Below are 54,829 nucleotides of genomic sequence, written 5' to 3' on the forward strand. Positions count from 1 at the left end.
GCCCAGCATGCCACCCCCCACGTACGCCCCACCGGGGAGGGGGCGACCCGGACGGAAGGAGCACCGTGGGCGGCGCGACAGGGCGAAGACTGAGCGGACGCGCACTAGGCTCGAACACGTGGGAAGCGAAACCGAACCGCCGCGCCGTCAGGTGCCGTCCCATCCTCTGGCGAGGAAGCCTCCCGCCCGGGGGAACGCGGCGCCCCCGCGGGTGCGGCGGCCGCTGCCGCCGGGCGAGCAGTTCTTCACGCCCGGCGCCACCGGGCTGCGCGCCGCGGTCGAGCGCAGGAGCGCCGCGCCGCTGGTCTTCCTGTTCCAGCTGCCCCGCTGGCTGGTCCCTCTGGTCCTGGTGGCCCTGCTGATCGCCGGGCTGGTGGTGCCCGACTGGCGTGGCGGGGTGGCCGTGCTTCCGGTGCTCGCGTTCATCGTCTGCCTGGCCTACCTGTCGTGGCCCTCGTTGCGTCCGGTGGGCCGGTTGCTGCGCGTGGCGGTCGCGACGTTCCTGGTCCTCCTCGCCGCCACCCGTTTCGGCCTGATCTGATGCAAACCGGCCTAACCTGGTAGGTCGTAGGGCGAAGCCGTACACAGGAGTCCTGATGACGAAGAGCCGTGACGCCGTTCACGAGATCCTCCGCCAGAGCCGGGGGTTCCGCAGCGCGCAGGACGTGTTCGCCGAGATGCGCGCGGTCGGCTCGAAGATCGGCCTGACGACCGTGTACCGGGCGCTCCAGTCGCTCTCCGACGCCGGCCGGGTCGACGTGCTGCGCACCGACGAGGGCGAGTCGGTCTACCGGGCATGTCAGACCGACACACATCACCACCACCTCGTGTGCCGGGAGTGCGGGCGCACAATCGAGGTGGCCGGGCCGGACGTGGAGCGCTGGGCCGAGGTCGTCGGGGCCGAGCACGGCTTCATCGACGTCACTCACACCGTGGAGGTCTTCGGCACCTGCTCCTCGTGCGCGGAGGCGGCCGGGTCGCGCGCGGAGGCGGCGGGAAAGAGCTGACCCCGCCCCGCGCGGGCTCCCCGAGAGGTACGCTGCCTGCGCCGCGACAGGGACCGCCGCGACAAAAGGGAGATGGCGTGCCGTTCAGCCATGACATGGTGTACTCGCTGGCGACGGTGGTGGACCTCATCAACACCGGCGCCGGCGAGCGCGACGGGCTGGCCGAGGTCGGCGACCTGGAGGAGTTCGTCCGCAGGCGGGAGGTCAGCGGAGTCGAGGCGGTGACCCGGCGCGACCTCGGCGAGGTCCGGGCCCTGCGCGAGGAGTTCCACGCCGTGTTCACCGCGCCGGACCAGCCGACGGCGGTCGGCCTGCTCAACACGCTGCTGCAGCGCACCCGCATCACGCCGCACCTCGCCGAGCACGACGGCCATCCCCTCCACGTCCACTACTTCGCGCCGGGCTCGTCGGTCGCCGAGCATCTGGCCGCCGACTGCGGCGTCGCCCTGGCCCACGTGCTCGTGGAGAACGAGCGGGATCGCCTGCGCACGTGCGCGGCGCCCGACTGCTCCCACGTCTTCGTGGACGAGTCGAGGAACCGCTCCCGCGTCTACTGCGACAGCCGCACCTGCGGGAACCGCATGCACGTCGCCGCGTACCGGGCCCGCCGCCGCGACATCTCCTGACTCCGGGCCCGCCCGCCGGCACCGTGACTCAGTGCCGCGCCGTGACTCAGTGCCGCGCCGTGACTCAGTGCCGCGCCGTGCCGGAGTTCTGGGCCGCCTCGTTCGGAACGGCCCCGCCATACCTGCGGTCGCGCTTGGCGTAGATCTCACACGCCTGCCACAGGTCGCGCCGGTCGAAATCGGGCCACAGCTGGTTGAGGAAGACCATCTCGGCGTACGCGGACTGCCACAGCAGGAAGTTGGAGGTGCGCTGCTCGCCGGACGAACGCAGGAACAGGTCCACGTCCGGGATCTCCGGCTCGTCCAGATAGCGGGCGAAGGTCTTCTCCGAGACCTTGTCGGCCTTGACCCGGCCCGCGGCGATGTCGCGGGCGAGCCGCACGGCCGCGTCCACGATCTCCGCGCGGCCGCCGTAGTTCACGCAGAACTGGAGGGTCAGCGTGCTGTTGCCGACCGTCATCCGCTCGGCGTCCTCAAGCTCCTTGATCACGCTCTTCCAGAGCCGCCCGGGACGTCCGGCCCAGCGGACCCGCACGCCCATCGCGTTGAGCTGGTCGCGCCGCCGGCGGATGACGTCGCGGTTGAACCCCATGAGGAAGCGCACCTCGTCAGGCGAGCGCCTCCAGTTCTCCGTGGAGAAGGCGTACGCCGACAGGTAGGGGATGCCGATCTCGACGGCGCCCTCGATGACGTCGAACAGCGACGCCTCGCCCATCTTGTGCCCCTCGGTCCTGGGCAACCCGCGCGCCTTGGCCCAGCGGCCGTTGCCGTCCATGACGATCGCCACGTGTCGCGGCAGCAGATCGCGAGGGATGGCGGGCGGAGTGGCACCGGACGGGTGCGGAGTGGGAGGACGGACCATGTACCGAGGGTATTGCGTCCAGACCGGTCCTCAGGCGCGGGAGACGTGCGGATACCGTGCGCATTCCGTGCGCGTTCCGTGCGTCCCCCCGCGTCACGCCGACGCCACCGGAAACGCCTCCAGACCTGTCGACCCGGGGGACGACCCCCGGACCCCCGCAGGGCCGGTCAGACGATCCTCGCTTCGCTTGCGGTCATCTGGCCCGCCGACACCGGGGGACGACCCCCGGACCCCCGCAGGGCCGGTCAGACGATCCTCGCTTCGCTTGCGGTCATCTGGCCCGGCCACTCCCGTTCCACGTGACGCAGCGAGCGGATGCCGTGCTCCAGGTGCCACTGCAGGTATGCGGCCACCAGGCCGCTGCACTCGGCGCGGTGCCGGGACTCGGAGGCGTCGGCGGCCGCCCAGTCGCCGCGCAGCAGGGCGATCATCAGCGCGATCGTCTCCGCGGCGGGCACCGCGGCACCGGCCGGGCGGCACGCGCCGCACACCACGCCGCCGGCGACGATGGCGAAGGCGCGCACGGCCTCCGCGCCGCACCGCGCGCACTCCGCCAGCGCGGGGGCGTAGCCCGCGACGGCCAGCGAGCGCAGGAAGAACGCGTCGAGCACCAGCCGGGCCTCGTGACCGCCCTCGGCGAGCGTGCGCAGTCCGCCGACCAGCAGCAGGAACTGCCGCAGCGCCGGCTCCTTCTCCCCCACCGTCAGCCGGTCGGCCGTCTCCAGCATCGCGGTCCCCGCGGTGTACCTGGCGTAGTCGGCCACGATCGCCTCGCCGTACGGATGCAGGGTCTCGACCTGGGTGATCACGTCGAGCGACCTGCCACTGTGGAGTTGCAGGTCGACATGGGAGAACGGCTCCAGCCGCGCGCCGAAGCGCGACATGGTCCTGCGCACGCCCTTGGCCACGCCGCGGACCTTGCCGGTGCGCCGGGTGAGGATCGTGATGATGCGGTCGGCCTCACCCAGCTTCTGGGTGCGCAGCACGACGCCCTCGTCCCGGTAGAGGCTCACCCCGCCATCGTATGGGTGCGCGCGGGCGGCCGCCTCGCGAGACGGTCATTCGCCCCGTTGGGGGGCATGAATGGTGAAAATTCGGTAATGATCCGGCGACGATGCCAGGCGACGAACCCTCCTCAAGCTGTACATACAGGGGCCGTACGGTAAACCTGGGGTGCATCGGTTCAACCGAAAGGTCACTAAGCTTTGGCTTCCGGCGGACTTCCCCGCGCCGGTCAAGCCTGAGGGCCTGATCTCCCCCCGTTGCGTGAAAGGTTGCCATGACCCGCGTGGTCCTGCTGGGCGCCCCGCCCGGCCCGATCAGTCCCCCGCCGCACGGCGGTCAGCCCGCCCTGCCCGCGGCCATCACGCTGAAATCGCTGCCCGGGGCCCCCTCCGCGTACGACAGGCTGCTCGCGCAGGCCACCGCTCTGGACCCCGAGCCGACGACGATCGCCCGGCCCGGGGACGCCGCCGCCTACCACAGGCCGTACGGCCGGGTGGTGGAGAGCCGTGACGTCGCCGGCGACCTGCGCGCACTGGCCGACGCGGTCGAGGGCGCCGAGGAGAACCTGCTGATCCTGCCGGCCGACTCGCTGGTGCACGACGAGCTGATCTACCAGATCACCAAGGCCAAGCGGGGGGCCATCGCACTGGTCGTCCGGCAGGAGCGGCAGGAGCAGGACGAGAACGGGTCTCCGGAGGAGGAGGTGCCGATCGAGGAGGCGGAGCCCGAGATCGGCGACAAGGTCATCGAGGGGCTCCCCCAGCGCACCCGCATCGGCCGGAGCCGGATCATCTCGGTCGGCACCGCCTACCACGCGGTGACCCGGCCGAACGCGGCGCTGCTCGGACCGCTCCACCTCCACCAGCGGCACCTGCAGACCCTCGCCGAGGTCGCCCGCGAGCTTGCGGACATGGCCCACCTGTTCGGCCCCGAGGACGACGTGACCGAGCTTCTCGTGCTCGGCCTGGTCCGGCGCGGCGTGTCGGTGGGCCGGCGGGGCCGCCGCGACCTGTTCTTCCGCCGCGTCCGCAGCCAGGCCGAGGCCGACGAGGCGCTGGCGGAGATGGCGGGGTACGACGAGGACCGGGCCCGGCTGAACAACGCCGTGAAGGGCGCCGACGGCTTCTTCACCACGTTCTTCGTCAGCACCTACTCGCGCTTCATCGCCCGCTGGGCGGCCCGCCGCGGGCTCACGCCCAACCAGGTGACGCTGATCTCCATCGCCCTTGGCCTGCTGTCGGCCGGCGCGTTCGCCACCGGCACCCGCTGGGGGGCGGTGGCCGGCGGGGTGCTCATCTACTTCGCGTTCGTCTTCGACTGCGTGGACGGCCAGGTCGCCCGCTACGCGCGCAAGTTCGGCGTGCTCGGCGCCTGGCTGGACGCCACGTTCGACCGGTTCAAGGAGTACGCCGTCTTCGTCGGCCTGGCGGTCGGCGCGACGGTGTCCGGGCAGTTCGGCGACGGCGAGGGCGTGTGGACGCTGGCGCTGGTCGCGCTGGCCCTCCAGTCGGTCAAGCATCTGCTGGACTTCTCGTTCGGTGCGGCCAACCGGCGCAAGGCGCCCGCGCCGCTGCCCACGCTGGACCTGACGGTCGCCGACGACCGTCCGCTGCGGGAGGCGCTGGAGCAGCGCAGGGCGAGCCGGAGCACCGGCGTGCGCGGGCTGCTGAAGCTGTGGACCAAGGCCGGCAAGTTCCGCCCGGTCCACTGGGCCCGCAAGATGATCGTGTTCCCTATCGGCGAGCGTTTCGCCGCTATCGCGATCACCGCCGCGTTCTTCAACCCCCGGGTGACGTTCCTCACGCTGATCGTCTGGGGCGGCATCGCGGCCACCTATACCCTCACCGGACGTCTCCTGAGGTCGCTCGCATGATCACCCAGCCGCAGACCATCACGCCGCTTCCAGACCCGGACGAGGAGCGCCGCAGGGTCCAGACCGCGCGCCTGCTCGCCTACCGCGACGACGGCCCGCTCGCCAACGCGCTGAAGGGCTCCCTGGGCCGGCTGCTGCCGCCCGTGCCCGCGACCGCGGTGGCGCTGATCGCGATCGTGGCGCTGGCCGTCGCCGGCGCCCTCACCGACGGCCCGATCCTGCTCGTGCCCGTCGCCGCGCTGCTCGTGCTGGTCCTGCCCACCGCCGGCCGCGACCACCTGGGCCGCTTCGACTGGCTCACTCCCCCGCTGCTGCGTGCGGCCGAGTTCCTGACGATCATCCTGCTCGGGCTGGCCGAGGACACGCCCAAGTGGCTGCTGTTCGTGCTGATCTACATGATCGGCTACCACACGTACGACACCGTCTACCGCACCCGGCAGGGCATCTGGCCGCCCGCCTGGCTGTACCAGGCGGGGCTGGGCTGGGAGGTCCGCCTGCTGGTCCTGGGCGTGGCCGCCGCCGCCGGATGGCTGACCCCCGTGGCGGCCGTCCTCACGGCGTACCTGCTCGTGCTGTTCGCGGTCGAGAGCATCACGAGCTGGGTCCGGCTGGACAAGGCCTCCGCGCAGGCCCAGGCCGACCAGGATCTGGAGCAGTCGCCCGAGGAGGCCGCCGAGCAGGTCACGGGCGACGCCGAGCAGGGCTGACCGAGCCCACGTCTCCGGCCCGCCCGGCGAGTTCCTCGGCCTTCACGTCCTGAACCGAGGCGAGACACCCTGGCACATCCGTCCGTACGGCACGGTGGACGGCCGCACGGTCGAGTCGCCCGCCCGGCCGCCGCGCCGTACGGACCTGGAGCCGGTCACCCGCTGTCTCCTGCCCTGCGGCGCCCTCCCGCGCCGCCCTGCCGCGGCTCGGCCGACACGAAAGCCGACGGCGAAAGGCGGCCTGATCAGGAGGCGGGCGAGGCGTCGAACAGCGCCCAGACCACCTTGCCTCCGCCGCGGGTGAGGATCCATCCCCACGCCGCGGTCAGCGCCTCGACCAGATGCAGTCCCCGGCCCGACTCCGACAGGTCGTTCCCTGGCGAGACCGCGGGCACCCTCTCGCTGGCGTCGCTCACGCCGCAGCCGATATGAAACCGGTGCTTCACCAGCCTCAGGCGGATCGGCGGGGCGTCCGCGGGGTCGCCGGGAACGTGCCGCAGCGCGTTGGTCACCAACTCGGACACCACGATCTGCGCGTCCGGCACGAGGCCGGGGACGCCCCAGCCGCACAACGTCCTGGCGGTGAAATCACGTGCCGCGGCGGCGGACGTGGTGCGCCCATGAAAGGTACACGTGGCCGACGGAGGCAGGGACAAGCCGGCGACGTCGTCGCGCTCGAACATCGAGGTCAACCACGGAGGCGCTGTCGCGGCTCCCGGGCCCGCCAGGTCTGCTGTCATCGCCGATCCCTCAGGTCTCACTCATTACATGATGTGAATTTCCCTGCCGTCGTGTATCTTGCCCTGTGCCTTGCGGATGCAAGCACGCGTGCACGTGCAAATGTCGCGCGTCCCCCGACTTTCCGTGGAAGTTCCCAGAAAAGACGGCCTCACCACGGTCCGGTAGGATGATCAATCCGATTGGTTCACCAGGAATTCTTCCGGGAGCGCCGCCGATGGAGCGATCGTGAACGCACAGGCGGGCCACACCGCCCCCGTACCGGTCGGGACCGCCCGCGGCGGCCCGACGGCCCTGCGGCTTCTGCTCGGGGCCCAGCTCAGGCGGCTGCGCCGGGAGAGCGGCATCACCCCCGAGAAGGCGGCCCGTGCCATCCGCGGGTCGCACGCCAAGATCAGCAGGCTCGAGCTCGGCCGGGTCGGCTTCAAGGAGCGGGACGTCGCCGACCTGCTCACTCTCTACGGCATCACCGACGCCGACGACCGGGCCGTGCTGCTCGACCTGGCGCGGCAGGCGAACATCCCCGGCTGGTGGCACAAGTACAGCGACGTGCTGCCGGGCTGGTTCGAGTTCTACGTCGGGCTGGAGGAGGCGGCGTCCGTCATCCGCTGCTACGAGCTGCAGTTCGTGCCCACGCTGCTGCAGACGCCCGAGTACGCGCGGGCCCTCGTCCTGCGGAGCAACGCGGGGCGGGCCGCCGACGACGTCGACCGGCGTGTGGACCTGCGGATGCGCCGGCAGGAGCGGCTGACCGGGCCCGAGGCGGCGACCCTGTGGGCCGTGATGGACGAGGGGGCGCTGCGCCGCCCCATCGGCGGCCGGAAGGTGATGCGGGCCCAGCTGGAACACCTCATCGAGGTGACGAGGCAGCCGAACATCACGCTGCAGATCGTGCCGTTCGACCACGGCGGGCACGCCGCGTGCGGGGGGCCTTTCACGATCCTGCGCTTCGAAGCGCCCGAGCTGCCCGACGTCGTCTACCTGGAGCAGCTCACCAGCGCGCTCTATCTGGACAAGCCCGAGGACACCGAGGCGTACACGCAGGTGATGAACGCGGTGTGCGTGGACGCCCGGCCGGCCACGCAGACCGGCGCGTTCCTGGAGGAGCTGCTCGCCGACCTCGGGTGAACTACCTCCTGGAGAAGAACGCCTGGCAGGTCTCGGCGAAGGCGACCGCCCGGGCGGTGGGCCGCACACCGCGCACCGAGGCGAGCACGACGTCGAGCGCGGGCACGTCGTCGCTGATCGGGACGCACGCGACCCGGCCGCCGTCGTAGGTCTGGTCGTTGTCGGCCCGCTGGTTGAGTATCGAGTAGCCGTGCCCGCCCGCCACCAGCGAGCGCGCCGTCTCGTAGCTCGACGTGCGGAACCGCACGCGCGGCTCGGTGGGGTAGATGGCCCGGAAGTAGTCGCGGCTGCGCGGCAAGTCCAGCAGGATCATCGGCTCGGCCGCCAGGTCCGTCAGCGACACCGTCTCCGCCCGGGCCAGGGGGTGCTCCGGCGGCAGCAACGCGTACGGCCTGGCCCGCGTGAGCGTCCGGATGTCGAGGTCGAGGGCGAGGTCGATGGCGTAGACGAGGGCGACCTCGCATCGCCCGTCGAGCAGGGCCGACTCCATGGCGGAGATCTCGCCCTCCGCGACGCTGACCCGCACCCCGGGGTACTTCTCGGCGAACTCGCGCAGCAGCCGGGACAGGTAGAACGGCGCGAGCGTGGTCAGGCAGCCGACGGCGAGCTCACCGGTCAGCGATCCCGCGAGGCCGCGCGCCGACTGGGCGAGCGCCGCGGCGTGGGACAGGAACTCCCTGGCCTCGACGAGGAAGCGCTCCCCCGCGCGGGTCAGCGACAGGCCGCGGGCGTGGTGGCGGATCAGGAGCTGGACGCCCAGCTCCCGCTCCACTTGGGCGATGGCGGCCGAGATCGCCGACTGCGCCACCATGAGTTCTCTGCTGGCCGCGGTCATGCTGCCGAGCTCGGCCGCGGTTACGAAGTAACGCAGCTGGACGAGTGTGAAGTTGACGTCCGCCACGCCACCCATTGTGACCGTCTCCGTGCCCGGCGGCGCCCGCAAACCGGTATCAACTTCGAATGCCTTTTCCTAGCCCTGATCAGGCGTTTTCCCTTTGGAAACGCCTGGTGCCCAGGGTAACGCCCAGGACGGCGAAGGCCAGGGACACGACGACCCCCCACAACAATGCGGACGACGCGTAGGAACCGGCGAAAAGCGCGCGCAACCCCTCGACCGCGTACCGGAACGGCGTGAGCCGCGACACCACGTCGAGCCATGCGGGGGCGAGCGACATCGGCAGCAGCGCGCCCGACAGCAGCATCAGCGGGACCACCACGGTGGACATCACGGGCGCGAACAGCTCCTGCCGTATCGTGAGCGCCGCCGTGTACGACAGCGACGCCATGCCGACCGACAGCACGGTGGTCAGCAGCAGCGCCGCCACCACCCCCGCGACCGGCGCCCGCAGGCCCAGCGCGTACGCGGCCACGATGATCGCCGTCGCCTGCACCAGCAGCACGACGCTGTCCCTGAGCACCCGGCCGAGCAGCAGCGTCACCCGGCTCACCGGCGTGACCCGCAGCCGTTCGAGCACGCCGAACCGCTGGTCGAAAACGATGGTGAAGCCCGCCATTCCCGCGCTCGTCAATCCGAGCTGCACCAGCAGGCCGGGCACGAGGACGGCCCAGGAACCCACGCCGCTGCGGTCGAACAGCGGGCCGAACAGCACGAGGTAGAGGAACGGCTGCAGGGCGCTGAAGACCAGGCTGAACTTGTTGCCGAAGGAGACACGCAGGTAGTGGCCGGTCAGGACGGCGAGAGCGGTCATGCGGCGGCCCCCTCGCGCAGCTCGCGGCCGGTGACGGCGAGGAAGACCTCGTCGAGCGTCCGCGCGCCGTGCTCGGACTTCAGCTCGTCCGGAGTCCCCTGGGCGACGAGCCGGCCGTGGTCGATGATCAGGATGCGGTCGCAGAGCGCGTCGGCCTCTTCCAGGTAGTGGGTCGTGAGGAAGACCGTCAGTCCCTCCTGCTCGCGCAGGCGGCGCACGTGGTCCCACAGGTTGGCGCGGCTCTGCGGGTCGAGCCCGGTCGTCGGCTCGTCGAGGAAGAGCAGCTCGGGCCGGTGGAGCAGGCCCATCGCGATGTCGAGACGGCGCTTCTGGCCACCCGACAGCGACACGCTCGTACGCTCCTCGACTCCGGGCAGGTCCAGCTCGGCGAGCAGGGTGGTCACCCGCTCGCGGGCCTGGGCCCTGCCCATGCCGTACAGGCGGGCCTGGAGCACGAGCTCCTCCCCCACGGGGGAGAACGGGGCGAACGCGCCGCCCTGGGCGACGTAGCCGATGCGGCGGCGTACGCCCGCGGGGTCGGCGAACAGGTCGGCGCCCGCGACAGTGGCGGTCCCGGAGGTCGGGCGCAGCAACGTGGTCAGCATGCGCAGCGTGGTGGTCTTGCCCGCGCCGTTCGGTCCGAGGAAGCCGACGATCTCCCCTGCGGAGACGTCGAGGTCGATCCCCCGCACGGCCTCGGTCGGGCCGAAGGTCTTGGTGAGCCCTCTGGCGTGAATCATGGCGAGTAGAGTAACACCAAATTTGGAGTCACTTAAAGATTGTGCTCGCCCTTACAATCGGAGCATGGAAGAGGGCCTGCGGGAGCGGAAGAAGCGGGAGACCCGTCAGCGCATCGCCGACATCGCGATGGGGTTGTTCCTGCAACGGGGGTTCGACAACGTCACGGTGGCCGAGGTGGCCAGAGCCGCCGACGTGTCGGTCAACACCGTCTTCAACTACTTCCGCACCAAGGAGGACCTGTTCCTCGACCGCAGCGAGGAGACCGAGGACCTGCTGGCCCGGGTCGTGCGCGAGCGCCGCGCGGGCGAGAGTGCGGTCGAGGCGGTGCGCCGCGACTTCTTCGAGGCCCTCGACGCCGGCGACTGGCGTTACGGGATGAACGAGGGCGCGGACCTGTTCGTGCAGCGGGTCAGGGAGAGCGTGGCGCTCCAGTCGCGGGTGCGCATGCTGGACGTCAACCGGGAGGATCGGCTCACCCGCACGCTCGCCGAGGAGACCGACGCCGATCCCGACGACCTGACCCCCTCGCTGGTGTCGGCGCAGATCTGCGCCGTCGTCCGCGCGCTGACCCGCCACTTCGCGATCCGGCAGATGGCCGGCGAGGATCCGGCGCCGATCAGGGCGGACATCAGGGAGCACGCCGAGCGCGCCTTCGACCTGCTGGAGCGCGGAGTGGGCGGCTACTGCCCGCGCCCCGAGCCCGGATCGCTCAGCCGCCCGCGAGCCGGCGAGCGCTCCACACCAGCGCCTCGGTGACCCGGGCCTGCGACAGGCCCAGGGTGTGCCGCTGGAACTGGTAGACCTCGGGCGCGAGCGGCGCCAGCACGGTGTCCGCCATTCCCTCCGGGTCCGGCACTCGCGCCTCGGTCAGCAGCATCCGCACGTGCGCGCGCCAGAAGCGGTAGGCGCCGGTGCCGAAGCGTGCGCTCCCGGTCTCGGCTCCCAGCACGAGGTGCAGGTGACGCTCCAGCAGGTCGATCATGGCGATGTGGAACGCGGCCAGCCGGTCGGCCGGTGAGGCCCCCGGACCGAGCGGCGGCGGGCCGTTCAGAATGTGTCCCTGCACCTGCCGCTCGTGCTCGTCCAGGAGGGCCGTCGCGATCGAGGCGGGGTCCGGATAGCGCCGGTAGAGCGTGGCCCGCCCCACCCCCGCCGCCTTGGCGATCTCGTCCATGGTGACGTGCCGCGCGTCCCTCGTCGCGAAAAGCTGTTCGGCCGCCTTCAGCACGCGCATGCGGTTGCGCGCGGCGTCCGCCCGTTCCCGCACCGGCGCCGGGCGGCCCGGTTCGAGGTCGAGCACGGGCAGTTCCCGGCCGATGCCGGCCGGCATGGTCCCCTCCGACGGAACGCGGCCGTTCCTCCGGTTCCCGCCAGGATCCATAAACCCGTTGTTCATGAGGACATGGTAGCCCCCCGGCGGAACGATGTGGACAGAGCGTCCACTTTTGCCTTACGCTCATCCGGACACCATGTCCGGTTCTGGCCCGGCTTCTCGGAAATCCGGTTCTCTAGAAGAGGGATCGCGATGCATGCCCTGTTCCTCGCCTCGGCACTGCTGGTCGGCTGCTTACTGGCAGTGCAAGCCTCGGTGAATCTCCAGCTCAACAAGGCCGTGGGGACGCCGTACGGCGCCTCGACCCTGCAACTGGGCGTGGCGACGGCCCTGCTGGCGCTCCTCGCGGTCGCGGTCGGAGCGATCGGCGCCGTCCGCCTCGTGCCCGGCGTGCCCTTCTGGCACCTGCTCGGGGGTCTGGCCAGCCCGCTCTACATCACCAGCGGGATCCTGCTCTTCCCCCGCCTCGGCGCGCTGGCCGCGGCGGGCCTGTTCGTGACCGGCCAGATGTTCGCGTCGCTGGGGCTGGACCTGTTCGGCCTGTTCGGCATCGCGCGCAAGCCGCTCAGCGTCGGCATCGCGCTCGGCGCGCTCGCGGTCCTCGCCGGCATCACGGTCATCATCCGGGGACAGCGCCCGGCGCAGTCGCCGCCCGCGGCGGGACCGGCGTCCGGCGGCGCTCCCGGCACTCCCGCCCGTGGCGGGACGGCCACCGTCACCGCCCCGGCCGCGACGGCGGCGGCCGTACGCCGGAGCGGCGGCCTCGGCCAGGGCGGCTGGATCCTGCTGGGCATCGTGGCCGGCGCGGTCCTGCCGGTGCAGGGAGCGGTCAACGCCGCGCTGCGCAAGGACATCCACGAGCCGGTGACCACCGCGATGATCAGCTTCATCGTGGCCACGATCACCATCGCCGTGGTTCTGCTCGTCCTGCTGGCGACGCGCCGCACCCCCCGGCCGCAGCTCGGCGGGCTGCGCACGATGCCCTGGTGGGGCTGGCTCGGCGGCGCCTGCGCCGCGGCGTACGTCACCGCGACCTTCACGCTGATCCCCACGATCGGCGCCGCCACCACCGTGGCGCTGACCGTGACCGGCCAGCAGGTCGCCTCGGCCGTGATCGACAACTACGGCTTCCTGCGGCTGCCCCGCCGCCCGCTCACCGCGCCGCGCCTGTCCGGTCTCGCCCTGCTCATCGTCGGCTCGGTGCTCGTCCAGCTCACCTGAGTCACCTCACCGCGGAAAGGACCCCCTCCATGACCTCCTATCTGCGCAGCCCCTACGAGGCGACACCCGGCGTCACCACGCTGCCGTCGTCCCTCCCCATCACCGGCGCCGGTCTGCTGCCGGTGAACGCCTACCTGATCCGCGGCCCGCAGCCGATCCTCGTCGACACCGGCATGGCGATCGACCGCGGCTACTTCGAACAGGCCCTGTGGTCCCTGGTCGACCCGGCCGACCTGCGCTGGATCGTGCTCACGCACGACGACAGGGACCACGCGGGCAACCTCAAGGAAGTCCTCATGGCGGCGCCGCAGGCCAAGGTCATCACGAACGGCCTGGCCGTCGCGCGGCTCGGCGAGGAGTGGGACGTGCCCCCGAACCGCGTCCTGCAGGTCAACCCCGGCCGCACGCTCGACCTCGGGGGCAGGATCGTCTCCCTGCTGCGCCCGCCCGCCTACGACTCCCCTTCGACGCTGGCCCTCTACGATCACGCCACCCGTTCGCTGTTCAGCGCGGACAGCTTCGGCGCGATCCTGCCGACACTGGCGGAGGACGCCCAGGACATCCCGGAGAGCGACTACCTCGCCGGGATGGCCCTGTTCACCAGGGCCAACGCCCCCTGGACCGCACTGGCCGACCCGGCCAAGTTCGACACCGTGCTGGACGAACTGCTCCGGCTCGCCCCCCGGCACATCCTCAGCTCGCACGGCGCCACCGTCGTGGAGGGCACCGAGACGCTCGTGAAGACGCTGCGTGAGGTGCCCTCCATGACGCCGTGGCTGCCGGACGAGGACGTGCTGGTGGAGGCCGTGCTCGCCAAGCACGAGGGGGCCACGCTCAGCGCCGGCGCGGCCTGAGCGCCACGAGGCACGACACAAGGAGAACGTCGATGACGACGACACTGACCCCGGAACCCGGCACCATCATCATCTTCTCGGATATCTGGTGCTCCTTCGCGCACATAGCCGTGCACCGGCTCCACAGGACCCGGGAACGGCTGGGCCTCACCGACCGGGTCCGGTTCGACCACCGCGCCTTCCCCCTGGAACTGCTCAACGACGCGCCCAGTCCCCGGCCGGGGACCGACAGCGAGGTGGGCCGGATGGCCGCGCTGGAGCCCGACGCGGGGTGGCAGCTGTGGCAGGCGAAGGACTGGCTGTACCCGTCCACCACGCTGCCCGCGCTCGAGGCCGTCCAGGCGGCCAAGGAGCAGGGGTTCACGGCGTCGGAACAGCTCGACCTGGCGCTGCGGAAGGCGTTCTGGGCCGAGTCGCGGTGCATCAGCCATCGCAAGGTCATCCTGGACGCCGCCGCGTCCACCGGCGTGGTGGACGTGGACGCCCTGGCGGCCGCACTCGACGACGGCCGGGCACGCAGGACGCTGTCCGAACAGGCCGCCATCGCGGCGACCGACCGGGTGAACTGCAGCCCGCACCTGTTCCTGCCGGACGGCACCGACCACGCCAACCCCGGAATCGAGGTCGGCTGGGTGGGTTCGTACGGCATCGGCTGGCCCGTCGTCTCCTCCGACGATCCGAGCGTGTTCGAGGACATCCTCAAGCGCGCCGCCGCCTGACCGAAGCTCCCCGGTAACACCGAACAGCCCTCCCCCCGGTAACGCAGAACAGCCCTCTCCCGGGCACACAGAACGGCCCTCTCCCGGGGGCGCAGAACGCCGGCGGACCCGCGTGGCCCGCCGGCGCAGCACGCGACCGGCTCTTTCATCGGCGCGCGCCGGCACGTCGACGCGCGCCGATTCTTTATGGACGAGCCCCATTCCTGGGATAATCGATGCGAATTTTGATTACCCAGGGTCAGCGTCCGGTGACGCGAAAGCCGGACCATTCCGGAAATCCGGAAAGAAGCATTTCCCGTCTCACCCGTTGACTCCGCCGTAAGTGAGACGTACCTTTTATTGCATCGCCCATCGCGGGCAAAACGGGAGTGACGTTCCTCCCTGCTTCTCCGTAAGAAGGAGCTCGCGGCGAAACCGCCGCCTCCGACGCATGTCTTCCCGCACCACTCTTGCGCTACTCCATGTTCCGCACCAGTGAAGGGATCTGTCATGAACAATGTCGGTTCGGAAATCGAAGAGACGCCGCTCAGCGCGTCCGGCACGCCGGACGTGACCGGGTTCGTCGACCTCACCCAGCACGAGATCCAGGCCCTGAAGACCCGGTGGAACCTCGCCGACGCACACACCCACCAGCGTCAGTCGGCCGGCCAGGACAAGATCGTCTCCCGCCTCCCCGACCTGTGGTACGAGGCCGAGGAAAACCAGCAGGCGTATTTCGAGCGCCGATTCATCGACGCCTTCTTCCGGCTGCACAGGCAGCCCACCGCAGCGGCCGCCGGCAAAACCTGGCTGTCGTATTCGGCCAGCGTCTCCACAATGGTCGCCGCCATGTACCTGATGCAGCGGAACATGTCGGTCGGCCTCATCGAGCCGTGCTTCGACAATCTCGTCGACCTGCTCAAGCACATGCAGGTCCCACTCACCGCGCTGCCGGAGGAGTCGCTCGCCGATCCGGCCCGCATTTACGCGAACCTGAGCACGCTGGAAACAGACGCGCTCTATCTGGTCGACCCAAACAATCCGACCGGATTCAGTCTCCTGCAGTACGGGATGGACGGATTCCGCGAGGTCATCCGCTACTGCAAGGACCACGGCAAGCTGCTGATGCTCGACCTGTGCTTCGCGTCGTTCGCGCTGTGCGACGAGAAGATCGGGCGCATCGACATCTACCAGCTGCTGGAGGAGTCGGGCGTCTCGTACATGGCGCTGGAGGACACCGGTAAGACCTGGCCGGTGCAGGACGCCAAGTGCGCGATGCTGACGGTCAGCGACGACATCAAGGAGGAGGTCTACAACATCCAGACGGCCGTCCTGCTGAACGTCTCGCCGTTCGTCCTCAACTTCCTCACCCAGTACGTCGAGGACTCCATCGAGGACAACTTCGCCTCGGTGCGCGACGTCATCACCGACAACCGGGCGATGGCCGTCAAGGCCGTCGAGGACACGATCCTCGAGTACGTCGAGCCCGTGGTGAACACGAGCGTCGCGTGGTTCCGCATCAAGCCGGAGGACCTCACCGCGAGCGAGCTGCAGCAGCGGCTGCTGGAGGACGAGATCTACGTGCTGCCCGGCACGTACTTCTACTGGAACGACCCGGCCAAGGGCGAGCGCTACATCCGCGTCGCCCTCGCCCGCCGGCCCGGCACCTTCGCCTGCGCCATGCACCGGATGCGTGAGGTGCTGCTCGGCTATGAGCGATAAGCCCTTCCTCGACGCCGCCCTGTTCATGGGCATGCACAGCCGCGACGACGACGTCCGGCGGGGGTGCAAGCGCTTCTTCACCGAGCGCCTGTCCGGCGGCCACGTCCTGATGAGCCTGGAGCACGTCGGGCGGTGCGACGACCTGGTCTGGCGGTACCCCCGCAAGGCGCAGGACGAGTACTACCCGTTCATGGACAACCTCCACTCCGACATGGCCATCGACCGCATCGGCTACGACGAGCAGGACCTGCGCCTCGCCCTCGAGGCCGGGGTGCTGTCGGACCTTCCGCTGCACGAGCGGCTGCTCGTGGCGATGGCGATGCGCCGCGACACGGTCGTGGTCACGGCCAGCCCCCGGCTGAGCCTGCGCCCCGACCTCCCGGTCCGGCCGGTGGAGCCGGCGAAGCCGGCCGACGACGAACCGGTGTTCCCGGCGCCGCTGGAGCGGCTCTACGAGCGGTCCTTGGCCCTGCGAGTCGACGTCGACGACCTGTGAGGTGACCCGTGTATCCAGCAAAGCACTCGGGGACGATCGTCCCCATGGTCACGCCCCTGACCGAGGCGGGCGAGGTGGCCGAGCCGAGCGTACGGCGGCTCGTCGAGTCCCTCAGGAGCGAGGTCACCGGGCTGATGCCCGCCCTGTCCACCGGCGAGGGGTGGAAGCTGTCGGATCGGCAGTGGCACGACGTGGTCGCGTACACCGTCCGCCACGCGGACGGGCTGCCCGTCCTGGCCGGCGTTCAGTCGCCGACCACCGAGGAGGTGATCGCCAGAGCGAAGGAGGCCCAGGCCCTCGGCGTGGCGGCGATCGCCGTCACCACCCCCTTCTCGCCGGACCTCACGCAGGAGGAGATCTACGAGCACTATCGGGCGATCCGGGAGGCCGTGCCGGTCCCGCTGTTCGTCTACAACGAGAAGGCCCTGTCGGGCAACCAGATCGAACTGGACACCCTGGTGCGCGTCTGCGCCCTGCCCGGCGTCGTCGGTATCAAGGAGTCCAGCGGGTCGGCCGAGTTCACCAGGAAGCTCGTCGCCGCGGTCCCCGAGATCCCGGTGTTCGAGGGCTGGGAGAACCTCCTGCACGAGGTGACGGGGCCCGGAGGGGTCGCCGGGTTCATCGGTCCCCTGGCCAACCTGGAGCCCGGCCTCGCCAACGCCATGCTCGCCCAGCCGTCCGAGCGACGGCAGCGCGAGATCGACGCGACCTGTGAGCGGTACGGCCTGTTCAACGACGACTGGTACCGGCACCTGAAGAAGGAACTGCACCGCCGCGGGGTCATCGACACCGACGCGGTCGTCGAGGAAGCGGGGTGAGCGGGATGTTGGAGGTCCGGCCCGGAGACTCCGCCCAGAAGCGGCTCTACGTCTACAACCGCTCGGTCCTCACTCCCGAGAGGTACGCCGAGCTGTGCGAGATCGAGCGCGACTGGGTGGTGCGTCTCGCCGCCGAGCACGAGGAGCGCGCTCCCCGCTTCGGGTTCCGCATCGAGCTGATCGACGCGCTCCACGACCTGCTGGCCAAGGAGCAGGCCAACCCCTCCGGCGACGAGCGGTTCCTCGCGGAGGAGGCCACCCTCGACCAGTTCAAGACGGTGGTCGCGGAGTTCGCCGTCGACGGCCTGGTGGAGTCGCAGTCCCACCTCGGGATCCTGCGGCGCCTGCCGTCGAAGGCGCGCATGGCCGTGCTGCGCGTGCTCATCGACGAGTTCGGCTGCGGCAACGACGACATGGAGCACTCGCGGCTCTACCGCGACCTGGTGACCGAGCTGGGCATGCCCGCCGACCTGGAGCACTACGTAGACCTGGCCGGGGACGCCAGCTTCGCGTACGTCAACCTGTTCCACTGGCTGGCCGACCGGGCGCCGGCGCCGGAGTACTTCCTCGGCGCGTACGCCTACTTCGAGGCCAGCGTGCTGTACGCCTTCAAGCCCTTCGCGGCCGCGGCGAAACGGCTCGGCATCAGCAACGACCGGTACTACACAGAACATTTGTACATCGACAGCTTCCACTCCAAGCAGATGCAGACCGCGATACGTGCGCTGGGCGAGCACCGCGAGGTCGACCTGGCGAAGGTGTGGGCCGGCGTCACGCTGACCAGCGCCGTCATTGCGGAGGCCACGGAGGCGGCGGTGGACAGGGCGAGGAAGGTGCCCGCATGACCGACGACACGGGCCGGCCTGTCTCGCTGCGCCAGATCGCGCCCGACCTCCTGCTCATCGAGGTGGCGGGCAGGCGGGTGCTGACCCAGGCGGAGTGCCCCCACCGCAGGGGGCGGCTGCGCTACGGCTACCTCAACGGCCGGACGCTGCGGATCACCTGCCCGCTGCACCACTCCACGTTCGACCTGCTCACCGGCCGGCAGGTGGCCGGCCCGCCGTGCGGGTCGCTGCGCGTCACGCTGCTGCCCGAGGACGCCGCGTCTCCTCGGTCGGCGGCGGAGGCGGCGGCGTACGCCGAGGCCGTCCGGCCCGAGGCGGGTGCTCCGTGACCACCCGCGAGCTGCCCGCCCAGGTCACCGGGCAGAGCACCGGGCAGAGCACGCGGGTGGAGGCGCACGGCGTCGACCGGATCCCGGACGGCGAGCGCACCGCCTCGCCCCGCGAGTTCCTGTGGATCTGGCACTCGGCCCAGTTCTCGTTCGGCACGGTGGTGCTCGGCTCGGTGCCGGTGAGCTTCGGCCTGAGCTGGACGGCCTCCGTCACCGCGATCCTGGTGGGGCTGCTGATCGGCACGGCGGTGTTCGCACCGCTCGTGCTGTTCGGCAAGCGCACCGGCGCGAACGACGCGGTGTCCAGCGGCGCCCACTTCGGCGTGCGCGGCCGGGTCGTCGCCAACGTCATCACGATCGTGGTCGCGATCGGGTTCTTCTCGATCGCGGTGTGGACGGGCGCGACGGCCATCCTCGCGGCCGGCCAGCGGGTGCTCGGCACCCCGGCCGGCCCGGCAGGCCTCGCCGTCACGATGCCGCTGATGGCACTGGCCGTCGTTGTGGTCGCGGTGTACGGATACGGCGCGCTGCTGGCGACGTACAAGGTCATGACGGTGATCGGCGGGCTGGTGCTGCTGGCGCTGGTCGTGGTGCTGCTGCCCGGTTTCGACCCGGCGTACGCGGGCGGGCCGTATGCGCTTGGCGACTTCTGGCGGACCTGGCTGCTGGCCGTGTCCTTCAGCGCCACGCTCCCGGTGTCGTACTCGACGTTCCAGGGCGACTACAGCCGTTACCTGTCGCCCGGGGTCCGCGACCGGGCGGCGGTGGCGTACAACGGCGCGGCGATGTACGTGAGCAACGCGCTCGCGCTCGTCGGCGGCGCCTACGTCACCACGATGCTGAAGAACGGCTCGGTGCCCTGGATCCTCGGGGTGGCCGACGCCGTGCCCCGCTGGTTCACGGTCGTGGTGATCGCCTTCGGGTTCGCCGGCACGCTGCCGCAGGCGGCACTGTGCCTGTACGCGGCGGGGCTGTCGGCCAATTCCATCCTGTGGCGGATCCCCCGCGCCGCCGCGACGTGGCTGATGTGGGCGCTCGGCGTCGCCACCCTCTATGTCGGGGCGATCGTCTTCGACGCCATCGAGTCGATCTCGACGTTCGTGCTGATCCTGCTCGTCCTCGTCTCTCCGTGGACCGCGATCATGCTGGTCGGGTTCGCCCTGCGGCGGGGCCGGTACCACCCCGAGGACCTGTACGGCTTCGCCCGGCCCGGTCACCGGGGCGGCTACTGGTTCACCGGCGGGTTCAACCTCCGGGCTCTGGGGGCGTTCGTCCCCGCGGTGGTCCTGGGGCTGCTGTTCGTGGACAACACGATCTACACCGGCCCGTTCGCCCGCCTGGCGGGCGGGGTGGACCTGAGCTGCCTGGTGCCGTTCTGCACGGCGGCGCTGCTCTACGCCGCGCTGTGCCGGCTGTTCCCCGAGACGGCCGTTCCGACCGGAGGTGATTCGAGATGAACAGAGATCCGCGGCTGCCCGGCTCGCCCGACACGATCGTGGTCTTCTCCGACCTCAACTGCTCCTTCGCCCACCTGGCCGTCTACCGCCTGCACGAGGCGCGCCGGCGGCTCGGCCTGGAGGGACGGCTGTGGTTCGACCACCGCTGCTTCCCGCTGGAGCTGTTCAACCGGACGGTGAACGAGCGCCCCGGGGTCGACTCGGAGGTGTCGGTGGTCGGCGCGCTCGACCCCGGCGCCGGCTGGCGGCTGTGGCAGGGGCCCGACTGGACCTACCCGGTCACGATGCTGCCGCCCCTGGAGGCCGTGCAGGCGGCCAAGGCGCAGAGCCTGCACGCCTCGGAACAGCTCGACCTGGCGCTGCGCCGGGCCTTCTGGGCCGAGGGCCGGTGCATCTCGCTGCGGCACGAGATCCTCGACGTCGCGGCCTCCACCGGGGCGGTCGACGTCGGGGCGCTGGCCGAGGCGCTCGACGACGGCCGCGCCCGGCGGGCGGTGATGGATCAGTTCGAGTCGGCCCGGCACGGCCGGGTCGACTGCAGCCCCCACGTGTTCCTGTACGACGGGACCGACGTCGCCAATCCCGGCGTGCGGGCGCGGTGGGTCAACGGCGACTTCGGCGTGGGCTTCCCGGTCATCGAGGCCGACGACCCGACCGTCTACACGGATCTGCTGGCCAGGGCGGCCGAGCTGATCTGCGAGACGGCGGCCTGACGACCCGCCGTCGAAGAGAGGGCGCGGGCCCGGCGAGGGGGCTCGCGCCCTCCGCGTGCCCGCGCCTCCTCGTGCCCGCGCCCTCCGCATGCCTGGCGCGGCGCAGGCACATGCCCGGGGCGGGGGCGTGCCGGGCCCGGCGGCTGTATACAGGTCCACGTGAGGTTGGACGAGCTTGATCGCGCCATAATCCGGGCCCTTGTCGAGGACGCCCGGGCGACGTACGCCGAGATAGGCGCTCAAGTGGGGCTGTCGGCTCCGGCCGTGAAGAGGCGGGTCGACCGGCTCATCGCCAGCGGCGCGATCACCGGCTTCAGCGCCCGGGTGGAGCCGTCGGCCCTCGGCTGGACCACCGAGGCGTACGTCGAGCTGTACTGCCGGGGCAAGACCTCACCGGCGGAGATCGGCATGGCCGTGTCCCGGCACCCGGAGGTCGTCTCCGCCTGCACGGTCACCGGCGAGGCCGACGCGCTGCTGCACATCCGCGCGACCGACGTGCGGCACGTCGAGCGGGTGATCGAACGCCTGGCGGCCGAGCCGTTCGTGGTGCGCACCAAGAGTTCGATCGTGCTGTCGCGGCTGATTAACGGATCGCTGCAAAACGGGTGAAGGACGCAACCGATCCACAGGTGATCGCAACGCGGGCGCATTGGATTGTCGCCTTCCGATTCCTACGCTGAAGTCCCGTTCACCCGGTTTCCCGCTTGGAGTCGACGATGACACTCGCGCCCGCCACCGAGACCACGGAAAGTGGTCGTACGGGTACGTTCCGGCATTTCCTGATGTGCCGGCCCGAGTTCTTCACGGTCTCGTATTCCATCAACCCGTGGATGCATCCCGAGAAGGGCGCCGACACGGCCAGGGCGTTGCACCAGTGGGACAGCCTCCGGCAGGCGTACGAGGCGCTCGGCCACCGCGTCAGCCTGATCGACCCGATCGATGGCCTGCCGGACATGGTGTTCGCCGCGAACGGCGCGCTCGTCGTGGACGGACGGGTCTACGGAGCGAGGTTCGCCCACCCGGAACGCGCCGCCGAGGGCCCCGCCTACCTGCGGTGGTTCGTCGAACGGGGATACGAGACACTGGAGGCGTCCTTCACCAACGAGGGCGAGGGCGACTACCTGACGCTCGACGAGATGATCCTGGCCGGGACGGGCTTCCGCACCGACGTGGCGGCGCACATGGAGGCCCAGGAGTTCCTCGGCCGGCCGGTCGTCACGTTGCGCCTGGTCGACCCGAGGTACTACCACCTCGACACCGCCCTGTTTCCGCTGGACGGCCACAACGTGGCGTACTATCCGGAGGCGTTCAGCGAGGGCAGCAGGAAGGTGCTGCGGCGGCTGTTCCCCGACGCCGTGATCGCCACGTCCGCGGACGCGGAGGTGCTGGGCCTCAACGCGGTGAGCGACGGCCGCAACGTCGTCGTCAACGCCGAGGCGACCGGGCTGATCCTGGAACTCAAGCGCCGTGGCTTCGAGGTCGTCCCGGTGGACCTCGGCGAGCTGCGCAAGGCCGGCGGCGGGCCCAAGTGCTGCACCCTCGAGATCCGGCCGAACAGGGAGATTCGATGAACAGCGAGGAACTGATCCGGCTCAGCGAGAGCCACAGCGCGCACAACTACCACCCGCTGCCCGTCGTGATCAGCTCGGCCGAGGGCGCCTGGGTCACCGATGTGGAGGGCAAGCGGTATCTCGACTGCCTGGCCGGCTACTCCTCGCTGAACTTCGGCCACGGCAACCCCGCGATCCTCGCGGCGGCCCGCGAGCAGCTCGACCGGCTGACGCTGACCAGCCGCGCGTTCTACCACGACCGGTTCGCCGCGTTCGTGACCGGCCTTTCCGAGCTGTGCGGCAAGGACATGGTCCTGCCGATGAACACCGGCGCGGAGGCCGTCGAGACCGCCGTCAAGGTCGCCCGCAAGTGGGGCTACGAGGTCAAGGGCGTCGCCCCCGACCAGGCCAACATCGTCGTGATGGAGGACAACTTCCACGGCCGCACCACGACCATCGTGGGCTTCTCCACCGACCCCGAGTCGCGGGAGGGCTTCGGCCCCTTCTCCCCCGGCTTCCGGATCGTCAAGTACGGCTCGGCCGAGGCGGTCAGGGAGGCGATCGACGAGAACACGGTGGCCGTGCTGCTGGAGCCCATCCAGGGCGAGGCCGGCGTGCTGGTCCCGCCGGACGGCTACCTGGCCGCGGTCCGGGAGATCTGCACCGACAACAACGTGCTGTTCGTGGCCGACGAGATCCAGTCGGGCCTCGGCCGCACCGGGGACACGTTCGCCTGCGACCACGAGCGGGTCGTCCCCGACCTGTACGTCCTGGGCAAGGCCCTCGGCGGCGGCGTGGTCCCGGTCTCCGCGGTCGTCGCGAACAGCGACGTCATGGGCGTGATCGGGCCCGGCCAGCACGGCTCCACCTTCGGCGGCAACCCGCTGGCGTGCGCCGTCGGCGACGCGGTGATCGGGCTGCTGCGGACCGGCGAGTACCAGGCCAGGGCCCGCGAGCTCGGCGCGTTCCTGCACGCGCGCCTGGCGGACCTCGGCCCCGGCGTGGTGGCGGTGCGCGGGCGCGGGCTGTGGGCGGGCATCGACATCGACCCCTCGCTCGGCACCGGACGGCAGATCAGCGAGGCGCTCATGCGGCGCGGCGTGCTCGTCAAGGACACGCACGGCTCGACGATCCGCCTCGCGCCGCCCCTCGTCGTCTCCCGGGACGACCTGGCCTGGGCGGCGGACCAGCTCAGCGCGGTGCTGCGGGAGGCTCGGGCCTGATCCGCACCGCGTCCTGATCGCCGGTGTCGGTGAACCACGTCACCGTGGCCTCCCCGGGCGCCAGGTCGATGGCGGTCATCATGTTGGGGAACCAGGGTCCCTTGCTGATGCGCCACCGCAACGGCGGCCGGGGAAGGCCCCCGGCCCTGGCCAGCACCCCGCCGAGCACGCCCGCGAGCCCGAACGACGCCACGATGTTGGCGAAGCGCAGGGTGCGGCTCAGCGGGTTGCGGATCGGCGAGCAGACGACCTGGTGGACGCGCCCGCCGCCCCGGCGCCGCACGGACGCCATATAGGAGTAGTGGACGTCGCCCGACAGCAGCAGGACGGTCGCGGGCGGCCTCCCCCGGCCGCCCGAGGCGACCTCCAGCACCACCTGCGCGAGTTCCTCGAACGACCGGCGGAAGGCCCCCCAGTGCTCCAGGTCGAGAAACTGCCGCACCCGCTCGCCCCACCGCGCCGCCCTGCGGCCCCAGATGCCGTCGCAGACCGCCTCGTTCCAGCTCTCCACGTGGTGGATCCCCGCGGGCAGCAGGATCGGCAGCGAGGACCCGACGAGCAGGTGGTCGAAGTCGCCGGTGGCGTGCTTGTCGAACCAGTCCCACTCCCCGGGGTCGAGCATCCGCCGGCGTCCCGGCTCCAGCACCCGGGCGCTGCGGCTGTCCAGCACGATCAGCCGGGTGCCGCCCAGGTCCCTGTGGTAGCTCCAGCGCACCGAGTCGGGCTCCTTGTCGGCCCGCCGGGCGAAGGTGTCCAGCGCCTCGTCGCCGCCGCCTGCCCGCAGCGCGGCGAGCACCGGATCGGCCGCCCGCTCGGCCGGCGGCAGGTTGCCCAGGTGCTGGTAGACGTAGTAGGAGCCGAGCGCGGAGACGATGCGCCGCTCCCACCAGGGCACCTCGGCCATCTGCTCGCGCCAGACGTTCGAGGTGTTCCAGTCGTCCCTGACGTCGTGGTCATCGAAGATCATCAGGGTGGGCACCGTGGCCATCAGCCAGCGGACCGGAGGGTCGGACCACGCCTGCCGGTACAGCTCGGCGTACTCCTCGAAGTCGACGACCTCCTCGGGTCCTTCGTCCCTGCGCCCGGCGATGAACTCCTTCATGTCCGGCGTGAGCTCGTCGGCGTACACCTGGTCGCCCAGCAGCAGGATCAGGTCGGGCCGCTCGTCCGGCGACTCCATCAGGCGCATGCCGTACGCCCGCAGGACGTCCGGGCCGTGCGTGCGCACGTACGGCTCCTCGTGCGGGACGCTGGTGCGGCAGGAGCCGAAGATCAGCCGGTCGAGGCGGGTCAGCGGGTGGATCACGCTGGGCGGCAGGCCCTCTTCCGGCCACACCCGCCGGTCGTCGAGCTCCACCTCGTAGGCCACCGGGCCCTCGATGCCGACGTCGAGCAGGGCGTAGTGGTGGCCGTGCACGGTGAAGGTGCGCTCCTCCGAGCAGGCGTCGCCGGCCCGCACGCGGACCGTGCAGGGCTCGGAGGTCTCCACCCAGACGGTCGCGGCGGCCGCGTCCACGTGGCGCAGCAGCGGGCCCAGCACAAGTTCCGGCACGAACCCTGTCTACTGCAAAAGGGCGGCAAAGCGCGACTTGCGCCCATCCGTCCACCGCCGTTCACGGGGCGCGCCACCTATGCGCCGGAACGGCGAAATTCCGCCCGCCGATCTCCGTATTGGCCTATATCGCGATCACCCGGTCCACGGTTTGATCCAGATGTCGCTCCTCCCGGTCCGCCTTTCGCGGCCGTCAACGACGACGGCACGCGGGGTCCGGGGGACGGCCACCCTTCCGACAGGAGAACAACAGAATGACCATCACGGACTTCCCGACAACGGCGTCGGGGGTTCGGTCCCCGATCCCCGACCTCCATGGCCCCTCACTGGGTGAGCGCGCCCTCGCCGCCGCCCGCTTCCAGCTCGCCGAGGCCTCCCGCTTCCTCGGTCTCGACGACGGCATGCACCACATGCTCGCCACGCCCCGCCGCTCGCTGACGGTCTCCGTGCCCGTACGGCGCGAGGACGGCCGCCTGGAGGTGGTGCAGGGCCACCGCGTGCAGCACAACCTGTCGCGCGGACCCGCCAAGGGCGGCATCCGTTTCCACCCCGCCACCGATCTCGCCGAGGTCACCGCCCTCGCCATGTGGATGACGTGGAAGTGCGCCCTCGTCGGCATCCCGTACGGCGGGGCCAAGGGCGGCGTCGCGGTGGACCCGGCCGCGCTGACCACCCGCGAGCTCGAACGCGTCACCCGGCGCTACGTCAACGAGATCCTGCCGCTCATCGGCCCGGAGAAGGACATCCCCGCGCCCGACGTGGGCACCGACGAGCAGACCATGGCCTGGATCATGGACACCTACAGCGCCAACGCGGGCTACTCGGTCCCGGGCGTGGTGACCGGCAAGCCCACGGCGCTCGGCGGCTCGCTCGGCCGCGCGGGCGCGACCTCGCGCGGGGTGCAGATCGCCGCGCTGCAGGCGCTGGCCCAGATGAGCAGGGCGCGATCCCCCGAGGGCGCGACCGTGGCGGTGCAGGGCTTCGGCAAGGTGGGCGCGCTCGCCGCGCAGTACCTCGCCGACGCCGGCTGCCGTGTCGCGGCCGTCTCCGACGCGGGCGGCGCGGTCGTCCGCCTCTCCGGCCTCGACGTCGCCGCGCTGCGCGCCCACGCCGCCGAGACCGGGTCGGTCCACGGCTACCGCGATGCCGACCCGCTCTCCCGCGACGAGCTGCTCGAACTCGACGTGGACGTGCTGGTGCCGGCCGCGCTCGAAGGCGTGATCACGGCGGACAACGCGCCGCGCGTACGGGCCCGCCTGGTCGTGGAGGGCGCCAACGGGCCCACCACGCCTGAGGCCGACCTGATCCTGGCCGGCAACGGGGTCACGGTGGTCCCCGACATCCTGGCCAACGCCGGCGGGGTGATCGTGTCCTACCTGGAGTGGGTGCAGAACACCCAGGCGTACTCCTGGAGCGCCGGAGAGGTCGAGGTGAAGCTCCGCGACCTGATGGAGAACGCCTACCGGGCGGTCGCGGACCTGGCCGCGGAGCGTGACCTCACGCTCCGCCAGGCCGCCCACGCGATCGGGGTGGGGCGGGTGGCCGAGGCCCACCGGATGCGGGGCCTCTACCCCTGACGCCCCTCTGAGACGGCGACGACGACCGCCTCCCGGGAATATGCGGCTTCCGGGAGGCGGTCAGGCCGTCGCCGCCGTGTCCGTGGCGGCCAGCACGATCTGTTCGCACAGCTCGTGGGTCACCAGGGCGTCGTCGGCCGTGAGGATCCGGCCCTCCCGGACCGCGGCGAGGAACTCCCGGCAGATCTGCTCGATGCCGCGCTGCCGGGTCGCCGGGACCCAGTCGCCACGCCTCGTGAGGACCTCGTCCCCGGCGAGGTCCACCACGTCGCCGAGGTTGACGACCCGCCGCTTGCCGCCGCCGCCCATGACCTCGCAGGTCTCCTCGGCCGCTCCGCTGGTGCGGCTCATCACGCCGACGGCGGTGAACCCGTCGCCGCCGAGCGTCAGCACCACGTGTTCGAGCAGGCCGTCCCGCACCCTGGTTCTGATCGTGGTGTCGGTGACCGGCCCGGGGGCGAGGAAGCGCAGCGTGTCGGCCACGTGGACGAAGTCGTCGAAGATCATGGTCCGCGGATCACCGGGCAGGTCACGCCGGTTCTTCTGCATCACGATCACGTCGCGCGGCAGGCCGCGCAGGGCCGCGTACGCGGGGGCGTGCCTGCGGTTGAACCCGACCATCAGCGACCTGTTCCGCTCGCGTGCCAGCCGTACGAGCCCGGCGGAGGCGGCGGCGTCGTAGGCGAGCGGCTTGTCCACGTAGACGTGCACGCCCGCCTCCAGCAGCGTGGTCACGATCGGGACGTGCGCGCTGGTGGCCGCGTGCACGAACGCCGCGTCGATCCCGGCCTCGGCGAGGCCGTCCACGGAGGTGAAACGCGCGCCGATCCGGTACACGTCGCCGAGCCGGTCGAGAGCCGCCCGGTCGCGGGTGCACAGCAGCGGCTCGATGCCCGGCGTCGCGGCCAGCACGGGCAGGTACGCCTTCTCCGCGATGTCTCCCAGGCCGATGATCCCGACTCTCATGCCGGGGAGACTATCGCCGTCCTTCCGGCGCTTTTCAGCGCCCCCGCCACCACGCCACCGTCTCCTTCACCCCGTCCTCGACCGGCGTCGGCCCGAACCCGAGGACCGCCTGGGAGGCGGAGGAGTCGAGCACGTACGGCCGGTCGAACTGATAACGGGTCTCCCCCAGCTCGCGCAGGAACGGCGATACGAGGCCCCCCGCCTTCAGCGTCCACGACGGCAGCCGCCGCAGGCGCGGCGCCGGGGCGCCCGCGGCCTCGCACACCATCTCGGCGAACTGCCGCATGGTGAAGGGCGGCGCGGTCGGGACATGCCAGGGCCGGCCCCACGCGCGCTCCTCCCCCGCGGCCGCCGCCAGCGCCCGCACGACGTCGGGCAGGTACGTCCAGCTGTGCGGGATGTCGGGGTCGCTCACGACGGTGGCGGGCTTGCCCGCGAGCAGGGGCTCCAGGAGCCGCGGCCCCACGTACGACTGGTCGGACGACCGCGGCCCGTAGTAGTCCGAGCCGCGCACCTCGGTGACCCGCACCCGGCCGGCCTCGTGGGCGGCCCGCATCTCCTCCCACATCCGCGCCCGGACCATGCCCTTGGTGCCCGTCGCGGCGAGCGGCAGATCCTCGGTCATCGGTCCGTCCACCGGCCCGTATCCGTACAGGTTGCCCAGGGTGACCAGGACGGCCCCGGACGACTCGGCGGCGGCCAGCAGCGAGGCCGCGATCGGCGGCCAGTCCAGGGGCCACCGGTGATAGCGCGGGTTGGCGCAGTTGTAGAGCGCGTCGGCCCCCTCGGTGAGCCGCCGCATCACGGCGGCGTCGGCCGCGTCCGCGGCGACCCGCGAGATCCGCGGACGCTCCGGGCCGGAGCCCGAGCGGGTGACGAGGGTCACCTCGTGCCCGCGCTCCGCCAGCGTCTCGGCGAGGCCGCCGCCGACCTGTCCCGATCCGACGATCACATGCCTGCCCATCACTTCTCCTTCAGACCTGATCCGTCAGCAGCCGCAGCACGCCGTCCACGACGTACACGACCGCGAACACCACACCCGCGGTGACGAGCCCGGAGGCCACCAGTGCGGCCGCCCCCGCGCCGAACCACACGACCTCGAAGGCGGCCCGGGCGATCCCGTGCAGCTGGTGCGGCGCCTTGCCGCCCGCCATGAACAACCCCCAGAGCGTGGCGAACACGGCCGGCCCACCGAGTCCCAGAAGGATCTTCACCAGGATGTTGGCCTCCCGGGTGAACCCCCAGTAGGCCAGCGAGACCAGCACGCCCAGCTCCAGGAAGAACACCACTGCGGAGATCGTTCCCTTGGCCACGGTAAGCATCGGCACTCCTTGACTTTCATTGCTCCGTTTCGAGAGCAATGCTCTCCCATTGGAGCGGATTTCGTCAAGAGCACCGCTCTCTAATCGCTCAGGTGCTCTGTTAACCTTGCCACATGAATGCGAGCAGGACCGCGCGCGAGCGGGTGAGAGCGGAGCTGATCAGGGAAATCACGGACATCGCCCGGCGACATCTGGCGACGGAGGGAGCCACGGGCCTGTCCCTGCGGGCGGTGGCCCGCGAGATGGGGATGGTCTCCTCGGCGATCTACCGCTACTTCCCCAGCCGCGACGACCTGCTGACCGCGCTGATCATAGACGGATACAACGCCCTCGGAGAGGCCGTCGAACGCGCCGACGCCGCCTGCGCGCGCGACGACTTCACCGGACGATGGCTCGCCGTCTGCCGGGCCGTCCGCGAGTGGGCCCTGGCCCATCCGCACGAGTACGCCCTGCTGTACGGCTCACCCGTGCCGGGCTACGCCGCTCCGCAGGACACCGTCGCACCGGCGGTGCGGGACACGGCCGTGTACGGGCGGATCGTCGCCGAGGCCCACCGCGCGGGCAGGCTCGCCCCTCCCCCGATCTGCCCGCCGCCACCCGCGATCCTGGCGGAGGACGCGGAGATCGTACGGTCGCTGATGCCGGACGTGCCGGACGACGTGGTCACGCGGGCGATCGTCGTCTGGACGGGCCTGTTCGGGATGGTCAGCTTCGAGCTCTTCGGCCAGTTCAACAACACGATCGCCCACAGAACCGAGCTGTTCGAGCACAACATGACCTGCCTGGGCCGGCTTCTCGGCCTGCCCGAGTAGGCGACACGGCTCGGCCTGCCCGAGCAGGCGACACCGCTCGGCCTGCCCGAGCAGGCGACACCGCTCGGCCTGCCCGAGCAGGCGACACGACTCGGCGGGCCGGATCGCGGTCAGGGCCGGCGGGCGCCGAGGCGTCCTTCCAGCAGGAGGAGCAGCTCGCCGAGCAGGTCTCCCAGCTCCCGCCGCCGGTCGGCGCCCATCGCCGCCAGAAGATCGCTCTCGTAACGCAGCTGCCGCGGCAGGAGCCGGTCGGTGAGCGCGCGGCCCTCCTCGGTGAGCGCGAGGTGGGAGACCCGCCGGTCGCGGTCGTCGGGGCGGCGGCTCACCAGCCCGCGCTCCTCCAGGGCCCGCAGCCGCTTGGTGACGGCCGCCCCCGAGGCGAAGGTCTCCTTGGCGATCCGGCCCGGGGTGATCTCCCGGTCGAGCCGCCGCAGGGCGGCGAGGACGTCGAACTCCGGCCGGGTGAGCCCGTACTCCCGGAGGGGCGCGTCACCGGCCTGCTGGAGCAGCGACACGCACCGGGTGAGGCGGCCGATGACGGCGATCGGCGCGGTGTCCAGCTCGGGGTGGACACGCCGCCACTGGTGTATCACCTGCGCGACGACGTCCTCTGCGACGCTCTCGGGCGCCTCCTCGGCGATGTCCTCCACGCCCCGATTCCTCAGCCCTGGGTCCGTTCGCAGCCGACTCTATCCCGAGCCGGTGCGGCCAGCCTCGCCAGCAGGCGGTGCCCCTCGTGCTCGGCCCGGGCGACCTGCTCCTCCGGCAGCGCGCGCTGCCACCACTCGCCGGCCGCCGCGTCGGCGGCCCGGCGCAGCTCCACCAGGTCGTCGACGAGCGTGCCGCGGACCCGCACGGTCTCCACCGGCCTCATGATCCCCCGTTCTTTCGCAAGTGTTTTACTCGTGAAAGATATCAGGCCGCCAAGCGCCGCGCCCCCGCCGCCTCGGGCTCCGTGGAGAGCACAGTTCAGACAATTCGGGGAGAGCGAGACCGTACGGCCTGCGCCCTGGTCTCACTGGCGGCGACGCCGTCAACGAATCTACGGCTGGAGTATTAGAAGCTCGTAGACGCGTTGGACCAGTTCAGCAAGGAGCCAGCACGCGAGGCCGGCGGCCACCAGCCTGAGTCGGTCGTCTTCCTTGAAGACCGCCAGGGCCAGGCAGATGAATCCCCCCAGCAGCAGGATCAACGTGATCAGGGCAATCATGAACAGATCGTGGTACGCGAGATCAACCAAAGGCAAGTGCCGGCGAATGGGAAGCACCCCGAAGGGCTGTCCTCTGTCGAACGTCGGCACCGGCGCCTTACCCGCGCCAAGCGGACCACACAGGAGTGGCGCGACCGTGGGGATCGATTCGACGCTGTCGGCACGACGATCGCGGCCGATCAGGACGGCTGTCGCCACCTCGCCGCCGACAGCACGGCACCGACGCCGTACCGATCATGAGACATGCGAAAGGCGGCAGTCGGGGATCTCCCGGTTGCCGCCTTTCGCGTGTTTCCGACAGCCTTTTGGGCTGGTCAGGTCATGCGCTTGCGCTTTTGTGCAAGGTCACGGGCAGTGAGACCGCAGGTCCTGCCGCATCACTGCGAGATTCAGAGGGCTGTCAGGCGCGGGTGGCGCGGTTGACGGCGGAGATGATGGCCTTGAGCGAGGCGCTCGTCGTGTTCGCGTCGATGCCGACGCCCCACAGGACCTGCGTGCCGTTCGGCCCGCCGACCTCGCACTCCACGTACGACGCGGCCTTGGCGTCGGCGCCCGCGCTCATCGCGTGCTCGGTGTAGTCGAGGACCCGCACCGGCACCCCGATGTTCTCCAGCGCGTCACAGAAGGCCGAGATGGGGCCGTTGCCGACGCCCTCGATCTCCCTGATCTGGCCGTCGACCCGCACGTCGGCGTTGATCGCGTCCTTGTCGTCCACGGTGGAGGTGTGCCGGTGGGCCAGCAGGCCCAGGCGGCCCCAGGGGCTCGCCGGGTTCGGCAGGTACTCGTCGGCGAACCGCTCCCACATCTCGGCGGCCGTGACCTCGCCGCCCTCGGCGTCCGTACGGGCCTGGATGACGCGCGAGAACTCGATCTGCAGGCGCCGCGGCAGGTCGAGCTGGTGGTCGGCCTTCATGATGTAGGCGACGCCGCCCTTGCCCGACTGGCTGTTGACGCGGATCACGGCCTCGTACGTGCGGCCGATGTCCTTGGGGTCGATCGGCAGGTACGGCACGGCCCAGGTGAACTGGTCGACCGGCACGCCGGCGGCGACCGCGTCGCGCTCCAGGTGCTCGAGGCCCTTCTTGATGGCGTCCTGGTGGGAACCGGAGAAGGCCGTGTAGACCAGCTCGCCGCCCCACGGGTGGCGGGGGTGCACGGGCAGCTGGTTGCAGTGCTCGACCACGCGCCGGATCTCGTCCATGTCCGAGAAGTCGATCTCCGGGTCGACGCCCTGCGAGAACAGGTTCATCCCCAGCGTGACCAGGCAGACGTTGCCGGTCCGCTCGCCGTTGCCGAACAGGCAGCCCTCGATGCGGTCGGCGCCGGCCATGTAGCCCAGCTCGGCGGCGGCGACGGCGGTGCCGCGGTCGTTGTGCGGGTGCAGGGACAGCACGACCGAGTCCCGGTACGCCAGGTTGCGGTGCATCCACTCGATCTGGTCGGCGTACACGTTGGGGGTGGCCATCTCGACCGTCGCCGGCAGGTTGACGATCACCTTGCGGTCGGGGGTGGGCTGCCACACGTCGTTGACGGCGTTGCAGACCTCGACGGCGTACTCCAGCTCGGTGCCGGTGAAGGACTCGGGCGAGTACTGGAAGTAGATCTCCGTGCCCTCCATCTCGGCCGCCAGCTTCTTGCACAGCTTGGCGCCCTCGACGGCGATCGCGGTGATGCCGTCCCTGTCCTGGCCGAAGACGACCCGGCGCTGGAGGGTGGAGGTGGAGTTGTACAGGTGGACGATCGCCTGGCGGGCGCCGCGCAGCGCCTCGAAGGTCCGCTCGATCAGCTCGGGCCGGGCCTGCGTCAGCACCTGGATGACCACGTCGGAGGGGATGCGCCCCTCTTCGATGATCTGGCGGACGAAGTCGTAGTCGGTCTGCGACGCGGCCGGGAAGCCGACCTCGATCTCCTTGTAGCCCATCCTGCCCAGCAGGTCGAACATCTTCAGCTTGCGGTCGGAGTCCATCGGGTCGATCAGCGCCTGGTTGCCGTCACGCAGGTCCACCGCGCACCAGCGCGGCGCCTCCGTGATGACCTTGTCGGGCCAGGTGCGGTCGGCCAGCCGTACCGGCTCGAACGGCGTGTAGCGGTGGAAAGGCATGGGGCTGGGCTGCTGCTCATTCATGGTTGCTCCTCGTCGGGCGCACGGCGAGCCCCGGGCACGACGTTGCCGTCGATTCGTTAGGAAGGGGGCGCCGTTGGATGAAACCAGGGCGGCCGACGCGCATGCCTCTCGCACCGCGGCGAGGGAGCCGGCCTCTTACAGGCCCTCGCCGCGGCGGATAAGAAGGAGTCCGCGCAGCATGCCAAGCAGACTAGCAGACGCCCTCAGCCGGACGAGACACCCGATCACATTCCGAGACGGAGCACCAGGTTAGGGTGACTCGTGACGAAGGAGGCCACATGAAGGACGACGAGATCCTGAAGCGGATCAGCGACCTGGTCGACGAGGAGCACTCCCTGCGCGAACGACTGGTCGCGGGTGAGCTGACCTCGGACGAGGAGCACAACAGGATCGCCTCGCTGGAGGAGCAGCTCGACCGCTGCTGGGACCTGCTGCGCCAGCGCCGCGCCCGGCGCGACGTGGGCGAGGACCCCGACTTCGCCTCCCCCCGCCCGGTCAACGAGGTCGAGAACTACATGCAATAGCCCCTCACCCACCGTCGTTCCACGATGTGAAAATCAGTCGCGCCCCTGACAAGGGGTGCGGAATTCTTGTAGGCATGCAGATGAAGCGCGTCGCCCCCATCGAGAACGACGCCGAGCAGGGGGAAGACGACCCGGACGGCCCGGCGGGGCACTCCCCTCTGGCCGGTCTGTACGGCATCGCGCGCGCGTGCGACCATCCGGGTCCGACGATGTCGTGGCGGCACTTCACGGCGAGCGTCCGGAGCGGGTCCGGCGGCGAGCGGGCCGAGGCGTGGGTGGCGTGCGACGGCAGCCGAACCAACGGCAGCCAGATCATCGGCAGCCAGATCACTGACAGCCAGGTCGGCGGTGACCAGGTCGTCGGCGGCCACGTCCTCCATTTCCCTCAGGACGACAACACTCATCTCGCCCTGCTCCGGCTCATGACGCATCCGGGCCGCAGGCGCGAGGGAATCGGCGTCGCGCTGCTCGACCACGCGATCGGCCGGGCGCGCGACGAGGGCAGGCGCGTCCTGATCGCCGAGGCCGCGGCGGACGGTCCTGGCGCGGCGTTCGCCAAGGCCCGCGGATTCTCCCCCGCCTCCACCGAGACCCGGCTGGTGCTCGACCTGCGTACGGCCGACTGGTCCGGCCTCGAACTCCTCCGCGCCCGTGCCGTACGGCACGCCACGGGCTACTCGCTCGAACGGTGGGCCGGGCCGACTCCCGACGACCTGCTCGGCGACATGGCCTGCCTGGCGGAGGGCATGAACGACGAGCCGCTGGGCGACCTCGCGATGGAGGACCAGCGGTGGACCGCCGACCGCGTGCGCGCCCGGGAGGAGATGCTCGCGCGGGCGGGCCAGCGGACGTACACGATGATCGCCCGGCACACGGCCAGCGGAGAGCCGGCGGGGTTCACCCAGCTCGTGGTGGACGCCGAGCGGCCGGAGGGATGGGCCCGTCAGAGCTCGACCACCGTCCTCGCGCCGCACCGCGGCCGGCGGCTCGGCCTGGTGCTCAAGCTCGCCAACATCACCTGGTTCCGTGCGTGCGAGCCGTTCGCCGAGCGTGTGATCACGTGGAACTCCGTCGCGAACCCGCACATGCTGGCGATCAACGAGGCGATGGGCTTCGAGGTCTTCGACACCTGGCACCAGTGGCAGCTCGACATCTGACTGCCCTTTTCGCTCGTCATTGATCTGGTGACCGGATTCACGTACGAATAGCGTGATGAAGCGCTCGATCCGCAGCAGGGGGATCATCGTCAAGGCGCTGGCCGGGCTCGTTTCGGGAGCGATCGCCGGGGCCGCCATGAGCGCCGTCTACCAGACCTACGGGGCCCGGCGTGATCGCCGCCGGTTCCCTCCGCCCGGCCGGATGGCCGACGTCGGCGGCCGCAGGATCCATCTGTGGACCGCGGGCACAGGCTCGCCGACCGTCGTAATCGTGCCCGGACTGGGTGAGCCGGGTTTGAACTGGGCAGCGCTGTTACCCGAACTGGCGGCGGAGTCGTCGGTCGTCCTGTACGACCGCGCCGGACTCGGGTGGAGCGACCCGTCTCCGTGGTCTCCGTGGGCGGCAACGGCGTTGGGAGCCGCCCGTGACCTGCGGCGCGCGCTGGACAAGGCGGGGATCGCTCCCCCGTACGTTCTGGTGGGGCACTCAGCCGGGGGGAACATCGTCCGGCTGTTCGCCGCCGAAACGCCTGACGCTGTCGCCGCGGTCGTCCTTGTCGATTCCAGTCATCCCGAGCAGATCCGCCTGCTGCACCGGACGAGAACAATGATCGCTCTGGAAATGCTGCGCTCGCGCCTGACGCCGCTGGGACTTCGGCGCCTGGCTTTCGAGGCCGGATGGAGCGATCGCGCCCGCCGCGAGGCCGAGGCCCGGCGCCTGCCGTCCAGGCTCCTCTCCGCCAGGATCGCCTTCGACCTCAGCGATCGGCAACGCCGTATGGAACTGCGTGAGGCGGCGGCCGCGATCACCGTCAACCCCGTGCAGGTCCGCCGCCGGGCGCCAAGCCTGGGGGCGATTCCGCTCACTGTCGTCTCTTCCAACCCGGACGAACCGCCGGGCACCGATATGAAGGCGATCGAAGAACAGCGCCGCTTCTCCTCCGTCTGGTCTCCACTTCAGGCCGACCTGGTGCGGCTGTCCTCGAACGCCGTACACGTCGTCGCGGAGCATGCGGGGCACCACATCCACCGGGACCGCCCGGAGCTCATCGTCACGGTGATACTCGGCCACGTCCGGCGAGTCCGGATCGAGGCCGGGTGCGCTGGTTGACCCCTGCTCGAGGCCGTTGATTCCCCGTCTCACGGCGGCGTCGCCGGAGACGACGGAGGAAGCGGTCGGGCCGTGCGCAGTGCCGGGTCCGGACGGCCCCCACCGCTCCTGCGGTGCGGAGCCTCCGGCGCGGCCGAAGGCGTTCACACGTGCGATCGCTTCCTCCCTTCCAGGGTAGGCGCCGAGGTCAGACGGACAAAAGCCGGTGGACCTCCTCGTCCTGGAGCTCTCGTGCGGGGCCGGACCTGACGACCCGCCCGGCGTCGAGGATCACGAACCCGTCTGCCAGTCGCAGCGCGAGGTCCAGGTACTGCTCCACCAGCAGGATCGCGAGACCGGTCGCGTGCAGGCGTTCGACGGCCTCCTCGATCTCCAGGATGATCGACGGCTGGATGCCCTCGGTCGGCTCGTCCAGGATCAGCAGCTTCGGCCGGGTGACCAGGGCCCGGGCCATCGCGAGCTGCTGCTGCTGACCGCCGGACAGGAAGCCCGCCGGCCGTTTGAGCAGCGGCTTGAGCCGGGGGAAGACCTCCAGGGCCTCCTCCAGCGCCGCCCGGTCCCGGTGCGCGGACGCCTCCAGCGTGACCAGGAGGTTGTCCATCACGCTGAGCTGGGGGAACGTGTCGTGACCCTGCGGCACGTAGCCCATGCCGAGTCGTACGCGCTGGTCCGGGCGCAGCCGGGTGACGTCCCTGCCCTCGAACGTCACCCTCCCGCCGGTCGCCGGGAGCACACCCATGACGGTGTCGAGCAGGGTCGTCTTGCCGACCCCGTTGCGGCCCATCACGCAGACGAGGCGACCGGCCGGCACCTCCAGCGAGACGCCGAAGAGCACCCGGGCCCGGCCGTACCCCGACTCCAGTCCCTCAACGGACAGCATCCTCGGCACCCTCCCGCGCCCGTCCCAAGTAGATCTCCTGTACGCGCGGGTCGGCCCGCACCTGCTCGACCGAGCCCTCCGTCAGCACCCTGCCCTCGTGCAGCACGGTGACCTGGGAGGCGTAGCGGCGTAGGAAGTCCATGTCGTGCTCGACCACGACCACGGTGTGGTCGCGGGCGACCTCGGTGAGCAGTTCGCCGGTGCGCTCGCGCTCGCCGGACGACATGCCGGCGACCGGCTCGTCGAGCAGCAGCAGCCGGGGCCGCTGGACGATCAGCATGCCGATCTCCAGCCACTGCCGCTGCCCGTGGGACAGCACCCCGGCTCTGCTGCCCGCCAGCCCGGCCAGGCCGGTCGTCGCCAGCGCCGCCGTGACCTCCTCCGACACCCCGCGCCTGCGCCGCAGCAGCGACCACAGCGGGCGGCGGAACGACGCGGCCAGGTCGAGGTTCTCCAGCACGGTGAGCTCCTCGAAGACCACCGAGGTCTGGAAGGTGCGGCCCACGCCGAGCCGGACGATCTCGTGCTCCCTGCGGCCCACGAGGTCGTGCCCCTCGAACCGCACCGAGCCTCCGGTGGGCCTGGTCAGGCCCGTGATCACGTCGATGAGGGTGGTCTTCCCCGCGCCGTTCGGCCCGATAAGAAAGCGCAGCTCACCCCGGCCGACGGTCAGGTCCACGCCGTCGAGCGCGCGGAAGCCGCCGAAGGCGACCTCCAGACCCCTGATTTCCAGTAACGCGGTCTCCGGTAGCGCCTCGGTCACGCCCGCACCTCCCTTCTCCGTACGAGATTGGCGGCCAGGCCCGCGATGCCCTTGGGCGCCAGCGTCATGACGAGCACGAACAGGGCGCCCTGCAGGTAGAGCCAGGCGTCCGGAAGCTCCTCGCTGAAGTACGTCCGCGCGTATCCCATGACGACCGCGCCGAGCACCGCGCCGGCCAGCGCGAACCGGCCGCCGACCGCCACCGCGACGACGAGTTCGAGCGAGGGGACGACACCGAGCAGGGCCGGCGAGATGATGCCGACCACGGGCACGAACAGCGCCCCCGCGATGCCGGCCATGCCCGCCGAGACGGCGAAGGTCAGCGTCTTCACGGTGGCCGGGTTGTAGCCGAGGAAGCGCACGCGGTCCTCGCCGTCCCTGACCGCCAGCAGCAGCCGTCCGAACCGGCTGCGGACGAGTTGCCTGGCGCCCAGGTAGAGCGCCCCGAGCACGACCGCGACGAGCAGGTAGAGGCCGCGCTGGGTCTCGTCGGCCGCCACGTCGTGGCCGAAGAAGTCGAAGAAGTTGGTCAGGCCGTTCGTGCCGCCGGTCAGCCCCTGCTGCCCGACCAGCAGGATCACCAGCGCCGCCGCCAGCGCCTGGGTGAGGATCGCGAAGTACGCCCCGCGTACGCGCTGGCGGAACACCAGCGCGCCGAGCAGCAGCGCGACCGCGGCAGGCAGAACGACGACCATGGCCAGCGCGAAGACCGGGTTGCCGAACGGCTTCCACAGCGCCGGCAGCTTCTCCACCCCGCTCCAGACCATGAAGTCGGGCAGGTCCCCGGCGGCGTCGTTGAGCTTGAGATACATGCCCATCGCGTAGCCGCCGAGGCCGAAGAACACCCCCTGCCCGAGCGTGAGCATGCCGCCCTGTCCCCAGGCGAGGCCGATGCCCAGGGCCACGATCGCGTAGCAGAGATACTTGGCCAGCAGGCCCAGGCGGAACGGCTCCAGCAGCAGCGGCGCCGCCACCAGGGCGAGCACCGCCACGGCCGAGAACACCGCCGGGCCCTGCCATCGGCGTACGGACTGCTCCGGCGCCGTCATGTCAGCGCCCGCGACCGGACGAAGAACAGCCCCTGCGGCCGGAGCTGCAGGAAGCCGACGATCGCCACGAAGACCACCACCTTGGCGAGGCTGGCGTCGCTCCAGAACTCGGCGTAGGAGTTCAGCAGGCCGAGGCCGGCCGCGGCCAGCACCGCGCCCCGAAGCTGGCCCAGGCCGCCCGCGACGACCACGAGGAACGCGTCCACGATGTAGTACGTCCCGAGCGTCGGGCCGACCGGTCCGATCAGCGTGAGGGCGACCCCCGCGACCCCGGCGAGCCCCGAGCCGATGAAGAACGTCCGCTGGTCGACCCGCCCGGTGTCGATGCCGCTCGTCGCCGCGAGTCTCCTGTTCTGCATCACCGCCCGCATGCGCCGCCCCTGCCCGGTCCTGTTCATGTACGCCCAGATCGCGAGCACGGACGCCGCGGCGAGCGCCGTGATGAACAGCCGGTTGTACGGCAGGATCCCGATGCCGCCGCGCAGCCAGGCGGGCGAGGAGACCTGCACGTTGGGCGCCCCGAACAGGTCCCGGGCCAGTTGCTGGAGCATCAGGCTGACGCCCCAGGTGAGCAGCAGTGTGTCGAGCGGGCGGCCGTAGAAACGCCGGATCAGCGTGCGCTCCAGGACCAGGCCCATGAGCCCGGCGACCACGAACGCGGCCGGGAGGGCGATCAGGAAGCCCACGCCCTGGAGCAGGTAGGCCGTGTAGGCCCCCGCCATGATGAACTCGCCGTGGGCCATGTTGACCACGCCCATCTGCCCGAACGTGAACGTCAGGCCGAGCGCGATCAGCAGCAGGACCGCTCCGATCGACAGCCCGATCGGCAGTTGGTTGAGCACTCCCTCCATGTCGGCGTCAGACCAGGCCGCCGGCCCAGGAGTACGTCTTGAGGTAGGGATCCGGCTTGATCGGTTCGCCGGAGTTCCAGACCTCCTTGATCTGGCCGTCCGGCTGGACGACCCCGATGCGCGCGGTCTTGTAGACGTGCTGGTTGTCGCCGTCGATGGTGACCTTGCCCTCGGGGCGGTCCAGGGACACGCCGCCGGCGGCCTTCTTGACGGCCTCCACGTCGGTGGTCCCGGCCTTCTTGACGGCCTCGGCCCACAGGTAGACGGCGTTGTATCCGGCCTCCATCGGGTCGGAGGTCACCTTGTCCGCGCCGTACTTCGCCTTGAACGCGGCGACGAACTTCTCGTTGGCCGGGGTGTCGGTCGTCTGGTAGTAGTTCCAGGCCACCAGGTGCCCTGCGACGTTGTCGACCCCGATGCCCCTGACCTCCTCCTCGGCCACGGACACCGACATGACCGGCATCTGGTCGGCGCTGATCCCGGTGCTCTTGAGCTGCTTGAAGAACGCGACGTTGCTGTCGCCGTTCAAGGTGTTGAAGACCGCGTCCGGCTTCGCCTCGACGATCTTGTTGACGAGCGTGCTGTACTCGGTGTGCCCGAGCGGGGTGTACTCCTCGCCGAGGACCTCCATCCCGTTCGCCGCGGCGTACGCCTTGATGATTTTGTTCGCGGTTCTCGGGAAGACGTAGTCGCTGCCCACGAGGAAGAGCTTCTTCTTGCCCTTCTCCTTCAGATAGTCGAGCCCAGGGACGATCTGCTGGTTGGTCGTCGCGCCCGTGTAGAAGATGTACGGCGAGCTTTCCAGTCCCTCGTACTGGACCGGATACCACAGCAGGGCCTTGCGCTTTTCGAAGACGGGGAGCATCGCCTTGCGGCTCGCCGACGTCCAGCCGCCGAAGACGGTGGCGACCTTGTCCTGCGCGATGAGCTTGGTGGCCTTCTCCGCGAAGGTCGGCCAGTCGGACGCGCCGTCCTCCACGACGGGCTCCAGCTTCTTGCCCAGCACGCCGCCCGCCGCGTTGATCTCCTCGATCGCGAGCAGTTCCGCGTCCCTGACCGTGACCTCGCTGATGGCCATCGTGCCGCTGAGCGAGTGAAGAATGCCCACCTTGATGGTGTCGGAGCCGCCAGACGAGGCCGCCGTGTCATTCGTGGGCGATTGCCCGGCACAGGCCGCGAGCGTCACGGCCGCGAGCGTGAACGCCGCTCCGGTGCGCCATAATGAGTTACGCAAATGCCTCTCCCTTGCCGCTACGGTCCCCGCGCCGATCCGTCTGCCGTCAAGGTGAGCGCGCGGTATTTCCCGCCGAAATCCCGGCGGTTAACAACTCATTAGCGAAGGCTCACCGCCGTCCGGATACGCAGACGAAATCAGCGGGTAACGCGGGGGAAACGCCGGGTACTTATCGTCCCGCCATGCGGCTCACTCCACACGAACAGGAACGGCTCCTCATCCACGTCGCCGCGGGCGTGGCCCGCGAGCGCAAGGAGCGCGGCCTTCGCCTCAACCATCCGGAGGCGACGGCCCTCATCGCGTCCTTCCTCCTGGAAGGCGCCCGCGACGGCCGCAGCGTCGCCGACCTGATGGACGCCGGCCGCAAGGTCCTGCGGCGCGAGGACGTCATGGAGGGCGTGCCCGAGATGCTGGAGTCCGTCCAGATCGAGGCCACCTTCCCCGACGGCACCAAGCTCGTCACCGTCCACAACCCCATCACATGAGCGCGCCCGGCGAGATCGTGTGCGGCGACGGCGACGTGCCGCTGAACCCCGGCAGGGAGCGGATCACCCTGAGAGTCGTCAACACGGCCGACCGGCCGGTGCAGGTCGGGTCGCACTACCACTTCGCCGCGGCCAACCCCGGCCTGGAGTTCGACCGCGAGGCGGCGTGGGGCACCCGCCTCGACATCCCGGCGGGCACCGCGGTCAGGTTCGAGCCCGGAGTGGAGCGTGACGTCACGCTGGTCCCGATCGCCGGCCACCGGGTCGTACCGGGCCTTCGTCCCGAGTGGGCCGGGCCCCTCGACGGGAGGACGACCGATGTCTAGCGTCGAACGCTCCCGCTACGCCGCGCTGTACGGCCCGACCGCCGGGGACCGGGTGCGCCTGGCCGACACCGACCTGTACGTCGAGGTGACCGAGGACCTGTCGATGGGGCCCGCCGGGGCGGGCGACGAGGCCGTGTTCGGCGGCGGCAAGGTCATCCGCGAGTCGATGGGGCAGGCGCGCACCACGAGGGCCGAGGGTGCGGCCGACCTCGTCATCACCGGCGCGGTGATCCTCGACCACTGGGGCGTGGTCAAGGCCGACATCGGCGTGCGCGACGGCCGGATCGCCGCCATCGGAAAGGCCGGCAATCCCGACACCATGGACGGCGTCCACCCGGACCTCGTCATCGGCCCGTCCACCGAGATCCTCGCGGCCAACGGAAAGATCGTCACGGCGGGCGCCGTCGACTCCCACGTCCACCTGATCTGCCCGCAGATCCTCGACGAGGCGCTCGCGTCGGGCGTCACCACGGTCGTCGGCGGCGGAACAGGTCCCGCCGAGGGCACGAAGGCCACCACCGTGACCGGGACCTGGTATCTCGGCCGGATGCTGGAGTCGCTGGACGCCTACCCGGTCAACGTGGCCCTGCTCGGCAAGGGCAACACGGTCAGCGAGGAGGGGCTGCTCGAACAGCTCAGGGCCGGGGCGTCGGGCTTCAAGCTGCACGAGGACTGGGGCACCACCCCGGCCGCCATCGACGCGTGCCTGCGGGTGTGCGACGCCACCGGGGTGCAGGTCGCCATCCACACCGACACGCTGAACGAGGCGGGGTTCGTGGAGTCGACCCTGCGGGCCATCGGCGGCCGGGCGATCCACGCCTACCACACCGAGGGCGCGGGAGGCGGCCACGCTCCGGACATCATCACGGTGGCCTCCCACGCCAACGTGCTGCCGTCCTCCACCAACCCGACCCGGCCGCACACCGTCAACACCCACCACGAGCACCTGGACATGCTCATGGTGTGCCACCACCTCAACCCCGCCATCCCGGAGGATCTGGCGTTCGCCGAGTCGCGGATCAGGCCGACGACGATGGCGGCCGAGGACGTCCTGCACGACATGGGCGCGATCTCGATGATCGGCTCGGACTCACAGGCCATGGGCCGGGTCGGCGAGACGATCATCCGTACCTGGCAGACGGCCCACGTGATGAAGGGGCGTCGCGGCGCGCTGCCGGGCGACGGCCCGGCCGACAACCTCCGCGCCCGCCGCTACGTCGCCAAGTACACGATCAACCCGGCGATCGCCCACGGCCTGGACGCGGAGATCGGCTCGGTGGAGCCCGGCAAGCTCGCCGACCTCGTCCTGTGGAGCCCGGCCTTCTTCGGGGTCAAGCCGGACCTCGTCGTCAAGGGCGGCGTCATCGCGTACGCGCAGATGGGCGACGCGAACGCGTCGATCCCGACGCCGCAGCCCGTGCTCCCCCGGCCGATGTTCGGCGCGGCCCCGGCCACCGCCGTGGCGACCTCGCTGCACTTCGTCGCGCCGCTCGCGGTGGAGGACGGCCTGGCCGACCGCCTGGCCGTGGGCAGGCGGCTGGTCCCCGTGGCCGACGTACGCGCCCGGCGCAAGGACGCCATGCCCCTCAACGACGCCCTGCCGGACATCCGGGTGGACCCCGACACCTTCGCCGTACACGTGGACGGCGAGCTGATCGAGCCCGCCCCGGCCGAGTCGCTGCCGATGGCGCAGCGCTACTTCCTCTTCTGAGATGAACGGGGAAGCGGCGCTGCTGCTGCTGGCCGACTCGCGGCTGCCTGCGGGCGGGCACGCCCACTCGGGCGGCGTGGAGGAGGCCGTACGGCGGGGCGCGGTCACCGGCGCCGGCGACCTGGCGCGGTTCCTGCGCGGCAGGCTCGCCACCGCCGGCCTCGTCACCGCCGCCCTCGCCGCCGCCGCGTGCGAACTGGCCGCCGTCGACGGCGGCGGCAGCGCCGATCGAGAACTTCGCGCCGCCGGTGATCCGGGGGCACCGCCCGCGGATGACGCCGCGGACGGCGTTCCGCTGTGGCGGCGGCTGGACGCCGAGGCCGACGCCAGGACCGCCTCGCCCGCCCAGCGGGAGGCCGCCCGCACGCAGGGGCGGCTCCTGCTGCGCACGGCCCGGCGGATGTGGCCCTCGGCCGTCCTGGACGCGCTCGCGCGGGCCGTGCCGGAGGGCCCGCACCACCCCGTCGCGCTCGGCGCGGCGGCGGCCTCGGCGGGCTGCGCGCCCCGCCAGGCCGCGCTGGCCGCCGCCTACACCTCGGTCACCGGCCCGGCCACGGCGGCCGTGCGGCTCCTCGGCCTCGACCCGGTCACCGTGCACCGCCTGCTCGCCGATCTCGCCCCCGCACTCGAGGACGCGGCCCACGTCGCCTGCGCGTCGCTCGACGACGCGGTCCCGGCGGACGACGAGCCGGACGGGTGCGGGGCGGGACACCACCAGGGACGGCATCCGGGACAGCAGCCTGGACGGCCCCCTGGGCGGCACGTGGCCTGGCAGGCACGATGGCACGCGCTGCCGGGGCACAGCGCGCCCGCGCTCGACCTCCTGGCGGAGGGACACCTGACCAACCCGATGAAGCTTTTCGTCTCCTGACATCTGCGCACCCGCCACCGCACGAGAAAGAGCAGGTACCCGCATGGGCGCTCACCACGACGACCTCCACGACGCGGCCGAACCACACGGGCGGGCGCTCCGCCTCGGCATCGGCGGGCCGGTCGGCAGCGGCAAGACCGCCCTGGTGGCGGCGCTGTGCCGCAGTCTCGGGCCGTCGCTGCGGCTCGGGGTCGTGACCAACGACATCTACACCACCGAGGACGCCGACTTCCTGCGCCGCGCGGGGGTCGTCGACCCCGAGCGGATCCTCGCCGTGCAGACCGGCTGCTGCCCGCACACCGCCATCCGCGACGACATCGCGGCCAACCTGGACGCCGTCGAAACGCTGGAGGAGCGGTTCGGGCCGCTCGACCTCGTGATCGTCGAGAGCGGCGGCGACAATCTCACCGCCACGTTCAGCCGGGGCCTGGCCGACCGGCAGATCTTCGTACTCGACGTGTCGGGCGGCGACAAGGTGCCGCGCAAGGGCGGGCCGGGGGTGACCTCGGCCGACCTGCTCGTCGTCAACAAGACCGACCTCGCGCCGATGGTCGGCGCCGACCTGACCGTGATGTCCCGCGACGCCGCGGCCGTACGGGACGGCAAGCCGGTGCTGTTCACGTCGATCAGAGAGGACAGAGGCGCGCACAGCGTGGCGGAGTGGGTGACGCACATGGTCGACGCCTGGCGGCGCGAGCACGGCGAGCCGCACCACCACGCCGTCCAGAGCGCCGCCCAGAGCGCCGCCCGGCAGGCTCCGGCGTCCTGACCGGCATGACGGCCGTCACCGCGCGTGCGCTGATCAGGACGGAGGCCGCGGGCGCAGGCCGGACCCGGCTGGAGACGCTGCGGTCCGACCCGCCGCTGACGCTGCGGCAGACCGGTCCGCGGCGGGTCCACCTCGTCTCGACGGGCGCCGGCCCGCTGCGCGGGGACCACCTCGAACTCGGCGTGGACGTCGCCCCCGGCACTTCGCTGGAGGTCCGCTCGGTGGGCGCCACGCTGGTGCTGCCGGGTCTCGCGGACACCCCTTCGGTCATGGTCGTGCGGGCGCGGGTCGGCGCGGGCGCCACCCTGCACTTCTCCCCCGAGCCGACCGTCCTCGCCGCCGGATGCGTCCACCGCCTCGTCGTACGGCTCTCGCTCGCCGAGGACGCCACGGTCTTCTGGCGGGAGGAGATCGTCTTCGGGCGGCACGGCGAACGGCCGGGACGCGGCCGCGCGCGGTTCGACGCGACGGTGGCCGGACGGCCCCTGCTCCGCCAGGACCTCCTGGTGGGCGAGGAGGCGGTGGACGGCAGCCCGGCCGTCTACGGAGACGCCCGGTGCGTGGGCTCGACCCTGATCGCGGGACCCGCCTGGGCCCCGCCCGCCGTGCCGGACGTCAAAGGCGAGCGGCGGGCCGCCCTGGGGGACGGCTGGGCGGCGCTGCCGCTGGCCGGTCCGGGCGTGCAGGTCTGCGCGCTCGGCGCGGACGCGGTCCAGCTCAGGGAGCGGCTGCGGCGCGGCGAGGAGGCCGCGGCCGCCTCCCCACCGACCACCCCACCTGCCACCTCGGCTCCCGATGGCTGAACGCTGCCAACCCCGGTGCCACCCCCTGGTGCCACCCCCGGCGCCGCCCCGGCGCCCGGCGCCTCGCCGACCGGCCCGGACCGGCTCCGAGGCACGCAAGGGCTGAAACCGGCCGCCTCGGGCCGTAGCCTGGTGATCGTGTCGGAACCCACGCAGCATCCCGGCAGGCCGCGGCGAGGCACCAGCGTGGCCGGCGTCCTGCGGGCCGCCGGCGTGTTCGTCGCGGGGTTCGCGCTGGCCGTGACCGCGCTGCTCCCGTGGGCGGGCCTCACCGCCGAGTTCGGCATCCTCGACGCGTCGCTCACGCACGCCGTGCGCGGCGTGGACGCGGGCCCCGGCTGGTTCGTGCTGGGCGCCGGGATCACGGCGATGCTGCTCGGCGTGCTCGGCGCGACGCGGAACTGGCTGTTCACCGGGCTGGCGATCCTGCCCGGCGCGGTGGCCGCCTTCGCGCTGGCCATGTTCCTCGCCGACCCGCGCGACCTCGTGGGCCGGCTCGACTTCCAGATCTCCGGGCTGCTGCGGGTGCACCCGACGATCCAGTTCGGCTGGTTCGCCGGCCTGCTGGCCTCGGTCGCGCTGGCCGTCCTGGCCGCCGCCGCGCTGCTGCGCCGCCGGTGACGGCCGTCAGTCGTAGAAGCCGAGACGCCGCAGTTGCTTGGGATCGCGCTGCCACTCCTTGGCGACCTTGACCCGCAGGTCGAGGTAGACGCGGGTGCCGAGCAGCGCCTCGATCTGCTGCCGGGCGCGGGTGCCCACGTCCTTGAGCCTCGTGCCGCCCGGGCCGATCACGATCGCCTTCTGCGAGGGGCGCTCGACGAACATGTGGGCGTACACGTCGAGGAGGTCGTCGCGGCCCTCCCGGGGGTGCATCTCCTCCACGACCACCGCGATCGAGTGGGGCAGCTCGTCGCGCACGCCTTCCAGCGCCGCCTCCCGGATCAGCTCGGCGACCAGCACCTGCTCCGGCTCGTCGGTCAGCTCCCCGCCGGCGTACAGCGGGGGCGACTCCGGCAGCCGCTTGACGAGCACGTCGGCGAGGACGTCGAGCTGCTCGCCGCCCTGCGCGGACACCGGGACGATCTCCGCGAACTCGGCCAGCGCGGACACCGCGAGAAGCTGGTGCGCGACCTGCTCACGGGTGGCCAGGTCGCACTTGGTGACGACCGCCACCACCGGGGTCTTCTTGACGGCGGCGAGCTTCTCGACGATGAACCGGTCGCCCTTGCCGATCGGCTCGTTCGCCGGGACGCAGAACCCGATCACGTCGACCTCGGTGAGCGTGGACAGCACCAGGCTGTCCAGCCGCTCCCCCAGGAGCGTGCGGGGACGGTGGAACCCGGGGGTGTCCACGATCACCAGCTGGGCGTCCGGCCGGTGGACGATGCCGCGGATGGCCCGCCGCGTGGTCTGCGGCTTGGACGAGGTGATCGCCACCTTGGTGCCGACCAGGGCGTTCATCAGCGTGGACTTGCCGACGTTGGGCCTGCCGACGAAGCAGGCGAAGCCCGCACGGAAACCGCTCGATTCGGCGTCCACGTCAGATGTACCGGCCCTTCAGCGAACCGTCCGGGGCGGCCAGGAACAGCGTGCCGTTGCCCATGTCCTCGATGACGGCCAGGTCCTGCTCGGCCGGGTCGTCGGCCTCGGTGACGATCGCCGCCGCCTCGAGGGCCTTCGCCCCGCTGGACACGGCCATGGCCACGGCCGCCTGGAGGGCCGAGAGCCGGAGCGAGGGCAGCGCCACCGTGGTCGCGGCGTACGTCCGGCCGGTCTCGTCGCGCACCGCGGCGCCCTCGGGGGTGCCGCCGCGCGCCCGCGCCGACCTGGCCAGCGTAATGATCTTGTTGTCCTCGGGGTCCAGCGTCTGTGTCACGCGTCAAGCGTACCGACCTCGCGGACGAGCAGCCGTGTCAGTTCGGCCGTGCGGGCCGGGTCGGGCGGGGTCAGGCCCGCGTGCACGAGCGCGATCAACGTGTGGCCGGAGCGGGCGACGACCACGTGCATGCGGTAGGGGTAGCCGCCGACCCTCCCGGACAGGGCCCGGCCCGCCGCGTCCGGGCCGCCGACGCCGGGCAGCGGCGTCCGCGCGGCCGCCAGGCGGTCGTACGGCGTGCCGCCGTCGGCCGTCGCGCAGTGGGAGAGGGCGTCGCGGAGCGCGGCGAGATGCCCGGCCGCCTCGCCGCCGTCGTAGACGGCGACGCCGACCCCGGCGAGCTCGCCCGCGTGCGCGCCCTGGTAGGTGGCGGCGGTCGTGCCGCTGAGCCCCTCACGCGGGGGCCTGCCCGCAGCCGCGTCGAACAGCAGGCGGCAGGCGCGGGCGCGGGGACGGAACGGCGGACGCCAGGGCGCCCGCGCATGGCTGAAGAACCCCTCGGGAAGGCCGTCCATCCTGCCGAGCACCGTCCGCGGACGGTTCGCGTCCGCCGCCTTGCCGGAGGCCCGGACGGCGGCGTACGTGACCCGGCCCGTGCCGCAGGCACCGGTCGTCAGGACCAGGCAGCCCGCGACGGCCGCGTGGACGATGCGCATACCCGCCTCCCCGCTTTGCCGGAGGTTTCCTTCCCCGGACCGCGAGCGGGTAATCACTTTGCGTAATCAATACGGAGTTCTCATCAATACGGGGCTCCCACCCGAGCCGGGTGAGAGCCCCGCACCGATTACGGATCCCCCATGGGAGGCTCCGGTGCGCCGCGAACCCCCTCCCGGCGCGCCGGACTCCCCAACGAGGCGCCCCGAACCCCTTCTGAGCGCCTGGGACAACAGTGGCCGGGCGCGCTTGCAGCTGGGTTGAAAGACGCTTGCAGTCCCGGACGGCGACGGGTCACTCGTGGTCGGCGCCGGCGGCCACGACCTCGTCGCCCGTCGCGGGCTCCTCGCGGCGCACGACGACCGTGCTGATGCGGTTGCGGCGCCCCGCCAGGTTCTCGGCCGTCAGGCGCAGGCCGCCGACCACCGCCTCCGAGCCCGCGATCGGCACCCGGCCCAGGGCGTGCGCCAGCAGGCCGCCGACCGTGTCGACGTCCTCGACCTCGATCTCGGCGTCGAACAGCTCGCCGAGCTCGTCGACCGGGAGCCGCGCGGTCACCCGCACCGCCCCGTCGTCCAGCCATTCGACCCGCGGGGCCTCCTGGTCGTACTCGTCGGCGATCTCGCCGACGATCTCCTCGATGACGTCCTCGATGGTGACGAGGCCGGCGGTGCCGCCGTACTCGTCGATGACGATGGCGAGGTGGATCTGCCGCGCCTGCATCTCGCGCAGCAGTTCGTCGATCGGCTTGCTCTCCGGCACGTACGTCGCGGGGCGCATGAGCTCGTCCACCCGCACGCCGCCGTCGCCGGTGTCCTGGATGCGGCGGACGATGTCCTTGAGGTAGGCGATGCCCACCACGTCGTCCTCGTTCTCCCCCACCACGGGGATGCGGGAGAACCCGCTGCGCAGCGCCAGCGAGAGCGCCTGGTTCAGCGTCTTGCCGCGCTCGATGAAGACCATGTCGGTTCGCGGCACCATGACCTCGCGCACCAGCGTGTCGCCGAGCTCGAAGACCGAGTGGATCATCTCCCGCTCGTCGGGCTCGATGACCCGGCGCTGCTCGGCCAGGTCGACGAGGTCGCGCAGCTCGGCCTCGGAGGTGAACGGGCCCTCGCGGAAGCCCTTGCCCGGGGTGAGCGCGTTGCCGAGCAGGATCAGCAGTTCGGGCAGCGGGCCGAAGATCCGGGTCAGGCCGTACACGATGGGCGCGCTCGCCAGCGCCACCGGCTCGGCGTGCTGGCGGCCGAGCGTACGCGGCATGACCCCGACGATGACGTAGCTCACCAGGATCATCACCACGGCCGCCAGGGCGTACGCCTGCCCGCGGTCGCCGAGCCAGTCGATGAACAGCAGCGTCGTGATCACGGTCGCGACGAGCTCACAGCTCAGACGCAGCAGGAGCACCAGGTTGAGGTAGCGCGGCGGGTCGGCGACGATCGCCTGCAGCCGCACCGCGCCGCGCCGGCCCTCCTTGACGAACTCCTCCGCGCGCACCCTGGAGATGCGGGTCAGCGCCGTCTCCGCGCTCGCCAGCAGGCCGCCGGCCACGATCAGGAAGACGGCGGAAAGTAGCCAGCCGTTGCTCACGGCTTACGCCGCACCTCGCGCCAGGCGCCGAGCAGTTCGTCCTGCAGCCCGAACATCTCGGCGTGCTCCTCGGGCTCGGCGTGGTCGTAGCCCAGCAGGTGCAGGATGCCGTGCGTGCACAGCAGCTCCAGCTCGTCCTGGGCGCTGTGCCCGGCCTCGGCGGCCTGCTTGGCCGCCACCTGGGGGCACAGCACCACGTCGCCGAGCAGCGCCGGGTCGGGGGACGCGTCCTCGTCCCGGCCGCCGACGTTGGGCCGCAGCTCGTCCATGGGGAAGGCCAGCACGTCGGTCGGGCCGGGCTCCCCCATCCACTGCTCGTGCAGCTCGGCCATCGCCGCCTCGTCGATCACCAGGATCGACAGCTCGGCCAGCGGGTTGATCCCCATCCGGCCGAGGACGTGCCCGGCCAGCTCGACCAGCGCCGACTCGTCGACCTCGACGCCGGACTCGTTGGCCACCTCGATGCTCACGGGGTCTCCTCACCCGTCATGGTCGCGCTCACCGCCGGTTGTTCCGCGGCCGCTTGTTGATCGCGCGCGGCTCCGACGCCATCGCGGCGTCGTAACGGCCGTAGGCGTCGACGATGTCGCTCACCAGCTTGTGCCGTACGACGTCGGCGCTGGTCAGCCTGCTGAAATGGATGTCCTCGATGCCTTCGAGGATGTGCTGCACGACCTTCAGGCCGCTGTCCTGGCCGCCGGGCAGGTCGATCTGGGTCACGTCGCCGGTGACCACGATCTTCGAGTTGAACCCGAGCCTGGTCAGGAACATCTTCATCTGCTCGGGCGAGGTGTTCTGCGCCTCGTCCAGGATGATGAAGGCGTCGTTGAGCGTCCGGCCGCGCATGTAGGCGAGCGGCGCGACCTCGATCGTCCCGGCCGACATCAGGCGGGGGATCGAATCGGGGTCGAGCATGTCGTGCAGCGCGTCGTACAGCGGCCGCAGGTACGGATCGATCTTCTCGTAGAGCGTGCCGGGCAGGAAGCCGAGCCGCTCCCCCGCCTCGACGGCGGGGCGGGTGAGGATGATCCGGTTGACCCGCTTGTTCTGCAGGGCCTTCACGGCCTTCGCCATCGCCAGGTACGTCTTGCCGGTGCCGGCGGGGCCGATACCGAAGACGATGGTGTGCCTGTCGATCGCGTCGACGTACCGCTTCTGGTTGACCGTCTTCGGGCGGATGGTGCGGCCCCGCGAGGACAGAATGTCCAGGGACAGCACCTCGGCCGGACGGTCGGTGGCCTGCCGCAGCATGTGGATGCTGCGCTCGACCGCGTCGGGGGACAGCTCGGCACCCGAGCCGACCAACTCCACCAGCTCCTCGAAGAGGCGGACGACGACGCCGCTCTCCTCGGGACTGCCGGTGATCGTGATCTCGTTGCCCCGCACGTGAATGTCGGCGCTGAAGGCGCCCTCGATGACCCGCAGCAGCTCGTCACCCGACCCGAGGAGGCTGACCATCGGCTGCCCCTCGGGGATGACTACCTTGGCCTGGGTCTTGTGGATGTGCTGTGACTCGGACATGGGCGGCCCTTGCGGCCCTGATCGCCTCCCTAGTTCCTTCTTATGCTAGCCGCTCAGCCGGGGGGCCAGGTGAGGCCTCGGCCGCCGAGGACGTGCGCGTGGACGTGGAAGACCGTCTGCCCGGCCCCCGGCCCGGTGTTGAACACGATCCGGTAACCGGTCTCGGCCACGCCCTCCTGCACGGCCACCGCGTGGCAGGCCTTGAGCAGGTCGTCGGCCAGGCCGTCGTCGGCCGCCGCCAGCACGGCGGCGTTCTCGTGGTGGGCCTTGGGCACGACGAGAACGTGGGTGGGGGCCTGCGGGTTGATGTCGCGGAAGGCCAGCGCCCGCCCGGCCTCCAGGACGATGTCCGCCGGGACCTCCTTGGCCACGATCTTGCAGAAGAGGCAGTCGCTCACGCGCGAAAGCCTAGCCGTTGGCGGTAGTTGATGACTGCAATGATCCCCCCGGCTAGTGTGAGTGTGCGAGACTGCACCAGAAAACCCCCCTAGTGTCGGGCGAGGACACCGCTGGGCCATGCCCCCTCATGATTCGGAAGAACGTAAACCCCCCGGGGATGACGAGCGTCCTATTGATGTGACCACCGAGACCCTCGTGGCCGACAGGTCGTTGGGGACGGTGCCCGTCGGGTGGGATGCCGACATGGCCGTTACGGCGCTCTACAGCGCTCACTATCGGTCACTGGTGCGTCTCGCCGTGCTGCTGGTGCGTGACGTGGCCAGCGCGGAAGAGGTCGTTCAGGACGCGTTCGTCGCCCTTCATGGCGCCTGGCGCAGGCTGAGAGACACCGACAAGGCACTGGCCTACCTTCGCCAATCGGTCGTGAACCGATCACGTTCCGTGCTGCGGCACCGCGCGGTCGTCGAGAAGTACGCGCCCAAGGGGCTGCCGGACGCGCCGAGCGCGGAGAACGGCGCGATCGGTGAACTGGAGCGTTCGGCCGTCATCGAGGCGCTCCGCGGCTTACCGACCCGCCAGCGCGAGGCGCTGGTGCTGCGCTACTACGGCGACCTGTCGGAGGCCGAGATCGCACACGCGATGGGCATCAGCAAGGGCGCCGTGAAGAGTCACACGGCCCGCGGCATGGCCGCACTACGGATGGCACTGGAGCAGTTCTCATGACCTTCCCTCCCGACGACGAGTACGGCGAGTTGCTCCGCCGTGCCCTGCGCGCGGAGGCGGACTCGGTCGTGCCGTCTCCCGAAGGACTCGAAATCATCCGCGGGCGGATCGACCAGCGCGGTCTGCGCGGCCTGCGGAACATGCTGTGGTGGCGGGTCGGAGCGGCCGCCGCAGGGGCCGTGCTCGTGGCGGGCACGGTCGTGATGGTCGTCCCCGGCCTGCGCGACCAGGTGGCGCAGTCCACGGGCATCGCCCCCGCCGGCGACGAGCGCGAGGACGAGAGGGACACCTCGTCCGTGACCCGGCCGCCCAATCCGGCGCCCTCGCATCCGATCGTGATCGTGCCCGTCACCCCGAGCCCGTCCCGCGGACGGCCCGCCCCGTCCCCGACCCACAAGGTGGACGCGACCACCCGGCCGTCGCCCTCGCCGTCCGATCCCTGCGTCACGCCCACCCCCCAGCCCGGGGTGATCGAGCCCGACGGGGCCCTCCCCCCGACGTGCTCGCCGACGTCGGTTACGCAGCCGCCCACGGTGAAGCCCTCGGCCTCGCGCCGTCCCTCGACGGCTCCGCCCACGACGTCCGCGCCCGCGGTCACCCCGAGCGCGACGCCCACGGAGACGGCCACGCTCGACTCGGCGACCGAGACGCCCTCACCCTGACCCGGCCCGCCGGTCATCCTGAGGTATGACCGGTGCTCACCCGATCACCGGGGGTCGCACCGGGAGATCCTCACACGGCCGGAGGGCGTCGCGCCTCCTCGTTGGAATCCTGATCACACAACCGACAGCGATCAGGATCGAAAGAGGCGAGACGAATAGTGTGGCGGAAGCGAGTGGGCGCGCTCGGCGCGGCCCTGACCCTCATCACGGTGGCCGCCGTCCCGGCGGCGTCCGCGGCGCCCGCGGCTGGGACGACGGCGGCTGTGACGACGACACCGGGGATTTCCGCGGTCACCGGGATCCGGCTCTCCCTGCCCGCCCCGTCGGGGCCGCTGCCGGTCGGCACGGTCTCCGTGCGCCTGGTGGACCGGTCGCGTCCCGACCCCTGGGCGACGGGACGGCCCTACCGGGAGCTCATGGTGAGCGTGTGGTACCCCGCCAGCCGCGCGCAGGGGCACCCGGTGTCCCCTCACCTGCCGCCGCTGGTCGCCGCCGACCTCGACGCCACGTCGGCGCCCGCCCTCCTCGGCGTACGGCCGGGCCAGGTGGACTGGGCGGCGACCCGCACGCACGCCCGCCTGGACGCGCCCGTACGGCCGAGAGCCGGCGGCTATCCGGTGGTGCTCTACTCCCCCGGCTACATGGTGCCGCGCTCGCTGGGCACGCTCGCGGCGGAGGACCTGGCCTCGCGCGGCTACGTGGTCGTCACGGTCGATCACACCTACGAGGCGTCCGCCGTCGAGTTCCCCGGCGGGCGGCTGGAGCGCGCCAGGGTGCGGGCGGACAGCATGGACGACGCGATGAAGGCCCTCGACGTCAGGGTGGCGGACCTGCGGTTCGTCCTCGACGTGATCACCGGGCGGCACACCGGGCTGCCCTCCCGGCTGTACAAGGCACTGGACACCGCCCGGGTGGCGGCCGTGGGCTTCTCGATGGGCGGCGCGGCGACGGCGCGGCTGATGTACGCCGACCATCGGGTCAAGGCGGGCGTGAACCTCGACGGCTCGCTCCTGGGCGAGGTGGCCGAGCGCGGCCTCGACGGCCCGTTCCTCCAACTGGCCGCCGACGAGCAGGACGACCCTTCCTGGGAGACGTTCAGGAAGCAGCGCCGGGGCTGGAAGCGCGACCTGCGGCTCGCCGGAGCGAAGCACTACTCCTTCTCCGACCTGCAGGCGCTGGTCCCGCGGATCTCGGACCGCCTGGGCACGCCGTCCGAGATCGTCGGCACCATCGGCCCGGTCCGCTCGATCGCGGCCCAGCGTGCCTACGTGGCCGCGTTCCTCGACCTGCGGCTGAAGGGCCGCAAGACCCGCCTGTTCGACGGGCCGAGTCGCGCGTTCCCCGAGGTGAGCTTCCTCGGCTAGGGATGCGACCTAGCTCTCACCAGCGGCCGCAGCGGGACAGCAGGACGGCCGCCGCGGCCACGCCCGCCGTCGAGGTCCGCAGCACCGTCGGCCCCAGCAGGGCCGGCGTGGCTCCCGCGGCCCGCAACGCGGCGATCTCCTCGTCGGTGACGCCGCCCTCCGGGCCGACGATCATCACGATGTCGCCCGGCTCCTCCGGCAGGGGCAGGCGGCTCAGCGGCTCGGCGGCCTCCTCGTGCAGGACGACCGCGAGCGCCGCCGCGGAGACGAGCGAGCCGACCGCCGCG

At 71.3% G+C, this 54,829-nt stretch carries 63 protein-coding genes (1 of these 63 cut by a window edge); 35 read left to right on the forward strand and 28 right to left on the reverse strand.

What is annotated here, in order from left to right; genetic code table 11:
• Positions 1–118 precede the first annotated feature (118 nt).
• The 3 genes from HHX35_RS03175 (at position 119) to HHX35_RS03185 (ending at position 1,633) form a co-directional block, all read left to right on the forward strand.
• Positions 119–541, forward strand: a complete 423-nt coding sequence (locus HHX35_RS03175; RefSeq protein ID WP_310738872.1) for a DUF6703 family protein — start codon at positions 119–121, stop codon at positions 539–541.
• A gap of 55 nt (positions 542–596) precedes the next feature.
• On the forward strand, positions 597–1,007 hold the full coding sequence (locus tag HHX35_RS03180; protein WP_182897476.1) for a Fur family transcriptional regulator: 411 nt from the start codon (positions 597–599) through the stop codon (positions 1,005–1,007).
• Between the two features lie 77 nt (positions 1,008–1,084).
• Positions 1,085–1,633: a CGNR zinc finger domain-containing protein gene (locus HHX35_RS03185; protein WP_310738873.1), complete on the forward strand. Its 549-nt coding sequence runs from the start codon at positions 1,085–1,087 to the stop codon at positions 1,631–1,633.
• A gap of 64 nt (positions 1,634–1,697) precedes the next feature.
• On the opposite strand, the gene HHX35_RS03190 is transcribed toward HHX35_RS03185, so the two are convergent.
• Complete coding sequence (locus tag HHX35_RS03190; protein WP_182897477.1) at positions 1,698–2,495, reverse strand: isoprenyl transferase; 798 nt, start codon at positions 2,493–2,495, stop codon at positions 1,698–1,700.
• A gap of 245 nt (positions 2,496–2,740) precedes the next feature.
• Positions 2,741–3,508, reverse strand: coding sequence for a DNA repair protein RecO (gene recO / locus HHX35_RS03195; RefSeq protein WP_182897478.1), 768 nt, complete (start codon positions 3,506–3,508; stop codon positions 2,741–2,743).
• A gap of 266 nt (positions 3,509–3,774) precedes the next feature.
• On the opposite strand from recO, the gene HHX35_RS03200 reads away from it, so the two are divergent.
• Both HHX35_RS03200 and HHX35_RS03205 read left to right on the forward strand, forming a co-directional pair.
• A complete protein-coding gene (locus HHX35_RS03200) occupies positions 3,775–5,373 on the forward strand; it encodes a CDP-alcohol phosphatidyltransferase family protein (RefSeq protein ID WP_182897479.1) in 1,599 nt (532 codons plus the stop codon).
• Positions 5,370–6,080, forward strand: a complete 711-nt coding sequence (locus tag HHX35_RS03205; RefSeq protein ID WP_182897480.1) for a DUF5941 domain-containing protein — start codon at positions 5,370–5,372, stop codon at positions 6,078–6,080. Before HHX35_RS03200 ends, HHX35_RS03205 begins: the two co-directional genes overlap by 4 nt.
• 245 nt (positions 6,081–6,325) lie before the next feature.
• On the opposite strand, the gene HHX35_RS03210 is transcribed toward HHX35_RS03205, so the two are convergent.
• Complete coding sequence (locus tag HHX35_RS03210) at positions 6,326–6,820, reverse strand: ATP-binding protein (RefSeq protein WP_139579516.1); 495 nt, start codon at positions 6,818–6,820, stop codon at positions 6,326–6,328.
• Positions 6,821–7,046: 226 nt separating this feature from the next.
• Between HHX35_RS03210 and HHX35_RS03215 the strand changes: the two genes are divergently transcribed.
• Entirely contained in the window at positions 7,047–7,946 is a 900-nt protein-coding gene (locus HHX35_RS03215; RefSeq protein WP_182897481.1) for a helix-turn-helix transcriptional regulator, read from the forward strand.
• A 1-nt stretch (position 7,947) separates the two neighbouring features.
• Here the strand turns inward: HHX35_RS03215 and HHX35_RS03220 are convergent, their stop codons facing one another.
• The 3 genes from HHX35_RS03220 to HHX35_RS03230 all read right to left on the reverse strand — a co-directional run bounded on the left by HHX35_RS03220 (position 7,948) and on the right by HHX35_RS03230 (position 10,395).
• The gene (locus tag HHX35_RS03220) at positions 7,948–8,856 is read right to left on the reverse strand and encodes a LysR substrate-binding domain-containing protein (RefSeq protein WP_030506250.1); all 909 of its coding nucleotides are present in this window, start codon (positions 8,854–8,856) and stop codon (positions 7,948–7,950) included.
• Between the two features lie 70 nt (positions 8,857–8,926).
• Positions 8,927–9,655, reverse strand: a complete 729-nt coding sequence (locus HHX35_RS03225; RefSeq protein WP_182897482.1) for an ABC transporter permease — start codon at positions 9,653–9,655, stop codon at positions 8,927–8,929.
• On the reverse strand, positions 9,652–10,395 hold the full coding sequence (locus HHX35_RS03230; RefSeq protein ID WP_182897483.1) for an ABC transporter ATP-binding protein: 744 nt from the start codon (positions 10,393–10,395) through the stop codon (positions 9,652–9,654). Before HHX35_RS03230 ends, HHX35_RS03225 begins: the two co-directional genes overlap by 4 nt.
• 64 nt (positions 10,396–10,459) lie before the next feature.
• Here HHX35_RS03230 and HHX35_RS03235 point away from each other — a divergent pair, with 64 nt between their 5' ends.
• Entirely contained in the window at positions 10,460–11,152 is a 693-nt protein-coding gene (locus HHX35_RS03235; RefSeq protein ID WP_182897484.1) for a TetR/AcrR family transcriptional regulator, read from the forward strand.
• On the opposite strand, the gene HHX35_RS03240 is transcribed toward HHX35_RS03235, so the two are convergent.
• The gene (locus HHX35_RS03240) at positions 11,106–11,792 is read right to left on the reverse strand and encodes a TetR/AcrR family transcriptional regulator (protein ID WP_259404693.1); all 687 of its coding nucleotides are present in this window, start codon (positions 11,790–11,792) and stop codon (positions 11,106–11,108) included. The genes HHX35_RS03235 and HHX35_RS03240 overlap by 47 nt on opposite strands.
• Positions 11,793–11,921: 129 nt before the next feature.
• On the opposite strand from HHX35_RS03240, the gene HHX35_RS03245 reads away from it, so the two are divergent.
• The 13 genes from HHX35_RS03245 to rocD all read left to right on the forward strand — a co-directional run bounded on the left by HHX35_RS03245 (position 11,922) and on the right by rocD (position 23,655).
• On the forward strand, positions 11,922–12,950 hold the full coding sequence (locus HHX35_RS03245; RefSeq protein ID WP_182897485.1) for a DMT family transporter: 1,029 nt from the start codon (positions 11,922–11,924) through the stop codon (positions 12,948–12,950).
• A gap of 29 nt (positions 12,951–12,979) precedes the next feature.
• Entirely contained in the window at positions 12,980–13,804 is an 825-nt protein-coding gene (locus HHX35_RS03250) for an MBL fold metallo-hydrolase (RefSeq protein WP_182897486.1), read from the forward strand.
• 32 nt (positions 13,805–13,836) lie between these two features.
• Complete coding sequence (locus HHX35_RS03255; RefSeq protein ID WP_182897487.1) at positions 13,837–14,523, forward strand: DsbA family protein; 687 nt, start codon at positions 13,837–13,839, stop codon at positions 14,521–14,523.
• 489 nt (positions 14,524–15,012) lie between these two features.
• On the forward strand, positions 15,013–16,224 hold the full coding sequence (locus tag HHX35_RS03260; RefSeq protein ID WP_182897488.1) for an aminotransferase class I/II-fold pyridoxal phosphate-dependent enzyme: 1,212 nt from the start codon (positions 15,013–15,015) through the stop codon (positions 16,222–16,224).
• Positions 16,214–16,720 carry a DUF6190 family protein gene (locus HHX35_RS03265; RefSeq protein ID WP_182897489.1) on the forward strand — a complete coding sequence of 169 codons (507 nt, stop codon included), beginning with the start codon at positions 16,214–16,216 and terminating at the stop codon, positions 16,718–16,720. Before HHX35_RS03260 ends, HHX35_RS03265 begins: the two co-directional genes overlap by 11 nt.
• An 8-nt stretch (positions 16,721–16,728) precedes the next feature.
• Positions 16,729–17,538 carry a dihydrodipicolinate synthase family protein gene (locus HHX35_RS03270; RefSeq protein ID WP_310738874.1) on the forward strand — a complete coding sequence of 270 codons (810 nt, stop codon included), beginning with the start codon at positions 16,729–16,731 and terminating at the stop codon, positions 17,536–17,538.
• Between the two features lie 5 nt (positions 17,539–17,543).
• Complete coding sequence (locus tag HHX35_RS03275) at positions 17,544–18,383, forward strand: iron-containing redox enzyme family protein (RefSeq protein ID WP_139579571.1); 840 nt, start codon at positions 17,544–17,546, stop codon at positions 18,381–18,383.
• Positions 18,380–18,712 (forward strand): Rieske 2Fe-2S domain-containing protein, encoded by a 333-nt coding sequence (locus HHX35_RS03280; RefSeq protein ID WP_182897491.1) that lies wholly within the window; start codon positions 18,380–18,382, stop codon positions 18,710–18,712. The genes HHX35_RS03275 and HHX35_RS03280 overlap by 4 nt, the downstream gene beginning before the upstream one ends.
• Entirely contained in the window at positions 18,709–20,169 is a 1,461-nt protein-coding gene (locus HHX35_RS03285) for a cytosine permease (protein WP_220504909.1), read from the forward strand. Before HHX35_RS03280 ends, HHX35_RS03285 begins: the two co-directional genes overlap by 4 nt.
• Positions 20,166–20,882 (forward strand): DsbA family protein, encoded by a 717-nt coding sequence (locus tag HHX35_RS03290; RefSeq protein WP_182897492.1) that lies wholly within the window; start codon positions 20,166–20,168, stop codon positions 20,880–20,882. The genes HHX35_RS03285 and HHX35_RS03290 overlap by 4 nt, the downstream gene beginning before the upstream one ends.
• A gap of 159 nt (positions 20,883–21,041) precedes the next feature.
• Positions 21,042–21,491, forward strand: coding sequence for an Lrp/AsnC family transcriptional regulator (locus tag HHX35_RS03295; RefSeq protein WP_030506266.1), 450 nt, complete (start codon positions 21,042–21,044; stop codon positions 21,489–21,491).
• Positions 21,492–21,598: 107 nt separating this feature from the next.
• Complete coding sequence (gene ddaH, locus HHX35_RS03300) at positions 21,599–22,453, forward strand: dimethylargininase (protein WP_182897493.1); 855 nt, start codon at positions 21,599–21,601, stop codon at positions 22,451–22,453.
• Positions 22,450–23,655 carry an ornithine--oxo-acid transaminase gene (gene rocD / locus HHX35_RS03305; RefSeq protein WP_182897494.1) on the forward strand — a complete coding sequence of 402 codons (1,206 nt, stop codon included), beginning with the start codon at positions 22,450–22,452 and terminating at the stop codon, positions 23,653–23,655. Before ddaH ends, rocD begins: the two co-directional genes overlap by 4 nt.
• Here rocD and HHX35_RS03310 read toward each other — a convergent pair.
• On the reverse strand, positions 23,624–25,207 hold the full coding sequence (locus HHX35_RS03310; protein ID WP_182897495.1) for an alkaline phosphatase D family protein: 1,584 nt from the start codon (positions 25,205–25,207) through the stop codon (positions 23,624–23,626). The genes rocD and HHX35_RS03310 overlap by 32 nt on opposite strands.
• 254 nt (positions 25,208–25,461) lie before the next feature.
• On the opposite strand from HHX35_RS03310, the gene HHX35_RS03315 reads away from it, so the two are divergent.
• On the forward strand, positions 25,462–26,784 hold the full coding sequence (locus HHX35_RS03315; protein WP_182897496.1) for a Glu/Leu/Phe/Val dehydrogenase: 1,323 nt from the start codon (positions 25,462–25,464) through the stop codon (positions 26,782–26,784).
• Positions 26,785–26,844: 60 nt separating this feature from the next.
• Here HHX35_RS03315 and HHX35_RS03320 read toward each other — a convergent pair whose 3' ends face one another.
• Genes HHX35_RS03320 through HHX35_RS03330 form a run of 3 tightly spaced genes read right to left on the reverse strand, consistent with a single transcriptional unit; the run spans position 26,845 to position 29,072 of the window.
• Positions 26,845–27,750, reverse strand: coding sequence for a Gfo/Idh/MocA family protein (locus HHX35_RS03320; RefSeq protein WP_182897497.1), 906 nt, complete (start codon positions 27,748–27,750; stop codon positions 26,845–26,847).
• A gap of 34 nt (positions 27,751–27,784) precedes the next feature.
• A complete protein-coding gene (locus HHX35_RS03325; protein WP_182897498.1) occupies positions 27,785–28,714 on the reverse strand; it encodes an NAD-dependent epimerase/dehydratase family protein in 930 nt (309 codons plus the stop codon).
• Between the two features lie 10 nt (positions 28,715–28,724).
• Complete coding sequence (locus HHX35_RS03330) at positions 28,725–29,072, reverse strand: YrdB family protein (protein WP_182897499.1); 348 nt, start codon at positions 29,070–29,072, stop codon at positions 28,725–28,727.
• Positions 29,073–29,185: 113 nt separating this feature from the next.
• Here HHX35_RS03330 and HHX35_RS03335 point away from each other — a divergent pair, with 113 nt between their 5' ends.
• The gene (locus HHX35_RS03335; protein ID WP_182897500.1) at positions 29,186–29,884 is read left to right on the forward strand and encodes a TetR/AcrR family transcriptional regulator; all 699 of its coding nucleotides are present in this window, start codon (positions 29,186–29,188) and stop codon (positions 29,882–29,884) included.
• A 110-nt stretch (positions 29,885–29,994) separates the two neighbouring features.
• On the opposite strand, the gene HHX35_RS03340 is transcribed toward HHX35_RS03335, so the two are convergent.
• The 4 genes from HHX35_RS03340 to leuA all read right to left on the reverse strand — a co-directional run bounded on the left by HHX35_RS03340 (position 29,995) and on the right by leuA (position 33,219).
• Entirely contained in the window at positions 29,995–30,534 is a 540-nt protein-coding gene (locus HHX35_RS03340; RefSeq protein ID WP_310738875.1) for a MarR family transcriptional regulator, read from the reverse strand.
• Between the two features lie 11 nt (positions 30,535–30,545).
• Complete coding sequence (locus tag HHX35_RS03345) at positions 30,546–30,749, reverse strand: hypothetical protein (protein WP_182897807.1); 204 nt, start codon at positions 30,747–30,749, stop codon at positions 30,546–30,548.
• Positions 30,750–30,926: 177 nt separating this feature from the next.
• Positions 30,927–31,292: a hypothetical protein gene (locus tag HHX35_RS03350; protein ID WP_182897501.1), complete on the reverse strand. Its 366-nt coding sequence runs from the start codon at positions 31,290–31,292 to the stop codon at positions 30,927–30,929.
• Between the two features lie 202 nt (positions 31,293–31,494).
• Positions 31,495–33,219: a 2-isopropylmalate synthase gene (gene leuA, locus HHX35_RS03355; RefSeq protein ID WP_182897502.1), complete on the reverse strand. Its 1,725-nt coding sequence runs from the start codon at positions 33,217–33,219 to the stop codon at positions 31,495–31,497.
• 278 nt (positions 33,220–33,497) lie between these two features.
• On the opposite strand from leuA, the gene HHX35_RS03360 reads away from it, so the two are divergent.
• The 3 genes from HHX35_RS03360 (at position 33,498) to HHX35_RS03370 (ending at position 36,011) form a co-directional block, all read left to right on the forward strand.
• A complete protein-coding gene (locus HHX35_RS03360) occupies positions 33,498–33,743 on the forward strand; it encodes a DUF2630 family protein (protein WP_139579494.1) in 246 nt (81 codons plus the stop codon).
• A gap of 74 nt (positions 33,744–33,817) precedes the next feature.
• The gene (locus tag HHX35_RS03365; RefSeq protein WP_182897503.1) at positions 33,818–34,900 is read left to right on the forward strand and encodes a GNAT family N-acetyltransferase; all 1,083 of its coding nucleotides are present in this window, start codon (positions 33,818–33,820) and stop codon (positions 34,898–34,900) included.
• 55 nt (positions 34,901–34,955) lie between these two features.
• Positions 34,956–36,011 carry an alpha/beta fold hydrolase gene (locus HHX35_RS03370; protein ID WP_182897504.1) on the forward strand — a complete coding sequence of 352 codons (1,056 nt, stop codon included), beginning with the start codon at positions 34,956–34,958 and terminating at the stop codon, positions 36,009–36,011.
• Positions 36,012–36,198: 187 nt separating this feature from the next.
• Here the strand turns inward: HHX35_RS03370 and urtE are convergent, their stop codons facing one another.
• The 5 genes from urtE to urtA are packed head-to-tail and all read right to left on the reverse strand — an operon-like array spanning position 36,199 to position 40,788.
• Positions 36,199–36,891, reverse strand: coding sequence for an urea ABC transporter ATP-binding subunit UrtE (gene urtE, locus HHX35_RS03375; protein WP_079312194.1), 693 nt, complete (start codon positions 36,889–36,891; stop codon positions 36,199–36,201).
• A complete protein-coding gene (gene urtD / locus HHX35_RS03380) occupies positions 36,878–37,654 on the reverse strand; it encodes an urea ABC transporter ATP-binding protein UrtD (protein ID WP_182897505.1) in 777 nt (258 codons plus the stop codon). Before urtD ends, urtE begins: the two co-directional genes overlap by 14 nt.
• Entirely contained in the window at positions 37,651–38,703 is a 1,053-nt protein-coding gene (gene urtC / locus HHX35_RS03385; RefSeq protein ID WP_182897506.1) for an urea ABC transporter permease subunit UrtC, read from the reverse strand. The genes urtD and urtC overlap by 4 nt, the downstream gene beginning before the upstream one ends.
• The gene (gene urtB / locus HHX35_RS03390; RefSeq protein WP_182897507.1) at positions 38,700–39,554 is read right to left on the reverse strand and encodes an urea ABC transporter permease subunit UrtB; all 855 of its coding nucleotides are present in this window, start codon (positions 39,552–39,554) and stop codon (positions 38,700–38,702) included. Before urtB ends, urtC begins: the two co-directional genes overlap by 4 nt.
• A 7-nt stretch (positions 39,555–39,561) precedes the next feature.
• Positions 39,562–40,788: an urea ABC transporter substrate-binding protein gene (urtA, locus tag HHX35_RS03395; RefSeq protein ID WP_139579488.1), complete on the reverse strand. Its 1,227-nt coding sequence runs from the start codon at positions 40,786–40,788 to the stop codon at positions 39,562–39,564.
• A 182-nt stretch (positions 40,789–40,970) separates the two neighbouring features.
• On the opposite strand from urtA, the gene HHX35_RS03400 reads away from it, so the two are divergent.
• The 7 genes from HHX35_RS03400 to HHX35_RS03430 all read left to right on the forward strand — a co-directional run bounded on the left by HHX35_RS03400 (position 40,971) and on the right by HHX35_RS03430 (position 46,374).
• Positions 40,971–41,273: an urease subunit gamma gene (locus HHX35_RS03400; RefSeq protein WP_139579487.1), complete on the forward strand. Its 303-nt coding sequence runs from the start codon at positions 40,971–40,973 to the stop codon at positions 41,271–41,273.
• On the forward strand, positions 41,270–41,599 hold the full coding sequence (locus HHX35_RS03405) for an urease subunit beta (protein ID WP_182897508.1): 330 nt from the start codon (positions 41,270–41,272) through the stop codon (positions 41,597–41,599). The genes HHX35_RS03400 and HHX35_RS03405 overlap by 4 nt, the downstream gene beginning before the upstream one ends.
• Positions 41,592–43,310: an urease subunit alpha gene (locus tag HHX35_RS03410; protein ID WP_182897509.1), complete on the forward strand. Its 1,719-nt coding sequence runs from the start codon at positions 41,592–41,594 to the stop codon at positions 43,308–43,310. The genes HHX35_RS03405 and HHX35_RS03410 overlap by 8 nt, the downstream gene beginning before the upstream one ends.
• 1 nt (position 43,311) lies before the next feature.
• Positions 43,312–44,181, forward strand: coding sequence for an urease accessory protein UreF (locus tag HHX35_RS03415; protein ID WP_182897510.1), 870 nt, complete (start codon positions 43,312–43,314; stop codon positions 44,179–44,181).
• A gap of 43 nt (positions 44,182–44,224) precedes the next feature.
• Entirely contained in the window at positions 44,225–44,950 is a 726-nt protein-coding gene (gene ureG, locus HHX35_RS03420) for an urease accessory protein UreG (protein ID WP_182897511.1), read from the forward strand.
• Positions 44,951–44,955: 5 nt separating this feature from the next.
• Entirely contained in the window at positions 44,956–45,753 is a 798-nt protein-coding gene (locus HHX35_RS03425) for an urease accessory protein UreD (RefSeq protein ID WP_182897512.1), read from the forward strand.
• Between the two features lie 138 nt (positions 45,754–45,891).
• Positions 45,892–46,374, forward strand: a complete 483-nt coding sequence (locus tag HHX35_RS03430) for a hypothetical protein (RefSeq protein ID WP_182897513.1) — start codon at positions 45,892–45,894, stop codon at positions 46,372–46,374.
• Positions 46,375–46,380: 6 nt separating this feature from the next.
• Here the strand turns inward: HHX35_RS03430 and era are convergent, their stop codons facing one another.
• From era to HHX35_RS03465, 7 genes are all read right to left on the reverse strand, one after another.
• Positions 46,381–47,292 (reverse strand): GTPase Era, encoded by a 912-nt coding sequence (gene era, locus HHX35_RS03435; RefSeq protein WP_182897514.1) that lies wholly within the window; start codon positions 47,290–47,292, stop codon positions 46,381–46,383.
• 1 nt (position 47,293) lies between these two features.
• Positions 47,294–47,629, reverse strand: a complete 336-nt coding sequence (locus HHX35_RS03440) for a cytidine deaminase (protein WP_182897515.1) — start codon at positions 47,627–47,629, stop codon at positions 47,294–47,296.
• Positions 47,626–48,285, reverse strand: a complete 660-nt coding sequence (locus HHX35_RS03445) for a hypothetical protein (protein WP_182897516.1) — start codon at positions 48,283–48,285, stop codon at positions 47,626–47,628. Before HHX35_RS03445 ends, HHX35_RS03440 begins: the two co-directional genes overlap by 4 nt.
• A 292-nt stretch (positions 48,286–48,577) precedes the next feature.
• Entirely contained in the window at positions 48,578–49,873 is a 1,296-nt protein-coding gene (locus tag HHX35_RS03450; protein ID WP_182897517.1) for a hemolysin family protein, read from the reverse strand.
• Entirely contained in the window at positions 49,870–50,343 is a 474-nt protein-coding gene (gene ybeY / locus HHX35_RS03455) for an rRNA maturation RNase YbeY (protein WP_079312172.1), read from the reverse strand. Before ybeY ends, HHX35_RS03450 begins: the two co-directional genes overlap by 4 nt.
• Before the next feature lie 28 nt (positions 50,344–50,371).
• Positions 50,372–51,394 carry a PhoH family protein gene (locus tag HHX35_RS03460; protein WP_139579476.1) on the reverse strand — a complete coding sequence of 341 codons (1,023 nt, stop codon included), beginning with the start codon at positions 51,392–51,394 and terminating at the stop codon, positions 50,372–50,374.
• 53 nt (positions 51,395–51,447) lie between these two features.
• A complete protein-coding gene (locus tag HHX35_RS03465) occupies positions 51,448–51,792 on the reverse strand; it encodes a histidine triad nucleotide-binding protein (protein WP_310738876.1) in 345 nt (114 codons plus the stop codon).
• Positions 51,793–52,036: 244 nt separating this feature from the next.
• Here HHX35_RS03465 and HHX35_RS03470 point away from each other — a divergent pair, with 244 nt between their 5' ends.
• The 3 genes from HHX35_RS03470 to HHX35_RS03480 all read left to right on the forward strand — a co-directional run bounded on the left by HHX35_RS03470 (position 52,037) and on the right by HHX35_RS03480 (position 54,542).
• Complete coding sequence (locus HHX35_RS03470; protein WP_111697223.1) at positions 52,037–52,516, forward strand: SigE family RNA polymerase sigma factor; 480 nt, start codon at positions 52,037–52,039, stop codon at positions 52,514–52,516.
• Positions 52,513–53,178, forward strand: a complete 666-nt coding sequence (locus tag HHX35_RS03475) for a hypothetical protein (protein ID WP_182897519.1) — start codon at positions 52,513–52,515, stop codon at positions 53,176–53,178. The genes HHX35_RS03470 and HHX35_RS03475 overlap by 4 nt, the downstream gene beginning before the upstream one ends.
• 158 nt (positions 53,179–53,336) lie before the next feature.
• Positions 53,337–54,542 (forward strand): lipase, encoded by a 1,206-nt coding sequence (locus HHX35_RS03480; RefSeq protein ID WP_310738877.1) that lies wholly within the window; start codon positions 53,337–53,339, stop codon positions 54,540–54,542.
• A gap of 16 nt (positions 54,543–54,558) precedes the next feature.
• Here HHX35_RS03480 and HHX35_RS03485 read toward each other — a convergent pair whose 3' ends face one another.
• Positions 54,559–54,829, reverse strand: partial view of a 16S rRNA (uracil(1498)-N(3))-methyltransferase gene (locus HHX35_RS03485; RefSeq protein WP_182897520.1) — the 3' portion only. Its footprint extends 464 nt past the window's final position; the window shows 271 of its 735 coding nt (coding positions 465–735); its start codon lies beyond the right edge, outside the window; its stop codon occupies positions 54,559–54,561.

It is taken from the genome of Microbispora sp. H10830, from assembly GCF_014161375.1.
GTDB lineage: Bacteria > Actinomycetota > Actinomycetes > Streptosporangiales > Streptosporangiaceae > Microbispora > Microbispora catharanthi.

Coding starts and splice junctions, on each gene's coding strand:
- HHX35_RS03180 (WP_182897476.1), top strand. CDS start 597: ATGACGAAGAGCCGTGACGCCGTTCACGAGATCCTCCGCCAGAGCCGG.
- HHX35_RS03190 (WP_182897477.1), bottom strand. CDS start 2,495: ATGGTCCGTCCTCCCACTCCGCACCCGTCCGGTGCCACTCCGCCCGCC.
- HHX35_RS03200 (WP_182897479.1), top strand. CDS start 3,775: ATGACCCGCGTGGTCCTGCTGGGCGCCCCGCCCGGCCCGATCAGTCCC.
- HHX35_RS03205 (WP_182897480.1), top strand. CDS start 5,370: ATGATCACCCAGCCGCAGACCATCACGCCGCTTCCAGACCCGGACGAG.
- HHX35_RS03210 (WP_139579516.1), bottom strand. CDS start 6,820: ATGACAGCAGACCTGGCGGGCCCGGGAGCCGCGACAGCGCCTCCGTGG.
- HHX35_RS03220 (WP_030506250.1), bottom strand. CDS start 8,856: ATGGGTGGCGTGGCGGACGTCAACTTCACACTCGTCCAGCTGCGTTAC.
- HHX35_RS03225 (WP_182897482.1), bottom strand. CDS start 9,655: ATGACCGCTCTCGCCGTCCTGACCGGCCACTACCTGCGTGTCTCCTTC.
- HHX35_RS03230 (WP_182897483.1), bottom strand. CDS start 10,395: ATGATTCACGCCAGAGGGCTCACCAAGACCTTCGGCCCGACCGAGGCC.
- HHX35_RS03235 (WP_182897484.1), top strand. CDS start 10,460: ATGGAAGAGGGCCTGCGGGAGCGGAAGAAGCGGGAGACCCGTCAGCGC.
- HHX35_RS03240 (WP_259404693.1), bottom strand. CDS start 11,792: ATGAACAACGGGTTTATGGATCCTGGCGGGAACCGGAGGAACGGCCGC.
- HHX35_RS03245 (WP_182897485.1), top strand. CDS start 11,922: ATGCATGCCCTGTTCCTCGCCTCGGCACTGCTGGTCGGCTGCTTACTG.
- HHX35_RS03250 (WP_182897486.1), top strand. CDS start 12,980: ATGACCTCCTATCTGCGCAGCCCCTACGAGGCGACACCCGGCGTCACC.
- HHX35_RS03255 (WP_182897487.1), top strand. CDS start 13,837: ATGACGACGACACTGACCCCGGAACCCGGCACCATCATCATCTTCTCG.
- HHX35_RS03260 (WP_182897488.1), top strand. CDS start 15,013: ATGAACAATGTCGGTTCGGAAATCGAAGAGACGCCGCTCAGCGCGTCC.
- HHX35_RS03265 (WP_182897489.1), top strand. CDS start 16,214: ATGAGCGATAAGCCCTTCCTCGACGCCGCCCTGTTCATGGGCATGCAC.
- HHX35_RS03275 (WP_139579571.1), top strand. CDS start 17,544: ATGTTGGAGGTCCGGCCCGGAGACTCCGCCCAGAAGCGGCTCTACGTC.
- HHX35_RS03280 (WP_182897491.1), top strand. CDS start 18,380: ATGACCGACGACACGGGCCGGCCTGTCTCGCTGCGCCAGATCGCGCCC.
- HHX35_RS03290 (WP_182897492.1), top strand. CDS start 20,166: ATGAACAGAGATCCGCGGCTGCCCGGCTCGCCCGACACGATCGTGGTC.
- ddaH (WP_182897493.1), top strand. CDS start 21,599: ATGACACTCGCGCCCGCCACCGAGACCACGGAAAGTGGTCGTACGGGT.
- rocD (WP_182897494.1), top strand. CDS start 22,450: ATGAACAGCGAGGAACTGATCCGGCTCAGCGAGAGCCACAGCGCGCAC.
- HHX35_RS03315 (WP_182897496.1), top strand. CDS start 25,462: ATGACCATCACGGACTTCCCGACAACGGCGTCGGGGGTTCGGTCCCCG.
- HHX35_RS03320 (WP_182897497.1), bottom strand. CDS start 27,750: ATGAGAGTCGGGATCATCGGCCTGGGAGACATCGCGGAGAAGGCGTAC.
- HHX35_RS03325 (WP_182897498.1), bottom strand. CDS start 28,714: ATGGGCAGGCATGTGATCGTCGGATCGGGACAGGTCGGCGGCGGCCTC.
- HHX35_RS03330 (WP_182897499.1), bottom strand. CDS start 29,072: ATGCTTACCGTGGCCAAGGGAACGATCTCCGCAGTGGTGTTCTTCCTG.
- HHX35_RS03335 (WP_182897500.1), top strand. CDS start 29,186: ATGAATGCGAGCAGGACCGCGCGCGAGCGGGTGAGAGCGGAGCTGATC.
- leuA (WP_182897502.1), bottom strand. CDS start 33,219: ATGAATGAGCAGCAGCCCAGCCCCATGCCTTTCCACCGCTACACGCCG.
- HHX35_RS03360 (WP_139579494.1), top strand. CDS start 33,498: ATGAAGGACGACGAGATCCTGAAGCGGATCAGCGACCTGGTCGACGAG.
- HHX35_RS03365 (WP_182897503.1), top strand. CDS start 33,818: ATGCAGATGAAGCGCGTCGCCCCCATCGAGAACGACGCCGAGCAGGGG.
- HHX35_RS03370 (WP_182897504.1), top strand. CDS start 34,956: ATGAAGCGCTCGATCCGCAGCAGGGGGATCATCGTCAAGGCGCTGGCC.
- urtE (WP_079312194.1), bottom strand. CDS start 36,891: ATGCTGTCCGTTGAGGGACTGGAGTCGGGGTACGGCCGGGCCCGGGTG.
- urtC (WP_182897506.1), bottom strand. CDS start 38,703: ATGACGGCGCCGGAGCAGTCCGTACGCCGATGGCAGGGCCCGGCGGTG.
- urtB (WP_182897507.1), bottom strand. CDS start 39,554: ATGGAGGGAGTGCTCAACCAACTGCCGATCGGGCTGTCGATCGGAGCG.
- HHX35_RS03400 (WP_139579487.1), top strand. CDS start 40,971: ATGCGGCTCACTCCACACGAACAGGAACGGCTCCTCATCCACGTCGCC.
- HHX35_RS03405 (WP_182897508.1), top strand. CDS start 41,270: ATGAGCGCGCCCGGCGAGATCGTGTGCGGCGACGGCGACGTGCCGCTG.
- HHX35_RS03410 (WP_182897509.1), top strand. CDS start 41,592: ATGTCTAGCGTCGAACGCTCCCGCTACGCCGCGCTGTACGGCCCGACC.
- HHX35_RS03415 (WP_182897510.1), top strand. CDS start 43,312: ATGAACGGGGAAGCGGCGCTGCTGCTGCTGGCCGACTCGCGGCTGCCT.
- ureG (WP_182897511.1), top strand. CDS start 44,225: ATGGGCGCTCACCACGACGACCTCCACGACGCGGCCGAACCACACGGG.
- HHX35_RS03425 (WP_182897512.1), top strand. CDS start 44,956: ATGACGGCCGTCACCGCGCGTGCGCTGATCAGGACGGAGGCCGCGGGC.
- HHX35_RS03445 (WP_182897516.1), bottom strand. CDS start 48,285: ATGCGCATCGTCCACGCGGCCGTCGCGGGCTGCCTGGTCCTGACGACC.
- HHX35_RS03460 (WP_139579476.1), bottom strand. CDS start 51,394: ATGTCCGAGTCACAGCACATCCACAAGACCCAGGCCAAGGTAGTCATC.
- HHX35_RS03470 (WP_111697223.1), top strand. CDS start 52,037: ATGGCCGTTACGGCGCTCTACAGCGCTCACTATCGGTCACTGGTGCGT.
- HHX35_RS03475 (WP_182897519.1), top strand. CDS start 52,513: ATGACCTTCCCTCCCGACGACGAGTACGGCGAGTTGCTCCGCCGTGCC.